Origin of the sequence: Sporolactobacillus sp. CQH2019, from assembly GCF_028765345.1 — a bacterium.
Lineage (GTDB): Bacteria > Bacillota > Bacilli > Bacillales > Sporolactobacillaceae > Sporolactobacillus.
Map to the genome: position 1 here is coordinate 1 of NZ_JARAJZ010000016.1, position 57,427 is coordinate 57,427.

The window sequence follows — 57,427 nt, forward strand, 5'->3', positions numbered from 1 at the left end:
GGTCAGAGCGAAGAGGATCCACCCGTTCCCATCCCGAACACGGTCGTTAAGCTCTTCGGCGCCGATGGTAGTGGGGGGCTGTCCCCCCGTGAGAGTAGGTCGCTGCCAGGCAATATGGAACAAGCAGGAAGCCATCAGTTATGGTGGCCGCCTGTTTATTTATATATGTTTATGTGAGCACTTCCATAGTAAGAAAAAGATCACAATTATTAATTATTCCACAGTAGCTCAGCGGCAGAGCAATCGGCTGTTAACCGATCGGTCGTAGGTTCGAACCCTACCTGTGGAGCCATTTATTGCTTCCATAGCTCAGTTCGGTAGAGCACTTCCATGGTAAGGAAGGGGTCGCTGGTTCAAGTCCAGTTGGAAGCTTATCTATAACTCCTTATGTATCAAGGGTTTCGGCTATTTTGAAATCCTTGATTTTTTGGTTGCCTAGGCGGATTGGTGCCTAATTGGTGACCTTTAGCGTGCTAAATCGAATACATGATCTTATTTCTCCTGCTGTTTGAAGAAGAAGTCACCAAAATTTTTTACGGCCTGCTCCTGTTTTCCGGGAAGCACATGATAATAGGTTTCAAGCGTAATTTTGATGTCTTTGTGACCGAGCCGTTCGCTGACCATCTTAATGTCTGCTCCGGGTTGTTGAAGAATAAGCGTGGCATGAGTATGCCGCAAATCGTGAAAACGGATGATTCGGTTTCCAGATATGTCGATCAGTTTGTGCCAAACGCGCCTCAGATTTGATGCATTAATCGGTGTGCCGAGTTTGGTACAGCAAATCAGGTCATTATCTTTGTACTTACCACTGAGCTTTGATTTCTCTGCGGTTACAATAGCCTTCTGGCGTTTTATCATACCAAGCGTAAAATCATCGGCAATCAGTGTGCGATTGCTGGAATCCGTCTTAACAATATCAATTAATTTCATACCGTTCCGCTGCAGCAATCGACGTACGATGACTGTTTTCTTGACGAAGTTAACATCACGAAATTTAAGCGCAAGAACTTCTCCGAGACGCATACCCAATGAAAATGCCAGCAGGAAGGCAATATATTCTCTGCTCTGCATGATTTCCTCGTTGTTGAAAAAATTCTTTGCCTCTTCCTCATCCCAAAAATCCATAATACGTTTCCGAACTGATGGCGTGTCCACGAATTCGGCTGGATTCTCTCGGATTTCTTTGTAACGTTTGGCTTTGTCGAAAACCATCTTAATGATCGTGTGCGCCTTAAAAACGGTCCAATCCGCATATGCCTCTTCTTTAAGTTGGCTATAAAGCCGATCAAGATCAAGGGCCTTAATTTCATCCAGCTTCTTATTGCCGATTGCTGGATTGATATGCTTGTCCAATATGAATTTGTAGGTTGTATAGGTCGTCTCCCGGACATTATGTTTTTTGCTTTCTATCCAGTCAATGGCATATTGTTCAAACGTTTGATTAGAAGGTTCAATGAAGTCGTTTTTAGAGATTTGATTAATGGCTTCCGCCATTGCTTTTTCGGCATCTTTCTTTCGCGTGTAACCGGAGAAACGTTTTCTCCGCCGTTTTCCTGTCAAAGGATCGCGTTCTAAATCTAGGATGAACGAATACTTGTTGCCTCTCTTTTGAATATAGCCGCGCAAGAAAATCCCTCCGATCGAATGTGCGTTCGCTTAATGAGAATTAAAATACCGGATAATTGTCATCCATCCAGTTCGGGAACGAGCATTCACATGTATTCTTGCATTTCATAAGGAATGCCGTATTCTCTGCAGACATTCTCCTTCGTCATATCGCTATTCTCCGAAATTCCATACAAAAGCAGTTTCGTAGAATATTCGCTTGCCTCACGTTCAAATTTTCCAACGGGATATAACGTATTTCGACTTAAAAACATGGTGTTCATTCGCGTATGAAAGAGTGCATGATAAACTTCGTGACCGCATGTGAAGATTTGTTGACTTATTGAAATGTTGCGGTTGATAAACACGAAACGGTTTCGGCGTTCATAACGGTACATGCCGAAGACTTCATGATTAAAGAGCCAATATTTTACGATGATGTTATTCGACGCCGCGATTTCGAAAGGATCATTTGTTTTGAATTTCTTAACATGCGCGGCAACAATCTGATCAATCCGGCTGCTCATTAAGATCATTCCTTACGAAATTTCTTTGGCGTGTATTTTTCATTAATTCGCTTGGACTGGCGAATCGCAAATTCCATTGCTTCAATAATGGATTGTTTCGCCTCCTCACTGATGGGCTCACCCATCAACATATATCCATCCCCATCTTCGGCATTCTCAAGTTCCTTTTTAACTTTCTCAAGGCGCTTAGCCACGTCTTTTTCATCTTTTTCAGTGGTAGAGGCATTTGATAAAATTCCTTTATCTGCGCCAAGCTCTATAGGATTGACATTAAATATTCGAGCGATGTTTTCCAAGTCTGATGCATTTGGTGTTGTGTAGGCTCTTTCCCAGTTTGAAACGACTTGAGGAGAGACATTTAATTTCTTTCCAAATTCCACTTGAGTCAAATGATGCTCTTTTCTTATTTTTTTTATTCTATCCTTTAAATCCATAATATCACCCACTTATTCCGTTGCTAATACGTCAATATTATCAACAAATAACGAAAACAGATAGTTATATAACGGAATATGAGAATAAATATAATTATTGTGTTGACAATAACGGAATACGTTATATAATTAACCTAACGATAAGCGTTAGAAGGGAAGTGATAAAAAATGATTTACGAAAACGTCGAAAAAATTAGATTTGCCAAAGGTGTTACCAAAACGTTTATCGCAAATAAAGCGCACATATCTTTGCAGGTCTATCACAATATTTCGAAAGGCTACACGAGTCTTGATGTCGAGAGATTGAAAAAAATAGCAGTTGCTTTAGGTGTTAACCCGGCCATTTTTTTTGATGACAAACTAACGGAAAACGTTATAAAAGGAATTCAACTTAAAACAGGAGTAGAGACCCAACGTGATATTTGATGCTTATTTTTTAGTTTAACGCGTTTTAACACCTAAAGAAAGGAAGCGAATTCAATGCCAACCATTGAAGAGGCAATCAGACAATCGGTACACGAGGCGCTAGTTCCTATTGCTGAGGAGATCCATCTTCTTAAACAAAAGACAGTGGCACAGTATCCACCAGCGGTAAAGGCAAAGGATGCCGCCAAGATGTTAAGCCTTGGCATTACAAAAGTTTATGAATTAGCTCATAATCCAAATTTTTACCCAGCCATATGGGTCGACGATCCAGAGCATCAGACGGGGCGAGTCATCTTTTCAAGCGAGGCCATTCTGAAATGGATTAGCGAACATTCAACGGAACGTTTGGCAAAAAAGAGAATGAGAAATGAACTATCGACAAATGATCACCACTATTCTTACTGACTTACATCAAACTGAGCGCAACATGGACGGTTTGCATGACTGCGGCAAGGATAAGGAAATTGATGAGCTGGGAAACAGACTGTTTTCTTTAAAACTTCTTGCTGGTGCAATGGCTGATTCTAGCTATGACGCGCTGAAAAAGCATTTGAAAGGTGGTGAAAAACATGAAAACGCCTGAAGAACTTTTCCTATTCTTTGCTGGTTTTCAAACGAAAATGGTGGCTAAACATTGCATGGGGCCGGCACGATTCGCGCTAAAAATGAAATCCCGCTATTTTCGCCAGATGAAAGCGGCTAAGCAATAACTAAAGGTCATTGAGAAAGGATGAACGCTTGTGATTGTTAAACTTGATGGTCTTAAGGGTGATCGTCTAAAACTTGCAGAAAAGATAAATCTTGTTGCAGATGCTTGCAAGGAAACCGTCAAATTTTCAGGAAATGACTCTGATTCATGGCTTCATGGTGCAATAAGCAGTTTAAGCATTCTGGCAAAGTCATACGAACTTGAACGGGTAGAAGGGGGCAACGAAAAGAATGAAGGAAAAAAAGATGATAATGAAATCCTCGCCTGATGGAGAACTGAGGAACGATTTGATCAAGGCTGAATTGATTAAAACTGCCTGCTATTTTTGTGACGCTATTTTGGATAATAACTTGTTCGCTGCTGAAGACCGATTGGCTGAGACAGTTGAAACGTTTAACCATTTGAAAGCAAAGCGGAAGGACGAACAATCCGTGAAGCATCTGCAGGAATGGCAGGACTATCTTCATTCCATTCTTGATGATAACCAAATTAACCAATTACTGATCGCATTGAGGGATGATCGTCCGATCATTATCGACGGTCCGCAGGGACCAACCGGCAAAACGGCACTCTGCACGCTTTTGAAGAATCTGAACGTGGAAGCATCTGAGGCGTGGGATCTTCAGCAATATCAGGAGCAAGCCTATCAGCGCGCCGTTCGCCTGGAACTGGGCAAGCGTCTATCGCCTGATAAACAAGCCAAAGAGCCTATTCCTCTTTATCTTTTTGAAAACGTCATTGATCAATGGTACAGGAACTGGCTCAGTCAGAGCATCGCTTCACAGGATTTGAGCCGGGAATAATGCCTGATCTTCTTTTTCAAGATCTTTAAGAGAAAGGAAGAATGGGGCCTGTGGAAGCAGTCAATCTTGCGGAAATGTTTCCGCATACCACACTCAAAGTGATTCGCTTGGCTGGGTACAGCCGGCAGAATAAAGTAAAAGGTTCCAGCCAACGTTATCAGGCGGCGAAGCGTCCCTGTATGCGTGACTGGTCAAATCTTCAAAAACCCGGTCTAAACGGAAAGGCTGCAGAGCTATGGCTCGTGCAGAAAGGCTGGACGGGTCTTGTCATCCCCAGCGACTACGTGGTCGTCGACATAGACGACGAGCGAGAGGGCGAGCAGGTCCTTCATGCCTTGAACCAAGAAGGCCTAAAATTTCACGCGATCCAGACGCCGAATGGTTGCCAATTTATTTTCAAAGACAGTGCTGCAGCGATTCGTAAGCAGGGAACGAAGCTGTTCATGGCCTGCGGCTGCGCTGGTGATTACCGGACAGCCGATCGTGGACAGATCGTCCTGCCATCCAGACAAACGCCGGGCAGGACCTGGGTACGTACCGAGACAGGGCGTTTGTCGGAAGTCCCGATATACTTTTACAGACTTTTCAGTGTTAAAAGTCATCCTCGGCCTTTTACCTTACCCATCACTGAGGGCGGACGAAATGACACACTTTATAAACATGCCTGCCGACTGATTGAATTTGGCTATTCGCCTGATCAAGTCCGGCAGATTGTGGAATTTATGAATCATTATTTTCTCTCACCGTCACTGCCGGCGGATGAAGTCGCGCACACGTTGAATAGTGCACTAGAAAAACCAGCCAGTGGAAAAATATACGCCGGATCGCCTCCGGACAAACAATCGGCAGCCGAGGGAGAGACCAAAAGCTTCAAACTCACCGAGCTTGGCAATGCGGAGCGACTGGTTCATTTCAACGGGAATAACCTATGCTACTGTGTGGAATTTGAAGAATGGTTGCTTTGGAACGGTCACACCTGGATTGAAGACAAAATGAAGCGCATCGAGCGCGTGGCCATGAGAACCTTTAGAGCCATGTATAAGGAAGCTGCAATGTTACATGACGACACAAGACGGCAAGAGCTCTTTAAATGGGCGAAGACGAGTGAAAAGAGCAATGTTTTCCTCAACAGCATTCACCGTGCAGAGGCGATGCTTCCCGTTAGTCAGCAGCAGCTCAACAAAGATAAATTTCTACTCAACTGCCAAAATGGTGTGTTGGATTTGAAGACAGGCCAGCTGCTTCAGCCAGAACGTCGATATCTGATGACGATGAACACCCATATTGTTTATGACGCTCAGGCGCGCTGTCCTACTTGGATGACTTTCTTGAAGAGCATTCTTTGTGAGACAGATGGAACGCCCAAGCTGGAACTCCTCGATTTTCTGCAACGGGCGATCGGCTACGCCCTGACGGGTGATACAAGGGAGCAGGTCATTTTCTTCCTGTGGGGGCAAGGCAACAATGGGAAATCCACGCTGCTCAATGTGATTAAAGCTATGCTGGGCGATTATGCCAAGCAGACCAATTCAGATACGTTCACAGCGAAGGTAGACGTCGGCAACGCGATTAATAACGACATTGCCCGTCTCAACGGTGCACGTTTCGTACCGGCAACCGAATCAGAAGAGGGCAAGAAACTGTCAGAAGCGCTTGTCAAGCAACTGACGGGCGGCGAAGCGATTACGGCCCGGTTTTTAAGAAAAGAGTTCTTTGAGTATACGCCGGAATTTAAGATCTTTTTTGCAACCAACTACAAACCCATCGTGCGCGGCAGCGACGACGGGATCTGGCGACGTATTCGCTTGCTTCCCTTTGAGCATAAAGTGACACCGGATCAAGTTGACAAGGAGCTGCCGGAAAAATTGATGAAGGAACTGCCAGGCATCCTGCACTGGGCAGTGGAAGGCTGCCTGAAGTGGCAGCGCGATGGCCTGGGTACACCGCGGGAAGTCAGGCAGGCAACCGCGGACTATAAAGAAGAAATGGATCTGCTGCACAGCTTCATTGCGGACTGTTGCCTGGTCAATTCCCATTCCAAAGTGCTGGCCAGTACGCTTCATAAAACCTATCTGCGCTGGGCCGAAGAAAATGGAGAGTTTCAGATGAAGCAACGTGCCTTCAATACGAAGATGGAAATGCGAGGTTTCCAGAAGCGACGCTCGACAGGGAACAAGGTGTTCTTTTTTGGAATCGGTCTGTCTACTGATGCGCCGTTACCCAGCAGTTTTTTCTGAAGGCGGACTTACTGCGTGCCTTTTCGATATTGGAGATTTAAACCAGTTACTTAGTTACTGAAGTTACCAAAAATCCTATATAACCCTATAGAAATTTTTATAGAAGTAATAGGGGAAAATTGATAACTCAAGTAACTAAGTAACTTGGAAAAATAAGGGAGTGGTTTTTAATGATTACTGCTCTTTTAGATCATGTTTATCAGAAAGATATAAAAATGATTCAAAAAAATAAAAGCTATCAGTTTTTTTCCTCTCAAAAACTGGATTCTGCTTTAAAAAGTGCCGTGCGCATCAACCAGGATGCCCTTATCCAACGATACCTGGAGAATACTAGAGCCCGACAACTCGGCTTTCTCGTTTATGCTCACGGTCAGTTTTACGAACTTCAGTATGGCCGTACATCGTTTCTCTATATCGAGCGTTTTTCCCTTTCCGGCGACTTCGAAGCAGCCAGCGTGTGGCGAGAAACCTATCTGTCTGGACGGAAAGCAAGCTCAAAAATGGTTGTAATGGCCAAAGATGTATCCTTTGCCAAAGCGTTCGGCCAGGCCACTTCTTTTATCGACTGGCTCAATAAAAAACGCGGCCATGTCATAGCTAATCAGCAGCCATCAAAGCAGATCACGGTATGGGAGATGGATTGAGCGACACCAAGCAAGAACCAAATAGTTTTTTTAGGAGATGTTTTGGAATGTCAGTTAAAACACGAACGATTGCAAGAAAGAAACAGATCTACACAAACGATCCCATCAACATCAATGGACAGATCGTGACTTATCGGCTGACACCGGATGAGTTAGCCGAAGTCCATCGAAAGTACGGCCCCCCAGGGACTGTAAAATATCCGGAACGAATGACGAATGCAAAAGGCTATCGTTGGGTCGCAGAACAGCAGAAGGAGGGGCGTTCATGAGAATCACACTGAATCCTCATCAGGTGAACATGTTGGTGAATATGCTGCATGATCGGCAGGATATAGCCGGCAGACTCTACGAGCTCTTCGAGTCGGTCCAGTCTCTGCAAGTAGCGCACATTCCTATTGTTCTTAAAAACGAGCAGGCGGTTATTGTAAAGGATTTGCTTCAAAAGGAGATTGAGGGAGCGTCCAGTATGGCTTGGTATCTTTACCGGAGACATGGATTTGACGCCTGGAGTATTCCAGCTTTTGAGATACTGGACGATTTCTACAGTATTTGGCGATTGTTAAGGATCGCTGAGGAAACGTTGCAAACCCCTAAAAAAGAGGGCAATTAACTGGAACGACCCAGCGAAAGGGAAGTGATTCAATGACTTGTACGATTCTGGCTGAGAAACCGGATCAAGCGCGGCATTATGCTGCAGCTTTCCGGCAGGCTAAACAAAAGAACGGTTATTTTGAGGTTAAAGACGATCTTTTTGACGAACCCGTTTTTCTCACTTATGGCTTTGGTCACTTGGTGGAGTTGGCTGAACCCGCAACCTATAACGAAACCTGGGAGAAGTGGTCACTTGCGACGTTGCCCATGCTGCCGGGCCACTATCAATTTTATGTCCCAGCGGATAAGCGAGAACAATTTGCGATCGTGAAACGACTCCTGGATCAATCAGACAAGATCATTGTCGCAACGGACAGCGATCGGGAAGGGGAAAACATCGCTCGCTCGATCATCGCACAGTCTGGCAATACTGGCAAACCGATTCGGCGTTTGTGGATTAACTCGCTTGAAACGTCGGAGATCCGGCGAGGTTTTGCTGATTTGAGGGATGGTGACGACTTTGTATCGAGTTACCAAGAAGCTCAGTCCCGACAGATCGCAGACTGGTTAGTCGGTTTGAATGCCACACGATTGTTTACATTGCTTTTGCGGCAGAGAGGTTTGCAGGGAACTTACTCGGTTGGCCGCGTGCAGACACCGACGTTGGCTATGATCGCCGAACGGCAGCGGGCAATTGAGAACTTTAAGCCTGAAAAATTTTATGAAATCCAAGCGGAATTTGAGACTGATTCTGGCCATTACACGGGCAAGTATGAAAAACGGCTGTCGTCAGCAGGTGAAGCGGAGGCCTTACTTCAACAGCATGATTTAGTGATTGAAAAGTCATCGGAGGCTGTAGTGCAGTCAGTGGTCAAAAAAGAAAAACGCGAACCGTCGCCGCACCTTTACAGTCTGAGCGATCTGCAGGCACGGGCCGACAAAGTCTATCATATCGGACCAGCTAACACGTTGACGGCCGTACAGGCGCTGTATGAGGCAAAATTGCTATCTTACCCACGGACGGATTGTAACTTCATCACAGACGGCGAATTTACCTATCTTTCAGAACAATTATCCGATTATCTGCGGGTGATCGACGTGCAGCTGGAGCATCTGGAAATGAGAGCTAAAAAGCGGTATGTGGACGGTCAAAAAGTTCAGGAACACTACGCGATTATTCCCACCCGTCGATTACCGTCTGTTACGGATCTTAATGCGCTTCCGCCAGCGCAGCGCACGATCTATTTGGATGTTCTCGCGAATACGGTCGCGATGTTTTGCGCGCCACATGTTTTTGAAGAAACAGTGATCCTGACGGACGCTAGTGGCTTGACTTTTAAGACGTCTGGAAAGACCGAACGTGATCCCGGCTGGAAAGTGTTATTCAAATTGGATCAGAACAAGAATCGGCCACCTTTACCGATGGTTAGCGAGGGACAAGAAGTGACGGCCACGACTCAGCTGAAAGAAGGGGTCACGACGCCTCCTAAAGCGTATACCGAAGGTCAGCTGATCACGCTGATGAAATCGGCTGGCCGTACCCTGAATGCCTCGGACGAGGAAGCCCGGAAGATGCTGGCCGAAACGGAAGGTCTCGGTACCGAGGCAACGCGTGCAAGCATCATTGAAACGTTAAAACATCAGGATTACATCGTGGTTCATAAAAGCACCGTGTCCGTTACGGACAAAGGCCGGTTGCTTTGCGATGTCCTTGCAGGCAGTAAGCTCGCTAGTCCGGCTTTTACCGCTGAGTGGGAGACTTATTTAAAAAAGATCCGGATGAAAACCGGCACGCAGGAGCGTTTCTTGGGTGGCATCCGTCATTTTGTCCAGTATCTGATGGACGAAGCCCCCAGAGCTCTGCAGGCGGTGTCTGCGCAGCTTGATCGTCTTGCACAGTCGCAAGCGGTAGGCCGTTGCCCTATTTGCGGCAGCCCAGTCATTGATAAAGGCCGGTTTTATGGCTGTTCCGGTTACGTGAATGGCTGCGCGTTCACCTTACCGAAGGAACTACTCTCAAAAACCCTTGAACCTTCAGCGATTCAGGCACTTCTTGCTGGCAAACAAACAAAGAAACTGAAAGGCTTTGTAAGCAAAGCAGGCAAATCATTCGATGCGGCTTTAGTGATCCAGGAGGGCAAACTGGCTTTCCAATTTGACTCATCCAGGAAGAAATCGTCTCGTCGTAGCAGTGGCAACAAAAGAATCGCGAATCGCAGGTTGAGAAGCTCATGAACCCAATTACAAAAACACTCATCGCTATCCATCGCGGCGAAAACCGAATGACTGATCGACAATTTTCACAGGTGTATCATGGACGTCGTCGAGAGATCCGGCAGGGGATTAGCGAGTTTGAAAAAGTTTTAGAGCAGGAACGCCTAGAGATTGAACATTCTAAAAAATAAGGCAAGGGAGAGGATCCAAATGATTAATAATGTCACATCGAATGGCGTTGCAGTAGTCCAATTCACGCTTGCGGTCAATCGTCCGTTTACAGGGCAGGATGGCGAGCGTCAGGCAGATTTCATTCCTGTGATTGCCTGGCGGGGGACAGCTGAAAGTACGGCCAAGTTTTTGAAAAAGGGCAGTCTGGCCGGTGTTGAGGGGAGAATTCAAACGCGGAACTATGAAAATAGCGAGGGTCGGCACGTCTATGTGACAGAAGTGGTCGCCCGTCAAGTTGAATTTCTCGAACCCAAGGGGACGCGGCACGAAGGAACCGCTTCGCAGGACCATGGGGTATCGAATTATGGTGGTAATGCTGCATCGACTCCTGTCTCGTCTGCAGTTGGTGATGATCCTTTCGCAAATGACAGCAAGCCGATCGACATTTCTGACGACTTGCCCTTCTGATTGACGACGGTGAATTGACTCATTAGAGAGGAACATCAGCCCATTCAGGTAAAGTGACGCTTATGATCCTTATAGATAAATAGATCAAGCCGGCAGGAGGGCAGCGGCATGACAATCTTTCATTTTATCTTCATCGTACTCATTATTATTACTCTGATATTTATTGGTTTAGCCAGTTATGCGTGTCTGGTCATCGGAGCTAGAAAAGAAGAGGAGTGGCGCAAGAGTGAGCGAACGTCTTGTGAGCATCAGAAAAACATTCATTAACGGTCCAAAAAAATTTTTCGAACGGACTCCGATGAACGTCTTTTATTAGAATCTCAGTTGATAACCGATGAATATGAGCGACTTGGACGAATCAAGAGGGTATTCTTTCTCGTCCTTTTTAACGTGCTACATGTCAATGAAGTATTGATCAGAATTGAATAAGGAGAAGTGATAAAAAAATGGAAGCCACCATAGCAATATTCGCAGCAGTAATGGCAATTGGTGCAGTGATAGAACTTGTGTCACAATATATTAAAACTAAAAACAAATGGTTTCTTGTGGCGCTTTTTCTTGGAATCTTTATTCCCTTAATTGCAGGTACCTTCTTAATGTTGCACGTATTAACTTTGATCCGATGAGGGCATTAGAGAATTTAAAGAATAGGCTTTTGCAGAAAGGATAGGGCAAAATATGAAATACATTTTGGGACAGCTTGCAATGACGGCTGGATTGGCCACGGTGTCTCTCTATGTCACTATGCTATTAATTTTTGTCGCTCAAATGATTAAGTACAAAAAAAGTGAGCACAAAAAAAAGATAAAAATTGAGATAATGATCGGCAACGCCATTCATTTTCGCAAAGAAATCAGCAAGATAATGGGCTTGATCATGACTTATGCATTGGCGTTTTGCTTATTGACTCTGATAACAGAAACGCTATTCGTGTTAATAAGTAGGATCATGGACATCTATTACTGATGCATAACCGTTTTCAAGAAATAGTCAATAAATGTCCAGACAATTGTCAAATGTAGTGCGATGAACAAAAATACAAACGCCACACCATTTTTCAGTAAATGAAAAACCATTTGCGGTGTCGATAAATTATTCCAACGCAGAAGATCGGCTTTGTATGTACGAGGAAAAAGATAAGTGATTGATCTCCATGCCATTAATGAAAGGGCTAATAGGCGTGCAGCTATATAGAAAATAAAAAAATGGTTGCGATTGATAATAATTTTGACGATGAATGCACCGACGTTCGAAAGATAATTTTTAATTGCGGAAGGAAAGGGCTGCTGCCAGTTATAAGAATGAGATACTTGTTCAATCATGTGTTCAATGGATATAGGCATAGATAGAGTGGAAAAGGAAAGAAAACAAATACACAAAGCATAAATAGAAAAAAATATTGAAGTGTATCTATTAACAGAGGTCGTTTTGTTATAAAAAAATGTCACAATTAATACAATTGTGAGGAGCACTGACATGAATAGAGGGATAAATTTGTAGAAAAGAGCGTATATAGCAAAGACAAGGATGAAAATGAGTAATGCTTTCCACCATTCGTCCTTTTCATTATTTTGAGCAAGTACTGTTTGAACGGTGGTGGTCTGATAATTTGATATAGTTTGATTGTAGTTTGAAATATAATTTCCGTTTCCATTGACGTAGTTATTTATGCTGGTTTGGTTTGTAGAGTGATCTTGTTTATTTCTTTTGAAAATCTGAAGAGTGGTAAATACAATATTTAATGAATACATCACAATAGAAAGAATGTTTGCCACTTAATACAGTCCCTTCGGGGTATATATTAAGACACATTATTTATTCTATATGAAATTATATAGCAAAGAAATATAGATTTGATATTTTGCATAACAGCAATTCTTAACTACCAGACCAGTACAAGCGTAATCATCACTGTGAACGCCGGCTCATGCGCTCATTTTAGTGACAGTGGCAACATGAGTAGCAGTTATATTTATCATTTTTCCGAATCTTACCATGATGCCAAACATTTATTTCATCATTACAACTATCGCGGGTGAAAATATATAAATGATATTTAGAAGATGTATTTCACGCCTTTAAATCAATGAATATATCAAATAAATAGCTGGAAGATATACAAATGCTTGATTATTTGTTAATCAAGCCACGGGCGAGATGACATGATATAAAAAATCTATCTAATTTATAGAGGAGAGATAGCAAAAATGAAAATGCTGATTGCTGACGATAATGGGAATTCGACAACTAAAATGATTGTTAATGAATCATTAATCAAGCAACCAACAATGGTCCGACGTATTTATTCAGCGCCAACGGTAGCGGATGGGACAATCAACGAAGCAGTTAGCACATTGATGGATCGGCTTCTGTTGGATATATCATCCCCAGCTGTTCGGCGAAACGGCCTGTATATGATCGGACAGCGCGCTAAATCGTCCAGTACGCAAGCTGAAGCGATGAACATTCATGTTGGACGAAAAGCGGATAGCGATATTCCCCTGATTACGACACTCGGCATGACTGCGGCAAAAGCTGTACAAGACCGTTTCTTTCAAACGCTGCAGTTTCCGGATACAATAACGGCAGAGGCCTACATGACCGGAGCTATTCCGGCCAGCGAATACACAACAAAAATCGCCAGATCCCTAGAGGACAAGTATATGAAGGTGCCTCACATTGTTACTGTCCATGTTCTCGATAAAATTGTTACCGTCAAAAATATTTTTAGACAAGTGAAAATCACACAGGAAGGCATTCCGGCGCTTTATGCTCTACTAGAAGCAGACGCTGGTATCCTTAAAAACTATAAGGGTGAGGAGACTTCACCGAGAGATTTTAAAAACAAGCGCGCGCTGCACGTTGATATTGGTGACGGTACAACGGAGTACATTTACACGGAAGGTGTGAATCCAGTACCGGATCAATGCAGTGGCGCACGACGAGGTGTTGGACATGCGACCGAAGAGGCGATTAAAATGCTGTCGGATTTAACCAATGGATACGTAAAGTTGACCCGTCAGCAGTACATGGATGTCCTCTCCGATCCGGATAACAATTATTACGCTGAAGCTAAGGGATATTTTGCTGAGACTTTGCTTGCACAGGCTGATAAAATTCAGCAGGATGTCGAAGAAAAATTTATGGAACTTTCGGCATCTGTTGATTATATTGTGGTTTACGGCGGTGGTAGCATTGCTTTTTATGATACGCTTTATGAAAGACTTCAAACATTCGCCGAAAACGCCAATACAAAGCTTTTGTGGGTGCCGGCAGAATATGCTGTAGACATGAACGTGAAGGGCATGGACAGCCTGAATAAGCATCTCTTCTATAAGGATGTTGCTAAGAATATTGCTGTGAGTGCCTAAGAAAGCAGGGACTGGTCATCATGATAAAAAAGGAACGAGGTTCTTATCTCTGGCGTTATGACGCCGATTCGGGCGTACAGCAGAAAATTAATGCCTGGATGGATCAGCAAAGCAATGTCCGGGATTCGTTGCAAATGCTGGTGTTATACTTTGTCGATCGATTCGGTAATGTGAACGTTATGGATTACGACGTACAGAAAAAACTTTATGCGGATGTGTTAGGACAGGAAGTGCCTCCAGTCCAAGCTCAGGTGCTGGAGGAAACGGAGCGAACAATGAAGAAAGAAAAAGAGGAGAGCGATCACTCTCCATTAGCCCCTGATACCGGCAATGAGGAAAACGATATATTTGACGGAGTTAATCCGAAAAATATCTGAGCGCATCCTAAAGGGAGATGATTGGAATTGTTGAAACTGCCAAATGAGTATTTGAAAGACGTGCTGGTCCGCTTGGCTCATCACTCAACGGCCATTGAGGGCAATACTCTCTCACTGGCTGAGACGGTCTCCATTATCCTGCATAACACATTACCGCCGACGTCCCGGAGTATTGATCTGCGTGAAATTTACGAAGTTAAAAATCATGAACAGGCCTTTCGTTTTGTACTGGAAGAGCTGGAGCAGAAACATCCGCTGAGTATTGAGACAGTCAGGGGCGTCCATGCAGATTTAACTGACCATCTGCAGCATGATCGCGGCCAGTTCAAGACATCAGACAACGCGATTCTTGGCGCAGAGTTTCACACGGCCAGCGCTGCAGAAACGCCCCTGTTGATGCGACAATGGGTCGACAATCTAAATTACCGTCTGACAAATACTGAAAAGGCGACCGATCGTTACTTGACCATCAGTGAGGCGCACATTGCTTTTGAACGTATTCATCCATTTTCTGATGGCAATGGACGGACGGGACGGATGCTGATGAATTATTCGTTGTTACAAAGTGATTTGCCACCGGTTGTGATCAGCAGTCAGGACCGAACAACTTATATCGCTCTCCTCGCTCAGGAAGACGGGGCTGAGCTCAGCCGATTTATTCAAAAGGAATCACAAACGGAACTGGATCGTATCCGGCGATTCCAAAATCAACAGGCACAGCAGATTACGGTGGATTTACCGCCTAAGAAAAAAGGCCAGTCTCTTCCTAAAAAGCAAGATTCACGTGAGCGCTGAGGAGGGAAAAAACGAAGGACGAGCAAAAAATTAGTGTTGTTGTCCAGGAAAATGATAACTGAACGATTAAAAAGTATTTTTATCATTAAAATGTCTATACTGTGATTGTTCAATCTATTCCCTTAATTCCCTGCACTTCGGCGCGGGGATTTTTTATATTTTGAATTTACACTTTAAGTGCTCTGAAGGTTACTCAATTACCGATTTTCGGGTATTTATTTTGAAAGTCATTTTTCTGCGACAATACAGGGAAAAAGGTAACTTTCATCTTCAAAAGTAACTCGGGAGAAAAAATATACATAAATTTGCAGAATGCTCTTTACAAGCGAACGTGTGTGGGTGTATCTTGCTAGTGAGGACAAAAAAATAAGAGGGCAGTCCTTCAGAGAGTTGGCGCTCACTGAAGTGACCATAGCTCGTTAAACAGTTCCAGCTGTTTACGAACCCGCCCTCAGGTGCACGGCCACAAACCATGCAACCAAATTATAACTGACATTTTGACTATAATCAAAACCGGTCGGTTATAAAGCAGTAGAGGTTGTAGTTTGTTGCAAGATGTCGCGCAACTGACGGAGCCATTCGGATCGTAAACAGAATCTGAATGGCTTTTTTAATTAGCTGGAAAGGAGGAATGCAGAGACACATGCGAAAGAGAAACCCGATCCAACGTGTCTTTACGCCGAGAGAGGTTGAGCGTTTAGGAGACAGCGTTCGCATGAAAAATGGCAACTATGGAGAGATTGATGGCAAATTTATTGTTTTTTTGGAAACTGGAAGCATCCGACCGATTGACAGCGTATATCAAGAAATACGCACGGTACGTAATGGAAATGGACAAGTGATTGCTAAACGCGTGGGGAGATGGTCTAAAAACCTATGGGCCATTGAGGGGGCCTATCCTCAATTGAGAAAGAAAAAATATATGGTGATCCATTAATTAATGGATCTTTAAGGAGGTGATGAATCAGTAACCCGACGACGCGCCGGACAAATAGACAGGGACGTAGCGGCCCCTCCAGACGTATAAATCCGTAGCCATGCAATGCGTCTGGATTGAGATGGATCTCCTGGTGTGATGACCCGAAATCGGGACAGCAGGTATGGCTGCGCATTCTCAGATCTGATATGCATCTGTGTTTCTGCTGACTTCCGGCGCTTGTCAGATACTGTGCTGAGATAGAGTTCACGGAATAAACCACTGCTAAAAATCCGTACATACGCCACAAGTCTATTCGTTATCTGATTGTGGCGATTATTATTATCGGCACTGAATTTGGTATCAGGTAAATTATGGTATAATAAAACCATCGAACTATATCAGACATCCCAGTGACCGACACATAACATACAAATATGAAATAAAAGGGTGGTGGGACAAATGAAAGGCAAACACTTTTCGGTGAAGGACAATGCGTTGAAGACCAAAATGTTGGCTCTAGTCAAACGGTTGAAACATCGTCCTGTCTTTCTATCTGTGGTAGCTGCCGTTGTGCTGATTATCGGTGGGGGTGGTGGCGCGCTAGTATATGCTGCTTCTCAGCCTTCGCATTTGGCGAAAACGACCGCTGCAAAACAAAGCAAGGCTCAAGCGACAAAAAAAGTTGACAAAAGTAGTAGCCAAGAAAAAACGACCCCTAAAAAAGCAAAAACTGCCGTTGTAACCGTAACAAATCATCCGACTGCTGCTAAACAATCTGTTACTTCTTCTACTCCTGCTAGTGCAAATAAACCGTCATCGTCTATTTCTGAGCAGGATAAGGTAACTCAGGGCAGTTCAACAAGTTCTTCCTCTTCTTCTAGTGGATCGAGTCAAGCATCGTATTCTGCTCCAGCTCAACCAAGTTCGCCGGTGAAGAGTAGTGGATATTCAAGTCACAATAGCGTAACTTCAACTTCAAGATCGTCAGGTACGGCTTATAGGGGTTCATCGTCCACTGGATCCACTAGTCATCGTTCAAGTGGCAGTCAGTCAACAAGTGTTACTTCGACTGATTTAACAGGTGTAATTAATCAAATTAATTCCGGACATACAAGCCAGATATATAGCGGAACTAACAGCGGGGGCGTTCATTACACTGTTACTGGCGTTGGCAAATAAGTACATGGAGGCGGTAAATAAATATCCCTGTTTAGTTGCTTTTGCAACGGCTTGTTTAACCTTAGACTACTCGATCAGTTCGGATTAAGGTCACGACCTAACAGAGAGTTTCGATGACGGTGTGAAATGAATTGATCTCGTCGTTATAATCGGTCAGTTCCGCTTGTCAGGAATTGCCGGTAAAGGAACTGTTTCCCTCAGTTATATTCTCAAGTAGACAGGGGCCTTTTTCTTTTTGAAAACTGCCGAAATGACGGAGGGATTTTAGTCATTTTAAATCATAAATTTTTATATATAGGGAAGGATCAGCTGAGGTTTTTTATGTAGTGATTCTGGTCTGTATGTTTTTTGGAGCTTAAAAAAAAACCCGTTTCGAAATGAAACGGGTTTTTGAGTTACGAAGCATCAAGGTTGACCATATCTTTCAATCAAGGTTTCAAATGGAGGCGCAAAAATTTGGGAAAAAAAATAAAGGGATTATTTATTTTATCCCTGCTAATTCTATCTTCTCTTTTTCCCATACTCAATCCTGCTAAACAGGCTGAGGCGGCGACAATTCATGCCGCTGGGGATTATACGTGGGTGGATGCTGCAGGATATTACCATACGACTGCATATTTATTAAATGGTAGCAATCTTGTTTATTGCTATGCAGAAAGTAATTTGCCTCCCACTTCAAATGGAACAGGTTATAACAATGGAACAGACGTTTATGATTTTCATATAACTTCGCTTCTTTATTACGGATACGGAGGGGGAGGTTATAAAGGCAATGGATCAAAAACGGATTATGTAAAAACATGGGTGGCCTTAAATAATTGGAAAAATGGACAGACAACCGTGCCACAATCAGCTTCAAATAGCGATTCTTTCGTAGCCAGTCTGATTAAACATGCAGAACAACAAGATGCACCGAGATATAATATTTCTTTTAATACCGGATATGTTTCATCCAACATATCCGGAACTGTACAAAAGTCGGGAACAATAAAGGTAAGTGGATCCAATGCTAGCTATGCTAGTTTGAACATTCCCAGCGGTATAACCATTCATGTCATCGGAGGAAAAGTACAAAAGGGTGGTTCAATTAAAGTAAAGGGCGGACAGTCTTTTTATTTTACCGCTCCGTTATCGTATAATTCTGATTATAAGACGGGTAATGTGAATGCTTGGGAAGCAACAATTGCATCTATTTTATATATTCCATATAACCAAAGCTATCAAACAATTTTAGCCAGTCCGTTTATTGTGGACGACCCTACAACAAAAGCAGGGTTTACTGTCCATTTTTGGACACGAACCGAAAAGGTTACACGCCACTATGTGGACGATTACACAGGAAATAAGGTAAAGAGTGACGACACCAATACCCTAACAATCGGTTCCTCTTTCAGTTACACGCCGCCGAAGACGATCACGTCAGGCGGCGATTCTTATGACGCGGACAGCACCGCACCGTGGAAGGGAAAGGTTCCAAGCAACAGTATCGACCACACTTTTGGGTATAAGCTGAGACGAGAAGTGACGGTCAACTATCTGGATAACCGAACCGGCAAGCCGATAGCGTCTTCGGAATCTTACAGTGTGCATCAAGGCGATCATTATTCGGAGGCCCCACCGACAAATTTTAAAACGAAAAACGGTGAATATACCTACCGTTATGTCAAAGAATCTGGAGATTCTCAGTCAGGTACGATCAGTCGGAATAACATCACGATCAATTATTATTACGATATTCCACTCATCAAGACGGGCCTTAAAGATCTGAAGATCTACACAGCTCCAGTTGCCGATGGGCTGCCGGTCAGCGTTCAGCTGAATAAAATCTTTAACTACAGTTCTTCACTGGCTGACATGTCCAAGAGCCCAATTGCCGTTTCGCTCTATCAAGGTTCAAAACGGATTGCCACACAGACTTATACCGCAGCCTCGCTGCCGGAAGATCTCACCTTTAAGATTTCATCCAGAAGCGGACTTGTGAAGAATACGCACAAGCCTTATACGGTCAAGTTTGAAAACTATAATGCCAATGACGTTAAGATTGAGGACGACACAACGGCTGCCGCACAGCTAACGACGGACGGTTATACGAGTTCGGAAGACACTGTGACACTTAACTTGAAAAATAGCGTGAACGATTTGGACCAAGCGAAACGGGTCGTGATGACGGAAATTGCACCGAAGCAGTCGATGACACAGATATATGAGACCTTTAACTACAGCGCGACACCGCTGCCGAAGACAAAAACGGGATATGGCGTTGCGTCAACCGTTCGTCTTGATTATCAAAATGAACTGGGAGTGAATTACAACTATGCAACGCCGGTGAGTGAAGATGATTTTACTTTCCAGGCTCCCTCCGTGCTGCAAGATAAATCGTACTTGGATTATCCCGTCAAAAATGGAGACGTCAATGTGCCCATGACGGCCACACGGATCGCGTTTGTCAACGGCAGCAACTATTGGCGTGACGAGTCCTTCGTCTTTCCTCATATGAACGTCGAAGATGACACAGGACATTTGTTCACTGACGAGCAGGCTGCCGCTAAAGATTCGCGCATCAAGAAAAAACTATACAATGGTCACAATGAGTTCTACACGCCGATTTGGCCAGACAAGTCGCAGACTATTCCAGCGACCTATAACGTGGATTATTCAACGAATCCGCTCGGCGTAAATAAAGTGACGCTGAAGATTCAGGATCAGCTGCAGCTTGTCGCCTATATGTACGCCTGGATGGGCAGTTCGACGATCAATAAAGACGAGCTCCTCATGGAACCGGTGAACACGGACAATCCGTTCCCGAATGGGCTGCCGCCTGGATGGACAAAAAGCGACGAGCAGTGGATCGAGAACGATTAACTGATACGAGGAGATCTGTTATGAAAAAACATCTGTCCCTTCAAAACGTTTTACACGATCTACACACGCTTCAAGCCGACGAAGAACAACTACAAGCCGATCTCAATGAACAGGTAAAAAAACATAAGTTCAAGAATGCAAAGACCACGATCCAACAATTGAAGGAATTAAATACAGATATTAATAAAATGCTCAACACCGTCGTTGATATTTGAGTAAATCGCTTGTGAGAGTAAACAAGGTTTGCAAGTAAAGAATTTTATTTCCATGCAACAACAGCGGACAAGCCCTGCAGGGCCATTCAAAAGTCAGTTCATTTGAATGGCCCTTTTTTTGTTTTCAGAAACACGAAGGGAGGCGAGGAGAACACGTGAATGTCTACACGCGTTTTTTTCTCATGTTCATTATTTGGAGCGCACTGATGGTTGTGCTCAATACCTGGCTGTCTTTCGATGACAAGCACAAAGAAGTCATCATGGACATGACCGAATCCGCAAAAACCGCAGTGATCGTCGATGCGAACGAGCGGTCGAGGGCCGATCCGGGCGTTTTGCGGCTAAACGAGGAGGCGTTTAAACAAGACTTTGAACAACTGTTTCAGAAAAACATGGAGATTCATCTGACGGGGGTGCAGTATACTTTTGGTTTTCTAAATGACAGCCAGACGGGCGCGGTGAAGGCAATCAAAATTAAGATTCACGACGGCAAGGGTAATGATTACCATACCACGTATGTGGCTAACGTCACCGCGTCTAACTAAAACGAAAGGAGATTTCAATGGAAGGCGTTAAGGATTCACAAGGCAAACTGTTGCCCAGCACACTAAAAATTATAAAAGATCAGCTGCTGATTACTCACGCCAAGCTGATGAACGAATGCTACGATGGTGATGCAAAATCACGAGCTGATCTGGGTTCAGTTATCATGACGCAATTTCCAGAACTCGTCAAAACGGAAGCACAGGCGAATTACGCTGTGCAGGAAATTGTCGGGCTGGGCATTCTTGAAGAACTGCAACAGGATCCGAAGAACACGGATGTTGGCTATAACGGTTCCCGGTTGTTTCGAAAAACCAATAACGGCTTTTATTACATTAAAGATCCCCGGGTGAATGATGACTATATTAATCGCCTACTTCAGCGCTCGGCTTCCCGGGTTAAGAAGGATTTCAGCAAAAAAGAACCGCGTCTGTCCGGACAAATCGGCAATCAGCGTCTGTCAGCCCGGAATCAGTCCATGACGGTCAGCGGCCCGACTTTTTCCATTCGCTTGTCGCGTCCGGGGCTGGTGATGACGGAGGCGACGATCCAAGATTTTTGCCCGCCTAGCATCTTCAGATTTTTTGCTTCAAATTTATGGGCTCACAATAATATGCTTCTGGCTGGCGACATGGGGACCGGCAAGACCTCTTTTCAAAAACTGGTTTTATCCAAGGCCAATCCGGAAGAAAAGATCATCCTGCTGGAAGATGAGGACGAAACCCATGCTAAGATGTTGTTTCCGGACTTGAACATTTATGAGTGGTTGGTCGGTCCGGGCGCGAATTATGAAGAAAGTATTGAGGACGCTTTTCGAAACGATGCCGTATGGGTCATGCCATCCGAGATCCGCGGCCGGGAAACCGGCACACTAGTGGAAGGTGCGATTGGGGGCACGCACGTCTTTACAACGCTGCACACCCTCAGCGCGCCGATGATTCCCGATCGCCTGCTCAGCATGATCACGAAGTATCACAGCGTGAATGAAGAAAGGATGCTGAAGAATATCTATTCCGCCTTTCCAATCGGCGGCTACCTGAAGAAAAAGAAGGAGAACGGGCAGACGCTCCGCTGGCTGTCCGAGGTCATTGAGTTTTATCCGGATTGCACGGCCCGTCCGATTTTTCGTCGTAAACGTCGGAACGGCCAGTTTATCGATTCGTTTTTTCCTCTTAGCGGCCAGCTCCTAGAGCGTTATGAGGATGTGGATGAAGTGGATACGGACGAACTGAAGGAGGTGTTTGGCAACGTTTAAACGGCGAACCTGGACGCTTGAGGAAATCAACGTCTGGCGCGAGAAGTATGGACATAAGATTCAGGCCCGTGAACTCTTGGCCCGGTTTGTTATTGCCTTTCTCGCGCTCTATATCATGTCATATATTCTCTATCGCTATTGGTGGATGTCTGCCATTTATGGACTGATGGGCGTACTGGGCACTTATCTGTGGGTGCTTCCGGCTGAAGCACACCGCGTCTATGAGATGCAATCCTATCGGGAGCGAGACCGCTTCACGAATACATTCACGCAGATGATTAAAAACCCGGCTCGGTCCTTCGTCAGTTGTCTCAATGAAATTGCGAGCATCACGCTTGGGGAGCTGGGCGGGCAGCTAACGACGCTCACTGGGAGGCTGCGGTCAGCTAGCGAAAAAGAGGGCATCACGGCCATTGAATCGCTCAAAAGGCAGTACAAAAAGGACATTTCCTTTGTTCACTACCTGGAACAAATTGCGACGATTTTTGCCTTTGGCCGAATAAATACGAACGTGCTCGATCAGATCACTCGGCAGCACAACGAGGTCCTCATAGAGCGTGAAACCTTTATCGAGGACAAGAAGGGGCCGAAGAGCGAGCTCTTGATCATGCTGTTCATGACGTTCTTTGCTTTCTTCGTTCTCAGCCATGTATTTACGCTGGAAAACTGGATCAACTTGTACAGCCACCAGCCGACCGGCTGGTTTTGCAACACACTGTACTTCGTGTACATTGGCATCATTTATCGTATTTTCTTCAAAAACTATGTCGATGACGAGGTGGAGGAGATCAACTATTGAAAGTCTTAAACTGGCTGTCCGGGAAACTGTCGGAGCCGGATTATGAAGAATTGCTAAAAACCGTTTATGCAACGGAAAAGGGACGACAACGGGAAAGGGGCCGACGATTGCTTGTGCCGCTTTTACTTTTTCTGCTGGCCGTCCTTTTTGCCCTGATTGTGCGATCGGTGCTTCCGGCTGTCATTGCGCTGGGTGTTGCTTTTCTGATTTGGAAGTTTCACTACGTCAACATTCGGCAACTTGCCCAGCTGTCGATTATCAAGCGGCGCGTCAATTTTGCCCTGTATTTCCGGGTTCTCGTGCCGATCGCGGAACAGACCTCCTTCACTGACGCATTGGAACAGGCGCTTAAGCAGAATCCAGAGATCCCGATCGCGGACGATGTACATCGTCTCATTGGTCGCATGATTGAGCAGCCGGATGACATTAAAGTGTTTTGGGAATTTGGCGAACGTGCCGGTGCGGGGAGTGATCAAGCGCGCACACTTTGCACGGCTCTGTTTGAGTTTCAGCAGAATACCAAAGATCCAGATGTGCTGCGTAATTTGGCTAAGATGGCCAGCGACGAGCTGTTCAGAAATCGGAAAAAAATTCGCGAGATGAGAATTGCTCGCTTTAATTACCTGGCTTTCGCGATTTTCCTCGGCATGCTGATCCCTTTTTCCGGTTCGCTGATCAGTTACCTATCGAATTTTGGCAAAATCATGACCTTTCACGGTTAAGGAGGGGAGGTAAGCTATGCGAACTTGGGTACTGAATATCGCGACGCTGATTATTTTTGCGATTCTGATCGCCGCTCTTGGTACGTCTGCAGCATATTGGGCACAGCGCAGTCAGGCGTATGATTTCCGGCAGTATGTCGACTATCAGATTCAGCGCAACGGAGGGCTGACTGGCAGCGCGATGACGGAAATCAACGCCTATGACCAACAAAAGTACGGGGGACGCTATCGGTTGGAAAGCAAGAGCGGCAACGGGGCACAGCCTTATGGCAGCGTGATCAACTATCAGGTCAAAGTACCGGAACGGCTGACTCTGCTCAATATTCAACTGCCTCCGCAAACCATTTCGGGATCAGCCGTTTCTCTAGTCCGGGGGGACGGTTCTTGAGGGGCATCGTTCGGTATGGAACTGATTGAACCATTCGAGTCCCAAACATTCAAATATTTGCTTAAAAGACCCTGATCCTTTGGATCTCAGGGCTTTTTATATATTTTTAAAAATCTTCTTTAGAGGAGGTGAAATACGTGCGGACCTGGATTATGGAAGTCGCAGTCGTTGTCGTTGGACTGGCAGCGACTCTCATTGTTTATACATCGGTGACTGGGCATCTACCGACTGAGCTGACATCGATGTGGAACTGGTTTAACACGATCTGGCAGGGCTGATCAGTCAGGAGGAAAAAAGGAATGGGGAGGTCTGTTTTGACGATCAACGTGGATTACGAGGAATATCAACAAATTGACCGGGACAAGCGTTTTCTTTGGCAGCCAGACAGACTGCCAGTTCTGGTCAAACATTTGCCGACAAGTGAGAAGATGGGGCGCTTGTCGGTCGTTTTTTACTGCGGAGTGATCAATTCGCTCCGCGTTTTTCATATCCAGCGGCTCGTGCCCCATGAGAAGGGCGTCGAGCTGCAGCTGAATTAGGCTGTGAAAACAACGAAAGGGGGCTGCGGATGTCAGAGAAAACGGAACGCGCGGAAAGGCGCAAGCGGAAGGAAATGGCCGTCAAAATCCTGGCGGCACAAGGCCAAGATTACGAGGACTGGCTGGACACTCAGCACCGGAGGGTCATTGAGGAAGGCGTGCCGACGCTGGATGCGGCGCTGAATTTATTCATCGAAAAACAGAAGAAGGGTCGGGACTAATATGCCATCAGGGGTCGTCAATATTATCATTGCCTGTTTAAATTTCGTTACCACAATCAGCGGGGCCTATGCCGCACTGAAGTTGTCGATCTACGGCATTGCTTATATGCAGAAAAATCCACAGAAAATTCAGGAAGCCAAAGACGGCATGGTCAACGTAGCCATCGGGCTGGCCGTCTGCATTAGCTCTCTGTCGATTTCGCAGTGGCTGCAAGGCAACCTGAAATTTTAAAAGAGGGTGGGCTGTTTGTTAACTGTCTATTTTGAAGCCAGCCGGCGTCTACGAAAACGAGTGAAGAAAAATCAACCGCTATCCATTCGCCGTGCCAGTGAAATTTTAAAGGAACTGGAGGAGGAGGCGCAGGCTGCCGGATCTAGCGAGGCAGTCGTTTATGTGATCTATGATGGGAATCGCCTACTTTTTAAAGACCGTCATCTGATCGGAGTTGGACAGCCAACAAACTTGCTGTTTCTTGTACAGGAGGCGCTGACGACTGTGTTCGTCGATGAGCCGGAAGCGGACAAAGACCGGTTGCTCCAGCGAGTAGCTGAAGCGATGCGAGCACCAGAGGAGCCTGAACCGGCCGATGTTCCACCGTGTGTGCCAAGTGGCCGGTTTTTCTCTCGACTAGCATTCTGGCGAAAGCCCAAGGGTGATGATCGTCGGAGGGAAGTGCGTACGCATGCCTCTCGTGTGCGACTGCCAAAGGATCGGCATCGTCCAAAGGCTCCAAACGAAAGGACAACCCATACAGCTAGTGACGTGAATAGAAACGAGAAACAAGAGCCGGCAGCAGCGGTCAGCCAGGAGCCGAATCAGGAACGTGGAGAACCCGTCCACGTTCCTGCCAAGGGTCGACGCGCATTCGAACGCTTGGTCGGTAGGCTCAAGACTTGCCGTACAATCTGGCAGAAGTATGGGCCTGTCGTGAAGCAAGCGGTCAAGCAAGTCGCTAAATCCACGGCAACCGGAATGAAAATCATGGTTCAACACCATCAGGCGGCGCAGCTTCGACGAGAGGAACGACGGATCAAAGCACTGGACGTGCAACTTGAGCAAGCAAAACAAAAAGCAAAGCTCTACGAAGAGCTGGCAGCGGACCGAGAACGGGTGAGAAAACAGGTGGAGGAAGATGCCCGGCACGAGGAACGGCTGGCCCGTGAGCTGAAGGAAGCCCGAACGGCGAAGGTGCGCAGCGGGCATGGGAGAACTTGGATCGGCGGGCTGGTGCTCGTCGCTTTCTTTTTAAGCGGACTGTGGTACTGGCAACATCCAGATCAGGCTCATCAAGCGATGGAGACTATCGTCCACTTAAAAAATCAGGTCCTGAGTCAGTTCGGGATGCACTGAAGGGAGGAATGGGTTCATGCAGAAAAATGAAAACCGAGCCAACTGGCCTGCCTTTATGCTGCGTCCTTACGTGTGGCCGTTCTGGCTTGCGGCTGTTCTGTTTTTGGCTTATGTGGTTGCGAATATCGGATTAACGCTGACTGGCCAGCTGCCTGACATGCTTCATACATTGCTCGCGCAGGCACATCGTGGACATCTGTTCCAGATAAAGCTGCCCAACTTGTTTTCGGGCTCGACGCTGTCCTGGCTGTTTCATCCGCACCTGACATCCTGGCCAGTTTATGTTCTGGGAGCCGGGGCGCTAAGCATTGAGATCATCCGGCTATTTCGCCAACTTCGTCGAGCCGCTGATCCGGTCAATCGGGGGCAGAGGCAATGAACAAGCGTTACAAACAGTGGAAGAGGATTCTGGCGACGCCGTGGTTCTTAACGGCCTATGCCATCGGGGTAGTCATTCTTGCCACACTGGCCGTGAATTTCGTGCTGAATATGGTCATTCGTTTGCCAGGATACCTTCACACAACCCTGACGACTGCAGCTAGCCAAGTCGCGCAGCGTCCCTCTTTCTTTACGGGATGCATGTCCTGGCTCGTAACGCCTGTTCCTTCACTATTCTTGGTTTATGTTGTCGTGGCAATTATTCTGGCCATCTTTTTGCCGATCCGACTGTATAAGATGCGGATCGCCTACAGAGACATCAACCTGGGTACGGAGGGCACGCGGCGCTGGACCACGCTGAAAGAGGTTCAGGAACAGTACAAAGCCATTCCGGACAATGATGAGGAATACAAGGGACAATCGGGATATCCCGTGTTGCACCACCAGCACACGCTGTACATTGAAACGATGAACACGCACTCCGTTGTGGATTCCTCGACACAATCCGGCAAGACAGAAACGTTCACGTATCCCTTCCTGGATGCCGTGATGCGCGCGGAGGAAAAAGATTCGGCGTTCATTACTGACATCAAGGGTGATATTTTGAAAAATACCCGGGCCGAGTTCATCGCGCATGGCTACGACGTGAAGGTATTCAACTTGCTCCTGCCGTATCAGGGAATTGCTTACAACCCGCTGGAACTGGTCAAAAGGGCTTATTTGAAAGGTGATTACGCGAAGGCCCAGATGCTGTGCAACACACTATCCTATTCGCTGTTCCATAACCCAAACGCCAAAGATCCCATGTGGGAAGAGTCCAGCATCTCGCTGACGAACGCCCTGATCCTGGCTGTCTGCGGAATCTGTAAGAAGATTGGTCATCCGGAGTGCATCACGATGTACACAGTCACAGTCATGCTCAATGAACTGGGAAGCGATCCGGATGAAAATGGAATGACAGATCTGGATTCGTTTTTTGCCAACCTACCCGTGAATGATCCGGCTAAGCTGCAGTACGGCACGGTGCAGTTCTCACAAGGGGTCACGCGGTCCGGGATCTTTACCGGGACGATGGCCAAGCTGAAGAATTACGCTTACGACACGATTGCACGCATGACCGCGCAGAACGATATGAATTTTGAGGACATGGCGTATGGGGAGAAGCCTGTCGCCCTCTTCATTGTCTATCCGGACTGGGACGACTCCAACTACAGCCTGATTTCGACTTTTCTCAGCCAGGCCAATGCTGTGCTGAGCGAAAAGGCGACGCTGTCGAAGGAAAGCCGGCTACCCCGACGTGTCCATTATGTGCTGGAAGAAGCCGCTAACATCCCAGCGATCGAAGGCTTATCGCGAGCGATGAATGTCGGTCTGAGCCGAAACATTCTCTATCATTTAATCATTCAGAGCCGGGCACAATTGGAGGACAAATATGGCAAGGAACTTGCCGCGGCGATTATTGGGGCTTGCGGCAATCGTTACTACATCATGTCGGACGGTCCGGAAGATGCGGAGGAATTTTCCAAACTGCTCGGTAATCAGACGGCTATTGCGCCGGATCGGCAGGGTGATCCGCTGGCGATCGACAAAGTCTTTTCTGAGCGCGAGGCTCAGCGTCTTCTTTTAATGCCGGACGAGCTTTCTTCGCTTCAAGATGGCGAGTGGGTGCTTTTGCGTACGAAGCATCGCCGCGACCTGAAGGGCCGGCGTATCAAGCCGTATCCGATTTTCGCGAATGTTGCTGAGGGTACGCAAATGCTCCATCGGTATGAATATTTGATGCATCGTTTCAATCACCCGAGTACATTTGAGGACATGAACCTGTGGGGATCGCATAAGGACATTGATCTTAATAAACTGGTCATTGACTTTCAACATCCGGAAAAGAAAGAAGGTGATCCTTTGGAGGACAAGCACATTGAAGGCATTCCGGAAACGGAAACCGGTATTTTAACCGTACTAACAGGCGATCAGCTGGAGCTGCTCAGGCAGTCCTTTGCCCGGCTCGATCCGGACCGTGCGGCTACCTTTAATCAGCTGGATACCGTTGAAGCGATTCAGCAGTTTTTTGGCTATGAAGGCAATGTGGCACTAAGCCAGAAGGACGGCATCCGGCAGATTCTTGCACTGCTTTCAGAAAGAAAGGAGGCTTGATCATGGGGCTCAGTGACAGCCAAATTATAGCCAAGCTGAAGAGCATTCTTGACTACCTGAGCCTGAACTCGCCGGGAACAGATCTGCTTCGTTGGATCGGTTGGTCAATCATTAAAGGGCTCTCCGCCGTTGATAATAGCCTGAGTAATGGGGTCACACAGGCCTATAAACTCATGGCATTTTATGATTCTTCAGGTTTTAATGCCTTCATTAAGCCCTATCTGCCTTTTTTCTTCACGATGGCAGGGCTGGCTCTTGCTTATTTAGGCTGGACAATCATTATCCGGCATCGGACGGATTATAACAAGCTCATCGTCAATTTTCTAGTCATCGTCACTTTCTTTGCGGCGATGCCCTGGGGCATGCAGCAGATGTACAAGATGGTCAACTATGGGCAGAGCGGTTTAAGTTCAGCCAAGAGCTTGAGCAGTCAAATGGGCGACGGGACACAGGTGATTAAATCCAACATTACTGATCTTTACTTATTGGATAAAGCCAAATTCAACGCCAGTAAAATGAGCAGTAAAAACTACATTTCAAGCGACAGCGATGTGTCTGTTCTGGATATTAATGAGGCGGTGGATACTGGCAACAATTCGCCACTGTCTGATGATGGCAAAAAGATTTTTTCAAAAAAGCTTAGCAATTCCACCGGGAAACTGACACTCGAAGATATGCAGACGCATTGGTTTACCGCGGATGAAGCGTATTATCGTTATTCCTGGCATCCGTTTCTTATGATCATCAGTCTGCTGATGACCATGGTCGTCGTGTTGAGCACGATGTTCAAAGTAGCCCAGCTGAGCATGGAACTTGCCCTCGTCAAAACGATTGCGATTGGCAGCTCATTCACCGATCTGGAAAGCGGTCAGCGGACAAAGAAGATGATCCTCAAAATCCGGAACATTTTTATCGTACTCTACCTGATGGCGCTGACCTTGAAGATTTATTTCGTTTTTCTGGACTATATCTCCAGTGTCAAAGGAATCAGCGATCTGGTGCGTGTGATCTTTACGGTAGCGGCTGGTTTTCTGGTTATCGACGGACCGAACATCGTCGAAGAATTGTTTGGCATCAATGCCGGCATGAGCAGTGCGATCAAAGGCGCAATGGGCCTCATGGGAGCCGGCTTTCTGGCTTCCCGTGCCGCTGGCGGTGCCCTCGACGCTGGGAAAAAGGCACTGGATGTCGGCAAGAAAATGGCTGGCCGCGCAGCCAACGTCGGCGGCGCGGCATTGGGCGCAGGCAAGGGAGCTCTCGATGGATTTAAGAGCAAGGCGACGAACGCCGCCGACCCATCTAAGTCGAAAAATGTCAAGCCGGATGCCCAGCCTGGCAACAGCAAACAGCCGGGTGGACTGGGCGAGATGAAAGCCCCGCTGTCTGACGAGGCGGCCGCTCAGAAAATGGGCGACAAAATTGCTACCGCTTCCAAAGGGCTCGGCTTTAGCACCCCCGGGGCCGGGGGAACTTCTGCCGGGCCGTCCGTAGCGGCTGCGACTAAACCTTCTGCTGCAGTTGCAGGAAATCAGCTGGCGACTGCAGCTTCCCAATCCACTCCTGCTTTCGGCAACTCGGATCAAGGGGGGGCTGCAATTCCCGACAGTTCCGGCAGTATAGGCGGGACCTCCACTGCTGCTCTAGGCGATGCGTCTGCCGGCGGCGGTCCGGAGACCCTCGGATCGTCAGGTCCTCATTCGAGTGGAGCATTTTCCGGTTTTGGGCATTTTTCACCGCAACCGATCAGCACCGTTAGAGGGACCGGTCAAGTTCATCTGCCGGCTTCGGTTGCTCAGCGTGCCGCTGCAGGGAAACAGGCAATCGCCGCCACCGAACCGCAGCCGACGACACGCGAAACACTGGGTCAGGCCGCTGGACGGAAGCTCACCAATAGCTATGCTGGCATGGCGCAAAGGATCTCAGATTCTGCGCCCTTCAGCGCTTACCGAAAAAGCCGCGACCTGACCTATAACTCGATTGCGGGGCCTCCCCCAGCCAGCATTCCAACTCAGGCAGATAGCGGCCCAAACAGTCCGCCTTCTGGACCGACAAGTTTGCCTACTCCGTCTATTTCGTCGAGCAGTCAGCCCTCGCACCCTGTTCTTTCAACAACGAGCGCGAACCCCTCGACTGCGGCTACGAGTTCACCGCAACCAATTGCAGCCCCACCCGTTCCGCAGGCGCTACATGCTTATTCTAAGGCAAACCAGGCCAGCATTCGAGAACAGTTTCCGAACGCGCAGGCAGTAGGTTCCGCCAGCTTTTGGCACAGTCACGGGGCAGCCATTCAGTCAGGTGCTCAGCCGATCACCGTGACGGTTCCTGTAAAAGATGGAGCTGGGAAGGTCACGGACTTTCAGCAAGGAGAGGTCTATGACATCAGCCAGACAACCATGAATGCTTCAAACATTCCAGGCTGGCTCTCCAAAAATGTGAAGAAGGGGGTTAAACAGTGAGCCGCATGCGCACGTTTATTGAAACGCCGCACAATTTGCAGGTGAAGCCGGGTATATATGGCTTGTCGATTGCACAGTGGCTGATCGTCTTTGCCAGCGGGGGTCTGGCTTTCTTGACAAAATTCTTGGTCCTGCCAGGTTTTTCATACATCTACGTGGCACTGGTTCCGACGACGGTGTATGTGCTACTCATGCCGAGCCGACACGCAGCGGGTAAAACGATGGTTCAAGAAACGTTGACCGTTCTGTTCCGCGATCATGGCGTCTACCGCTCTATTTTACCGCCGGGAAAGGTGAAACCAACCGAAGGGAGCAAGAGCAATGCCGTTTAACGCGATTGAGAAACGGGAGAAAGAGCGACAACCAACGAATCGTCGTGAGAAGAAAGCACTGGCCGAACTGGATCAAATCAACCGGATATACCCCGTCCACGGGTACACGGACGATGGCTATGTGATAACTAAGGTATTAGGGTTCATTGACGGGTTCATCGAGATCCTAAAGCTCCGGCAGTACGATCTTTATAAGCTGGACAGTATGCAGTACGATACGCTGACGTCTGGTCAGTGGAACCTAAATAAGTTATATGTGCCGCCGCTTAAAGAGGTGTATCTCAACTTTCCGGAAGACAATCAGGATCAGCAAAACTACTGGAAATACAAGATAGAACATACAACGGATCCGAATCGACTACGCATTCAGCAGTTTGAGCTAGAGAAGCTGAGCTACATCGAAAAAAAGCATCGAATGCGCAACGTTTATCTGTTCGTTTTTGGAAAGACGATCGAGGAACTGAAAACCCGTCTGCAGGACCTGGAACGGTTTAAAGATCATCTGGGACAGGAGGCGCTCTCACTTCGCGATAAAAAGCGGGTGCTTTTTAGTTTCAACAATCAATTATGAGAGGTGTGAAATCATTTTGCCAACGAATGCTCAACTAGACACCGACGTAACGATCGCCGCAGCTGATCAGCCAGTCCTTTGGATGCAGCAGCCTCCGCTTCCGGAGTTCGCGGGCGCAGAGGAGGATGTTCCCGATGCCGAATAGGCGCTACTCTCCTAAAACGCCCGAGGAGAAGAAAGCAGAGATCCAAGGCCTAATTGGCCAAATGGATCAAGCGATTGACGGCTATTTTGTCGATCCGGAGAAGCTGAAAGAATATCTATCGTTTATGAGTCAGTTTTATCGCTACTCGCCGGCGAACGCTGCACTGATTCAAAAGCAGTTTCCCGGTGCAGTGGCGGTCGGCTCCTATCCATTTTGGAAGTCTAAAAGTTATACCGTCCGAAAAGGCGAGCATGGTCAAAAGATCTGGGTGCCCATTCAGGTACCTGCCAAATTCCGAACCAAGACAGGCGAATGGAAGCCGCTTAGGAAGGCGACTGCAGAAGAGCTCAGAGCGATTAACGAGGGGGCGCTTCGCCAGATCGAGGCGCACAGGGGTTTCACGACCGGAACGGTTTTTGACATTTCCCAGACCACCTGTCCACTTGAGAAATTGCCGGAACTCTTCCCTAATCGCCATATCACCGGAGAAATCAAGGACTTCGACCGTTGGATGAAAGGATTGCGTCAGGTGGCCAAAAATCTGGGAATGTCGATCGACGAAAGCAGCCCTTATACCGGTGGTGCGGCGAAGGGCGTCTTTATCCCGACGCTTAAAAAAATCCAACTAAACCCACGGAACACGCCATTTGAGAATGCGACGACTCTGACGCATGAACTGGCACACGCGGCCCTTCATCCGGTGGACAAGCTGGGGAAGACTACCATGAGGCAGAAGGAATTTCAAGCGGAGATGACGGCCTATGTCGTTCATAGCCACTTCGGAATTGATACAAAAAATGAATCCTTGCACTATCTGGCCAGCTGGACGAAAAATAAAACTCTGAACGACAAAAAGAAACTGATCGGAGAGGTCCACGAAACGTCGTTAAGTTTCATTTCTACTCTGGAAAACAAATTAGGAAGAGAACCTCAGCAACGCCAGAATGAATCGTCAAAATCCGAGGCTTCAGCCGTTTACAGTTTGCCAGAACGGTCTTCAAAATTATCCGGAAAATCGAAGCCAAGGTCAGCGTCACTGACGCCGAGCCGCTGAAGGAGGTGAGAGGAAAAAAGGCTGAAGTCGATGAATGTGAGTCGGTGAATTTCAAGGAAAGGGGTTTAAATCTGAATGGTTCATGTACAAGTTCATCATCAATTTTTGAAAACGGCAGTCGCGCTTTTTGTGGCTGCCTTAATTTTTATTTCTGGCCTTGGCGTGACTCATGCGGCTGACCCAACGGCCACCCAGACCGCGAATGTGACGATTAATGGAGGTGCACGCACGGTCCCTCTGGTAGCACAGTCACGCTACCGGCGGTTGGATTAACGGGTTACGACACGTCTGCAGCGGTGTCACTCGGCAATGTGTCCGTGACCGATGCTTCGGGAACTGGCGCGGGCTGGCATCTCATGGCGAGCTGCCCCAAGGTGGCAGCGGGTTCAAAATCGCTGCCGACTGGATCGGCAAGCATTGATCCGGTGGTGTCTGTCAACAAGATTGATCAGACATCGAGCGCGGTCCCAACGATCAGCACAGGCGCAGCTGCCGCTATTGATAGCGGTGCAGTGACATTGCTGGATGCGACAGCTGGAAACGGCATGGGAAGCTATACAGCAGCACTAAAGAATCTGACTGTTAATGTCCCGGCTAATACCTTTGCTGGCACGTACACAACGTCTATCGTCTATGATCTGGCAACTGCACCTTAAGGCTGTTTTCGAAAGACACAGGGCTTCCCTTGTGTCTTTCTGAATTTCAGTTTTCTTTTTTGCGTGAAAGCTGCCATTCAGAAGGTCATAAGGGTCAAAAAATGAAAAGGAGAGTTGATGATGTTCAAAAAGATTTATTTTTATTTAGTGTTAATTCCTGTGGTTGCCTTTTTCTTACTTCCAGTACTGCCGACACAAGCCGCGTCACTTAATTTTGATGTGCAGCCGGCCGATTCAGTGGCCAGTGCGCTCGGGTATTTTCGTTTTGCGGCGCAGCCCGGGCACAGTTATCCGCTGACCGTTGCCCTGCATAATTCCTCAGACCGCGCGGCAACGGTGAATATGACGCGGGATAATGCCCTGACCTCCACCTTTGGAGGCATTCAATACACCGCAGAGAAGGGTCTCCCTTACTCACGATTAACAGACCCGAGTCGGGCGATGGCTCCATTGCTTTATGGGCCCAAGTCAGTCACACTGGCCGCTGGCCAATCGCTTGATGTGACCTATACGCTTAAACTTCCAGATCACCTGAGCACGGGTGTCCTACTGGGTGGCCTTTCCTTTTCTTCCCCAACCTCCCAGACGACGAGCACAGGAAAGTCAAAGAATCAATCCATCGTCATTCACAGTCAAGTGGATCGCGTGATTGGCATTGAGGCTATTGTCGGTCAGGCACCGGCTGCGGACGTGACTTTTCATCAACCGTCTGTTGCCATCACGACGAGCACGCCGATTGTATTACCTAAGATTCAGAACAGATCGGCAACGATTGCAATGGGCGTGAATTTCAGCTGGGAAGTTTATGACGCTTCCGGAAAAAAGCTGTTTGACGGCCGTGCCAACGATTTTAATATGGCCCCCTGCTCCTCTGTGGGGTATTCCATTCCGTGGGGAGCTAAAACATTTTCTCCTGGTGATTATCAGTTGGACATCATTCATGAAGTGAACGGAAAGACGGTTCGTGACCGTTATTCATTCACAGTACCTGACCAAGCAGTGGAGAATTATCAACGCGAGACGCAAACACGTTCGGTTGCGGCCCCCTATGATCATTTGACAATCATTATTATTTCTACCCTTGTCAGCCTCGTGATCATTTTGGCTTTGCTCTTAGTATTTATCCTTTGGAAACGGAGAAAAAATGATGGAGAAGAAGACCAGAAAGCGAAAAAAGGAGAATGATGCGATATGTCACTGTTAGGACTGAGGAGCCGGTTCCTCCGTTTATCCGCTGCACTCATCCTTGCTTTTTCTTTTTTTCTGGATGCCTGGCCGATGGTCGCGTCGGCGAACAGCAATTTTAATTTAACGGTCGGCGGTGCAACAGGATACAATCCGACTGTCGACGGATCAAGTTGGTGGGACTCATCCAATTTGCGTGAATTTCTCAACAGTTCTGCAGCTGCAGGCCAGGTTGCTTATACCGGCGCTGCTCCTTCGACGGCTTCTTCCGAAGGTTTCCTGCACGAGTTTACAACGACCGATCAAAATGCGATCGCTGTCACGCGTCATCGGGTGAACTACACGCCGGCGTATAGCAGCATGTATAACGCCGGTAACTCCAGTACCTACGCTTCCAATGTAGGCACAGGACAATCTTCGTCTTTGACTTTTTCAATTCCTAATTTGTTGAGTGGCGGCGCGAATTATGCAGCACACCTTGTCAACGATAAGGTCTTCCTGCTGAGCGCTTGGGACGTGTACCAATATCTGCAAAAGCGCGGGTACAGCATGGACCGTACATTGACTTCTCAAGCAACAGCCCTACGCGGCGTTCCAGATGATGATCATTGGTGGACGGGTACGGACTTCGCTCCGCTTAGTAATTGGGACACGGTCGTCACGATCGCTGACGAAAAAAATGCCGCCAACTACGATGTGCCCTGTCAATCTGAGGGGGTCGTCCCAGCGCTTAATCTTAAGCCTACGGCCAGTGTAGGCGGAACCCTGGCCAGTAATCTCACGATTGGCCAGACTGTTAATTTTGGCCAATTTCTCGGTGTGCCCGTCGAATGGCAGGTGGTCAACAAACAAAATGGCTATGCTCTGCTTATTGCGACGCATGCAATCGATGAGATGGAATACGATGCCCAAGAGTCAGCCGTACCTGTCAATTCGAACACGATCAACTATTCTTCAGCTGACGTCGATTACTCCAACGATCCGTATACGCCGACCCATGGCACAACGGACACGACACCGCCCACCCTGACCGTCACAAATAGTTCTGCGCTCACGCAACGGCAGAATGGATCCTACGCTTTGAATTTCTCAGCAACCGACGATTCATCCGGAGTGGCCTACACGCTGCTGCCCGATGGCACGAAAACAACAGCTACATCGTTTTCATATAAGATCAAGAGCAATGGCTACTATGTCTTTAAAACAGTGGACAAGGCTGGAAACTTCCGCAATTTGACCGTTCCGATTAGCAATATTAACCCGCCAAGCAACATCATTGTTTCCCAGTCAAGCAGTGATTGGACGACCCAGCCGGTCAGCGTCACGATCACTTCGGATAATCAAGTTGGAACAACCGTCACGGGCGTTCAGAATTATCGAGATAACGTTTCCTATCTTTTCCCCAATTACACGAGTTACAATGGGAAATCTATAACGATTTCGGGCGCAGTGTCCTTTAATTCTTCCAATATTAATTTAAGCAATAATTTACAAATCGGTTTTATGTATGACACGCTGTCCTTCGTCAATGGCGAATTTAATCTTAATCGAAAATTTCAGCCAGAAATCACAATGACCCTTGCCTATATCAAAGCTCATGGCACGGTTGGCTTTAACCAAACGTTCACGGTGCCTTCTGACTTTGCCATGGACCTCTACATGTGGAGCAACTTACCGATTGTTAATACGGGCGATGCCAGCATCACTTGGAACCCGCTCGCCTACCAGCTGAACGATGTATCTGATTTCACAATCAAGTCGATCACCTTGCCAAACGGTCAGACGGTGAATGCCGCCAGTTACACCGGGACACTCAATCAGGCGGGCACTTATATTTTTACGATTATTGATAACCGAGGTCAAACGACTCAGGAAACGGTCACCGTTAAAATTGATACCTCTCCGCCAACGCTCACCGTCTCCGGCAATCCGACATCGACCGTCCATTCGCCTGTCACCTTGACCGCTCAGGCAGTCGATAGTCAGTCCGGCGTTCAGGCAGTAAAGACTCCGGACGGTGTCTGGCACACGAGCAATTCGGTATCCTATAAAGTTTTACAGAATGGTTCGTACACGTTTCAGAGCAAAGATGCTGTGGGCAATGTATCAACCCAGACCGTCACGGTGAGCAATATGGGCAGCCTGCTTTGGATTAATCAAACCCCATCGACGAGTTTGTCTGCTTCAACTTCTGACAACGGGAAGAGTCAGACGCTTAATTTTTCAACGGGTGCCTTCGGTGTGCAGGATAACCGGGGCAGCGGCACTGGCTGGCATGTCACGATGCAGGCGAGCCGGCTTTCCGGTCATGGCCATACATTGCCAGCCAACACTCTTCAGGTCGGCACACCGTCGATCAGCGGCAGTGATGGGACGGTTGGTAGCCCACTCGGCAGCTATCAGGCGATCGATGCTGGTAGCGCGGTGAGCGTGGCTTCGGCGGCCTCGGGAAAAGGGACCGGCAGTTATACGATCAACGCCCCCCTGCGCGTGACTGCGCCGGCAAGCGCCTATGCTGGTTCCTATCAGACGACGGTTACCGAGGATTTAGTCAGTGCCCCGTAGATATTGAGCGTACAAGAAAAGGAGTTGTTGCCATGCAGACCAGCGAAGATGCTGTCACGATTCGGGCTCCGACACGATCAGATAGGGAGATTGAGATCCAAAACAAACAAAGGGAGTGAGTATATGGCATCTGATTTTGATAATTTACAGGATAACCAGCCGCCTGAAGATCTCTATGGTGCGGATGTTCTTAGAGGCGTATCGCCATCCTTGGCCAATGAGGACATGTGGAAGGCCTTCTCCGATCGTTTCTTTGCCTACCTGCCCCCGCGCCTAGAGAAAAGCGAGAAGGCCGAGCAAGAACTTGCGGCCCGGGAACAGGTGGATATGACCCTTAACCCTCAAGAGGATCGGACGAACGCAGAACAGGTTACCGCAGAAAAAACACAGGGAAGACAGGCGGAAACGATCAAATCGAAACAGGCAGATTCGGGGGAAACGCATCCGACGGCCACCTGGCCAGCAGGAAACACACGATCGAATCAGCGCCCTGCGCCCAGCCCGCACCTGGAAGATCTGGCCGTGGCGAACCTGACCAACCGCCATCTCCTGGGTGTGTATCGTCATCTGGAACGCCGACTGGAACGAAAAATCGATCAAGCCAAAGCAGAGACGCTTTCGGCTAAAGATGTTGAACGGCTGCTGGACAATCATTTGAAACAAGTGCATGGTCTCTTGGACAAATATTTTGCTGAACGTGAGGCACCAACACCGGCCAAAAGCTGGCGGCAGCGACTGGGCGATTATAAACAGGGCTTGGTCGATCGGATGGAACGGTTGAAAAATCAGGCGGATCGACGGCTGAAAGCGGTCAAAGCAACTCCAGGACAGCTGAAGACGGTGCTGCAGGACAAACTGATCGACGGCTTCATCAGCCTGAACGGCCGCATTGCCACGCACGCTGATGCGGTGGCTAAGCGGGTCGCGCTTCATCGCAGTGTACCCAAGGGCCCTCCGCGCCCAGGAGATGAGCGGATTGCCGAAGCGTATCGTCTGAACTATCAGAAGATCGTGTTCAATGATTTTGTTGGCCGGGAATATTACCCGATCGACAAACAGGCGCTCGCTGCTGGTGATGCTATGTTTTCTCCGGATGCCCGTTTTCAATTGCGACGGGAGGCACTGAATACCTGGCTGAAGCAGGGGCCTGTTCTCGGACATGGCGAGCCGGGAGAACGGGAAGCCGAACAGTTCCGACAATATCTGATCAAACGTGATGCCGCACTGGCGACGTCTCCGGCATCGCTGACCAAGCGTCAGGCTTTCCTCGATCAGGATCTGGGGGACTGTGCGTCGGATGTCCACGCCTTACGTCAACAGATCTCAACGAAAAACGAGACTCCGGATCGAGAAGCGACACCATCCTACACGTTGCCCCCGCGATCGAAAGCCCATCCTTCCGTAAACAACAATCGAGCGGCGGCCGCGGAGCACATTCTTTAATAACATACACACGATCTGGGAACGGCTTCGGCCGTTCCCTTTTTTACATACCAAAAAGGGGGGATGCACGGTCTACAGGCGGCAGGCTCGTTCTTTAAAGCTCAATAAACTAGGAAGGTGAGATTTTGCAGTTTCAAATTGCCGGTATTTTCGAACGAGATGATTTTGAAATTGAACTACTTGTTCAAACGCTTGAAGCAGCATCGGGCGAAGAGGTCAATCAGTATGTGCGCAATGCGAATCTTGGTCGTGTTTTTTACGATCCGGACGGTGCACGGCTCTGCTACCTGAAGCCTGGCAGCAAAATGCGTGAACTTCATGATGGCGAAAACTGCCGCTGTGCGGTTCTTCGGCCGTCCAATAAAAGTCAGGAGTACATGGCCAGAGTTCCTCTCTACGAGGAAGATTTTCAGGAAACATCCTTCGCTCATTTTCTGACGATGCTTTCGGAAAAAGTCCCCCTGGGGCGGCGCGCGTTCTTTGAGTGCATTGCCTATGCACTGACCACGTGCAGCGATGCTGCAGCCTTGAAGAATGCGGATAAAAAGAAGGGAAGTGAGCATCATGCCGTCCATTGAACAAGACCTGCAGTTCGTGTATGACACGCAACCGCAAGGCGGGCTATCCTTCAAGGACGAACTCTTTATCCGGAAAGGAAATGGCTATGAGGGCTGTATTCATATTTACCGGTTCCCCTTTCAGTTTTCCGCTTACTGGCTGAACACCATTACCAGTCTGCCGGACACGATCGTCACCGTCGACACGATGACTGAGACGAGCATCGACTATGGTGCACAGATCAAGTATTCTACTGACGAACTCGCTGCACGGGTCAAAGAGGCGACACATCAGCAGTATGCCGACGTCGCTGGCGAAGAACTGGCGACGCTCCGTCAGCTCGGCCTGGATGTCCGGCAAAATGGGGAGGTCATCAAACGTGTACAAGTACGGATCTATCTTCATGCGGCCACCCGGGCGGATCTACAAAAGAGAATTGGTGAGATTGTGAAGCAACTGGACACCGACGGCTACAAAAGCCAGGTCTTTCTCGCGGAAGCGAAGGAGGAATGGCAGTCACTTTTTCTGGATGCCCCGACACAAAAGATTTTGCGGACACACCGGGAGGGCGTAGAAATACCAGCTGAAGTGATGGGCATCGGTTTTGCCCACAATGTGACCAGTCTGCGCGATCCAACTGCGGGTTTTTACGGACTGACGCGGACGCGTGGCACGGTCTATTGGGATATGTTTCATAAGACAAACCGCCGGCTCAGTTATGACGTGTTTATTGCAGGCGATAAAGGCGGCGGCAAGTCAACGCTTATTAAGCGCATTCTCCGGGACAATGCGGCCAAAGGGAACTATATCCGGGGTTTTGACAAGTCGGGAGAGTTTCTGGCTGTCACGCAGGATCAAGGCGGGAAAACAATCAATTTGGACGGAACAGGCGGACGGATTAATCTCATGCAGGTGTTTCCAACTATTACGCAACCAGGTGAGGATAATCTAGCGATTGACGAAGCCGGCTCATTCCGTCAACATGTTTCCAAGCTGCACATGATCTGTCATATTCTAAACCTGGAAGCGACCAGTACGGATCTTAACCAATTTGACGAGCTCGTCTATGACTTCTATAAAAGCATTGACCTCTGGGGCAATGGACAAACGCACATCACGGACTTGCCAGAGGATCAATATCCTATTCTCAGTGATTTCTTTACTTATATTGAAGACCGGTACGCCGCTGAAAAAGAAGACCGAATCCGTGCACGGATTGGCGACATCGTGCAGCTGATTAAAAAACTGGTGAACTCTTTTTCGGACCTATTCGACGGTCCGACCACCATTCCGGATCTTATGAATGAGCAAATCGTTTTCTATGACATTGGCAACCTGAGCGCCTTTGATGAAGATATCTTCAATATCCAGATCTACAACGCTTTGACGCAAATCTGGAGCGACATGATGCGCATCGGTCGGCGTGAAAAAGAGGCCTATGAAAATCACTTGAAAAGTTGGTGGGACATCACCCGTTTTCTGATTATCGGTGATGAGTGTCATAACTGGCTGAACCTTCAGACCTGGTTTACCGCCGAATTTTTTGCGACGCTGTTGTCTGAAGATCGGAAGTTTTTTTCTGGAGTCGTTCTGGCCACGCAACGCCTGGAGCGCATGTTCCCAAAGGCAGCTGGGGCTAATGATCCGAAAACCATCCGTGCCGCCAATAAATTGGCTGAGATCTTTGGACTTACGCAATATAAGTTCCTGGTCAAAACGGATGAGTCTTCCATGGATCTCGTTCGCCGCCTATTTAAGGATCAGATCACGGAAAACGAATACGCGATGATTCCAAAGTTTGAAAAGGGCGATGTTCTGCTGTCGATCAGTGGTGATCAGAATCTGATTTTTCACGTCGAAGTTACCGAGGATGAACTGGATCTCTTCAAAGGAGGCGCTTGATTTTGTTCAAAAACCATCAGCCGACAGATCGTGCGTCGGAATCAAAACAGGAGCTCCGGCGCAGCCGGTTGCTCTTTTTTTTACTCTTGTCTGGCTTCGTGCTGGTTGGCAGTCTGTATCTATGGGAACGCCTTGCACCTGCAAAACCGTCCGTTAGTGCCCCTGACAAGCAGGTGACGATTGCTGGTAAACGCCCGGCGGACGACAAGGGCCTAAAAGCTAATTCGTCTTCCTCACGTTCTTCTTCTGCTCATTCTACGGTATCTGGATCGCCTGTATCCAGTCCTGGCCAAGTGATGGATGCAGACGGCGCAAAGGCGGTCGTTTCGCAGTTTATCAGCCAATATTTCACGTATGACTGGAACAACCCCTATCAGCATTTGGCTGATGTCCAGACCCTTACAGATGCCGGGTTCTATCAAGCCCTTTCGAACGCGCAGACGAATAACACGCATGTGCCGTCTTACCGTTTCCGTAGAATCTCAAATGTCGTGACCCAGACACCGAGTAAAAATGGCGATGTGGAGACGGTTCAAGCAACAATGAAAGTTCAAACCTTTGACTCAAATAACAAGCTGATGGGAAGCGAGAAAGATACGGTCAGTGTGGATTTGAAGACAGAAAACGGTGCATTGAAAGTCAATTACTTTGCATCAAGCTTGAATGAGTAGGAGGGATGCAGTATGGCTTCTCAAGCCGTGACGGCCGTTAAAAAGACCGTGACTCGGAAATGGCTTTTTTGGCTGCTTGGTGGCGTTGGGGTCTCTGGCGTGCTCATTATTTTGGTTCTTCTCGCCTTGATAGTGATGCTGGCTGGCATCCTATCATCCCCCGATACCGGATCGACAGACGGTACGCTGAATGTTTCCCCAGACGTCCTGCGTTACAAGTCTCTGGTTGAGCAATACTGCAAAGCAAACGGCATTCCCGACCAGGTCAACGTCATCCTCGCGATCATGATGCAAGAATCCGGGGGCGACGGCAACGACGTCATGCAGGACGGCGCAAAAGACCCAACAGACTCAATTATTAACGGCGTCAAAGAGTATGCCAGAGACTACCAGGCTGCGCAGAAAGCCTCACAGAACCGGCTGGAGACGGCAATCCAAGCCTATAACTTTGGCTACGGTTTTATTGACTACACTATCTCACAAAGTGGAGGCTACTCGAAAAGCACGGCTATCGCCTTCGCAGGAATTCATAGCCAGGGAAAGATGCGGAGCAACGGAACCTACGCTTATGGAGATCAAGACTATGTGCCGCATGTCGAGCGTTACCTGGTCCCCACTGCTGGCCAAGGCAGCCCGATTTTGGCCAGCAGTCCGCAGGTCGCTGCAGCGATTGCCGCTGGCGAGAAATACATTGGCCACAGCACTTACGTATTCGGCGGCGGCCGGAATCCAAGTGATATCGCTGCCGGTCGTTTTGACTGCTCTAGCTTTGTGCATTACGCTTTTGCCCAGGCCGGCGTGAACGTCGGATGGACAACCGATGAACTCGTCAAGGAAGGTCACCGCGTCTCTTTTAGCCAGATCCGGGCGGGTGATTTGATTTTCTTCGACACTTATGAAACAAACGGCCATGTCGGCATCTGGATGGGCAACGGCGACGGATTTTTAAATTGCAATGACAGTCACGGCGTCACGATTTCTAGCTTGTCCAATAGTTATTGGAAGAGCCATTTCAAAGGCGTCGTCGTGCAGCTGACGCAGTAGAAAGGAGGTCAAAATGGAGAAACGTTTACTTGGAAAGCTCAAACAATTTTTTGATCATAAGGAAAATATTTATCGTGTGCTGGCGGGGGTTTTGATCGCGGCATACGCTTTTTTGTTTCTCAGCCGTCTGCTCGTACATGTGCCTGAAGACTACGAAAACACTGCACTCCGAACAAAAATTAATACGGGCGAAATCACGGTACAAATGACCAGCAGAACTTTTTATGCGGATAGAAATTTATTGGAGATCGGCCTCATTATCGACAGCAACGCGAATGCCATTCCAACCGGTTACGCAGTTAAAGTAGCGGAAAAAACAAACGTCAAGGCGCACTACCCGACACAGCTTATTAAGATTGTGGACGACTATTACCTGCTCTATATCCATCAGCTGCCGGCCGGATGGACGGATGTTTCGGTGCTTGTCAGTGACACCGGATCGTCTGGGCTATCACTTACTTCGGACAACCAGAAGCTCTACGTTTCCGAACCGAAAGCGGTCAAAGTGAAACATTTCAAAAGCCGTTCCATGTCTGAACATGCAGCAGATTATTATCATCTCCTGATCGGAGACTGTGAGCAATCCATCACAAAAGAGGGACGGAAACAGGCCGCCGATCGTCAGAATATCCATGCGCTGAACAGCCAGATCCGCGCGTTAAAGGATCAGGCCAGCTACCAAACCGGCAGCGACAAACAGACGACGGAGAGCAATATTTCAAGCTATGAATCACAAATTAACGGTCTCCAAAACGACATCCAGCAGAGCCAAACGCGTGCCAAGGACAGTCGTCAGGAGATCGGTTTGTTGCAGGACAAGCTTAAAAAAATGAACAAATAAGCGAAAAAATGGGAAAAGATGGAGTGCCAAAAACGACAAAAATCGTGTTTTTCCAAGATATGGTGTGTCGGAATCACCCAACGAGGCACATTTGTTCTTTTCAGGTTTTTAAGGAAAATTATGGAGGGCACCAAAATGAAGGGAAATCGTGCATTTACCAGAATATGGTGTGTCCGAAACGTTAAAAATGGCACATTCCTTAGTAAAAACGTAACCACGAGAAATCAAACCGCACTGCGGTTTTAACCATGAAATGGTTACAGATTTCCCTTATGCTCTTACAAATTTTTTGCACCAGGATTTGCCATAATCGGAGGTGGTTATCATGTCTGGCGTTACAATCCATGGTCTTTCAAAAGAAACACTAGCTGCGCTGAGTATGCGGGCCAGCCATAATCATATGTCTCAGCAGGAATATTTGCGTCGCCTAATTGTCTTGAATTTGACCCAGCCGGAAATCACTGACTTGCTGGAAAGGATGGAAGAGACAATGAAAATTTGTGCCATGGCCATTCGTGAAAATACGGAAGTTATGGGCGGCCTAGTAAAAGAAGAAAGGGAGGGTTTGTTGAGATGATCGCTCAGAAAATTAGTTTTAAAGAGTCTGGTGAGAAGGGATGGGGAATTGATTATTTATCGGCTCAGCGTGAACGCTATCTTGCTGAAGGCATGCCCGCGGATATGATCGATAGTCAATCAAAATTAATTGAAATAATTTTAGGAGAACATGAGTATTTGCTGAGAGAAAGAGATGAACTCATCGATCAGACAACAGAAATTCTGAATGGTGCTCAGAGAATTTTAGAAGACATTTCTTCAGATATGAAAGAAGACGTGAATGGGTTAATTGAAAGCAGCGGGGTGAGTCAATGATCCGAAAAAACATTCGACTGAAAGAAGAAAAGGAATCCAGGTACGGCCTCGCCTATCTTGAGGCGCAGCAGGAGCGCCTTGGCGGCAAGAGCCTGTCCGACACGATTGAGAAAGTGCTTGCGGAGCATGACCGCCTGCGCGCCCAGGTTGCATCTCGGGACGAGCTGATTGAAAAAGTCTATGCGCGGTTTAAAACGGATCTGGATGTACTGCGCATCCGGAGCGGATATGTCGATAAGAATGTCCGAGTTTTATTGGAGCTCTGGAACAGTCAACTGATGAGTCAGAGGCCGAAAAATGGAAAAGAAACCTTTATTCCAACGACGATGTTTAAGTCGTCGATTTTACAGCAGGCGACGGATACCGTGTCCAACGTCATCACGGAGCAGCAGATCAGGATGAAGGAGCGTGCGGAGAAAAAGAAGCAGCGTGAGGCCGCCCAGAAAGCGGCTGAATCGTGACCCGTCCGGGTATCGTCCTTGTCTCCAAATTTGTCCAGGCCGGGTCGGCGAAATTTAAAAATTATGTCGACTATGTGGACCGGAGCGAGGCCGTGCGTAATGATCATTTCAAACAGTTTAACGCTCTTTCATACGACGGCTATAACAACTACATGGGAAATCCAATAAAATCCGAGGGCATATTTACCGCAGAAAAAGATGCGTTAAATTTTAAAGAAAAGCAGGCGATCAAAAAGCTGTTTGAGACGGCGCAGGAAAATGGATCGTGCATGTGGCAGGACGTGATCAGTTTTGACAACGCCTGGCTCGCGGCGAACGGTTTTTATAATCCGCAAACGGGCTGGTTGAATAAAGGCGCGCTTCAGCGGTCGATACGTTCGGGGATGCGAGCGATGATGCATGCGGAGGGACTTGAAGTTTCCGCGATTTGGACGGCGTCGATCCATTACAACACGGGTAATATCCATGTACACGTGGCGATGGTGGAACCGCAGCCGACGCGGGCAAAACAGGTTTTTAAAGATAAAGAAACCGGAGAGATGTATGAAGCGCGCCGCGGTTCCCGGAAGAAGTCGACGCTCGACAAAATGAAAAGCACGGTGGCCAACGCGCTCCTGAATCGCGACCGGGAGCTTTCACGGATTTCCGAACTCATTCATCAGCGCCTGGCGCCGTCGAAAGTCGCGCTCAACTTTGCTTATGATCGCGAAAGCCTGCAGCTGTTTAATCAGATTTATGCTCAGCTGCCGAGCGACATGCGGCTCTGGAAATATAATAACAACGCGATGAACAGTATTCGTCCGCTGATTGATGAGGCCACGAAAAACTATCTGGAACATGAGCATCCAGAAGAGATGAAGCAGCTGGACGAGGCGCTGAAAAGTGAGATGAATTACCGAAAATCACTGTATGGCGACGGGCCGAAGGAAACGGAACGCTATAAAGATTATTACGACAACAAGCAGCATGAATTGTATGGCAAGCTGGGGAATGCTCTGCTCCACGAAATGAAAAACATTCGTAAAGAGGAACGCGCCCGGAAGAATGAAGAATGGCAGCAGCGCGTGAAGAACGGCGGCTACGCTTCGGGATCTTCTTATTCTTCCCCCAGGAGTATTTCCCGGCGTGATCTGCGCCGTTTGCGGCGGGCGCTGGATAACGAACTGCAGAGTAAGAAGAACCGGCGTAAGTATGAAGAAATGCAGTGGGAAATGGAACAGCACCGGTAAAAAAATAAATGATTAAGCAAAGAGACGGGCCTTGCGCCGGTCTCTTTTCGCGTTAAAAAAGGGGAGTGAATGTCATGACGCTGCTGGATAAGGAAACGATTCAACGCGCCCAGAATGTCGACATCGTCGACTTCTGTGCGCAAAATGGCTATCCGTTAAGCCAAGTTAGCCAGCGTTACTATAAGGGCGTTGAGCACGACAGCCTGGTCATTGACCGATCGAAGAATACGTACGAATGGTACTCTACCGGGCAGTATGGCAACGCGATTAATTTTGTACAGACGTTTATGGGGAGGGATTTTCGGCACGCGGTCCAGGACCTGCTCGCTGACGGCTATGTCGCGGTCAATGTGAAGAAAGCAGCGGCCGAACCGCAACCGTTCCGCTATGCGATCCTTCATGACCAGACGACAGAAGCGGTCGAACATTATCTGTGCGACGTCCGCGGCATTGATCGGCGAATCGTTCAGACGCTGATCCAGAAAAATATGTTGAAACAGGATGTGCGACAAAATGCCGTTTTTGTCTGGGGGCTTGCCGGTCAGCGGGTCGGCGCAGAGCTGCAAGGGACACAAGCGTTTGACGATGGCCGTTTTGGCCACCGCACCACTTTTAAACAAATTTGCGCGAATTCTGAGCCGAACTATGGCTTTAATCTGTCGATTGGATCGCCGAAACGTCTCTATGTTTTTGAGGCACCAATTGATCTGCTCTCATACTGGTCGCTGCATAAGGAATTAAACGATTGTCGGCTGGTTTCCATGGACGGGCTCAAACCACTGACGGTCGAGAAGATGATCCAAAACACTGGCCAGCTCTACGGAATGTATCCGACTAATGTGCAGATCGGCGTTGATAATGATCGCGCTGGCCAGGCTTTCTTTGATCGGCTATCCAAAAAAATTATGGCGACACCGGATGGCGAACGCATTACCTTTCATTCGCTGATTCCCTTTGATAAACACTTGCCGAAGGCGAATCTCCCGGTTTATCAAGAAACAGCCAAGCGGCACGGGATTGATTGGCAATGGATTGCCGCGATCCATAAGGTGGAGACTAACCTGTCTCGCACGAACGAGCTGGTCAATGGCTTTAATTATGAGGCCTTCTTTGGCCGGGATTTACCTAAGAATCATCATCCAGAATCAATCGATTTGGAGAAGGCCTGCGAGCGCTGCGCGCAGCATTTGGAGCGCTATACGTCGGAGGGTCAGACCAATATCACCGATGCTCTCATTAACACGAAGCTGCCATTTGAGGATAAGCGAGGTTTTGAGAGGAAGGTGAAATCCGTATATAATTGGTATCTCGGCGGCGACTTTCAGACTGATGACCATCCGTCCGGACTGCCGGGAAAGGACTGGAATGATGCGCTGTTTCTGCAGAATAATGGAAACGCGCGTGAACAGGATTATCCCTACAAACGTGAAAGGCCGGTAACGGCACGAAAAACAGTCAGCCGAATGCGGGCCTGAATTATGGTCATCAGGGAAGGTCTTCCTATGAACTTTCTAAGCACCCTATTCGTCAGCGGAAAGTGGATAAAAACAAGGGTTAGAAGGGGAGAGACGAGTGGCCGGATAGCCACTTGTCTCTCTCCTTTTTTTATTGTATTTCCATCTGATCTAAATTTTTCTTTAATCCAGGTCTCCCGTACCCCCGGTCACGCCGAGGATATCAGCAAAGTTGATCATCCATTTCAGACCAAAAGCATCATGGCAGATCAAACGTCTTGTCATCGCGTCCAGTTTGGCAGGGTAAACAACCTTGTCCTTGATAAACCCATTTTTATAATACCGTAGCTGCACCGGTTGCCGATCTTTAATTGCTGCCTGTATTCTTTGCTCAATCGCTTCCATTTCCTGTTCATCTAAGGTCGGACGAATGATTTTTCTTTTTTCTACGTCATATTGCTTCAACGCAGCTACATGTTCAGGGAGCACCATTCTTGATGACTCCCAACGCACATTAGCCCCTTTTGTCAGCTTGTTCGCTTTCATTTAAAGTGTCCTCCGATCTTTCTGGCCCGATTTATCCACTGTCCACCGGGAAGTAAAGATGAACCGTGAAAAAGAGCTGGTTTTCCATATTTTGCATAAATGGCATCAACCGCGGCACTGAGTTGTTTTTTTTCTTCAACTTTTCCAAAGAGATCCAGCTGATAAGGAGATACCGATCGAAGATCAGAAAGAGTCACGGAGACGCCGCGCACAGGTTCACGATCCCAATTTTCGGTCAATAATTTACATGCGGCTTGAAAGATGTCCATTCCGAAATCTGTTGCTGAGGTGAGCTTGATCTGCCTGTAAAAACCTGTGTGGCGATCATATTCGCCGGTAATGCCAGTGGATACGACGTCACCCTGGTAACCCTTTGTCCGGGCGCGATAAGCGACTTCTTCGCTGAGCTCTAGCAACACAATGCGGATGCTTTTTTCATCTTTATAGTCATATGGCAACGTCATATGATGGCCGATTGCTTTTTGTTCACGAAACGTGCCAGGCGTAACGGGAGAATAGTCGATGCCCTGTGCGGTCATCCATAGGAGTGTTCCATTTATGCCCCAGCGTTTCTCTAATAAACTTATCGGATAATTTGCCAGGCCTTTAATCGTTCGGATTCCCATCAAAAGAAGGTTTTTCTCCATCCGTGTACCCACGCTAAACAGAGACTTAATCGGGAGTGGCCAGAGATATTGTTGTATATTTTCATGAGTCAGTTCGAAAATTCCTGATTTATTTTTCTTGGCGAAATTATCGCAGGCCATTTTGGCCATCACCTTGTTCGGACCGATGCCAACACGTGCATAGATACCGATCTCATGCCAGATTTTCAGCTGGATCTTTCGGGCGATTTCGCGTGGACGACCGAACAAATGCTGACTGCCCGTGACATCCATAAATTGCTCATCGACGGAATAAGGTTCGACGAGTTCTGTAAAAGTTTCGAGGATTCCCGTTATTTTTATTGAGATGTCAAGGTAGTGCTGCATGCGTGGAATTCGAATGACAGCCATTGGGCACTTTTTCCGAGCCTCCCACAATCCTTCTCCCGTTTTGACGCCGTAACTCTTTGCCATTGGGCAGGCTGCTAATACAATGCCGCTGCGCTGCTTGGGATCACCGGCGACAATAACCGGCCGATCTTTCAGCTCAGGGAGATCAGCTTTTTCGCAAGAGGCATAAAAAGTCTGCATATCCACAAGAAAAATGACTTTTTGTTTGGTCATCCATCTTTTGCTCCTTATCACGCATCATTGGCCCTATTATATGCGAATGTACGTTCCTCATTCAATGGAAAAAGAAAACATTTGTTCTTCAATATAAATTATATACAGACCGAAACGCTTGTTGAGAAGTATTTTGGTGACTTTTTGTACGTCTAAAATTTTTCCACCGAGGCCCTATAGGTAGACTTGTCCTACCAAAACTTTTGAATTAATTAAAGTCTAATGGGATGAAGCGTAGATAGTTGTAATCATCTTTATATAGGTTAATGTAGGATGGGTTTAAAAATATTGTCGAATAATTTTTTTAAATGATAATAGTCACACGTATTGAAATATTGTGTTAAATATCTTAGAATAAAGGTGTTTTCAAAATACATTTTATGGGAGGTATAAGAATGTCTGCTCAATCAAATACTCTTTCCCTGGATTCTCTGTTAAATGAAGTGGCCAATGAGATTACTGATAAGGAAGTTAACGAAGCAAAAGAAATGAATAAAACAATCAGGAGAAACGTCAACATCTTCCGTATGTTTGCCGCTGAACCAGAAAGCAAATAAATATGAGAAGTATCATGGTAACTTCAAATTTATCATGATACTTTTTTATTTTAGAACCTCCTTTCTTTATCAATTTTGGAATAAGCTCGGATACTTTGTGATGTCCCCTAATTACAGCTGTATAAACGCGACCTCGCGATCAGTAGACTCGGGTCACGACCAAAAGCTGCTTCATCTTGCTTCCGATAAGTTGGGCCAACCGCTACACCCGATTATGCGTCAGGATAAAAAAGTAAAATGACTACAGGAGAAAAAAGCCTAACGATTGGAACCATTCCAATGAACAACTAGATGATATTACGCAGTACCCGTGAACAGAAATTACTATTAAGTTCAAAACTTATTATACGAGGAGGAACGTTAATGCTAAACTTACTTGGATTGAGACAAAATTTGAAGATAATTCAAGTGTTATCAAAATCATACTGTACCGAGCAAGACTTAATTAACTATCAAGGATTAAAGAAGGGGTACAAGAACTTTTTGAGAGAAATTCAACCTGATGTGCCTCACTCAAAAACAAACGAGATTAATTTTGTAGAGAGTAACGAATTAACTCGATCATTCGTGAGTATATTTGGATCTAAAAGTCTCCTAGATGATGTGGATTATGATCTAGGTAATAGCCAGATTGAATCTAATTATAAAAAAAACTTCGCTTTAAAAAAAACTCGTTCAGCAATGATTGAACTGGGAGAAAAATACGAATCCTTTAAATGGTTATTTAATCTTGCTATGGATTCTGTGTTCTACGCTCCATCCCAAATGGCAAAAGGCGGTACAACAAGTGATGCAGTTGGTGTGTTATGGGTGAATCCATCAGACAATTGGAATAAAATAGATTACTATGAATTGTTGATTCATGAGTTATGCCATACAATGATTTTCCTATACGAATGGCAATGTGGTATTTTCTCAAATAAAAACAGGTTAACTGATTCAGAGACATTTGCAATGTCCGCTATTAGAGGGAAAAGAAGACCTCTTGATAAAGCATATCATAGTGCAATAGTTGCCACAGAAATACTAATGTTTCGAAAAAATATAATTAGAGATGAGGTACAACATGTACTTCATCCAGAGACACACGAACTTATTTCTATGACTTTAGTCTCGCTGAAATCTGTAAAAAACATAGGCATTGAAAAAAAGATGTTGAATGAACGAGCGATAGAAATGCTGGATATTTGTTTATCAAAGTTAAAATTAATGGAGGGTGAGATAAGCCATGTACATTCTCACCAAAAGTGAAATTCTGAAAAATATTTATACTTTTTCTTATCCATATTTAGATAAAGATAAAAAATTAACTATACCTGATTTGAAAAAGGGATTTGAAAATTTTCTTTCTGAAGCAAACCAAGTCACATCAACTTCGACAGACTTGGAACTTCTCACTTCAGGAAAGAGGTGGGAACAATTAGTCCATAAATTTAAACTTGATCAATGCGGGCAACCAAAGGCTCAAAAAATGGATTTATTTTGTCTGAAAGTAAACTCAGCATTAAACTATTTAAAAAATAACGATCCCGAATACTATGAAATATTTAGTGTTGTGGTAAAAACTATTTTTATTACTGATTCAGTTTCAATTCCAGGATCATCGTCTAGTCCCAATACCCTTGGTGCTATTTGGATACAGCCAAATAATAATTGGACAACGCTTGATATTATTGAATCTTTAGTTCATGAGTTTACGCACAATGTTCTATACTTAGATGAAAATAGGTTTGGACATTATGTTCAACCAGAAAAATTAAATCAAAAGCAATACTGGTTACCTTCTGCGATAAGAAATACAAAAAGGCCATTAGATGGAGTGGCACATAGTATCTTGGTTGCCACTGAAATTCTTAATTTACGCAAAAAATGGAACTATTCTTTGGATAATAATTCTGTCCATGGAGAAAATAGCTTTTTATTACGCAAGGGGTTATACTCCCTAACTATGATTAACAGCCAAGGGGCAATCCAGGATATTCTTGGAGATCGTATGAAATATCTTTTAAAAAGAGCCCATGACTGGCTAAATAAACACAGTAAGAAGAAGGTGAATTTATGATAGCGCATCCGTATAATATGAATTCAATAAATACCTTACCCGTTGTGAATATTTTAGGCACAGGTGTAAGGGGAGCGAAACAACTCACCTTAGAGGTAATAGATGTGATTCGTAAATCATCCAAAGTTTTATTTTTTCCTTTTGAAAAAATAAACAAAAATTGGCTGGAAAATTTTTTGAATGTCATTGATCCTGAAAATCTAGGTGATCTCTACAAAGAGGGAGCGCGAGATCAGGAAAACTATAGACGAATAACAGAAAGAATATTAGAGAAGGCACAGAATTTTGGAGATGTAGCTGTTTTGGTACCAGGTCATCCACAAGTTGGGGTAAGTTGGATTAAAACTTTACAGAAACTAGAGGATAAGGGAGATATACATTTAAATAAGTTCGATGGTATATCGAGTTTCGATACTATGATTAATGACTTATCAAGAGATCCACTTGACTATGGTGCTGTAATACTGGATGCAAATAGGGCTTTACTTTATCAACTGCAGCTGGATCCTAGAATGGATTATTATGTATACCATATATGCTCGGTTGGCAATAAGCGAACAGAATATTCAAATCTCTCGCTGCATAATCGTTTAGATCTATTCAAAAATTTTCTACTTAAAACATTTCCACCAGATCATGAAGTGAAACTAATTAGGTCAATCAATAGAAATGGAAAACAGGCTATAGTAACAAATTGTCCAGTATCAGATCTGGAGAAGCTTAGAGACTTTATAACAGTTGATTCAAGTTTATTTATACCAGGAACACCTGTTGAAGCAATCAACAATAAATTTTTAAATGTATTAGAAAAAAGCGAGGGATGAAATCATCCCTCGCTTTTTTCTTTCCGTGCTGAATTACTCATCCACTCTGACATTTTCGGGTTTAACAAGATAATTTTTGGAACCTATAACATATATAAACGAAGTAAACAAAAGCGCACTAGATAAAGTGAAAACAAATTGAACTCCGATTTTATCGGTGAGATATCCAAAAAACAAAGTTGCTATGCCATAAGACAATGAATACATCGCATCTTGAGCAGAATAAACCTTTGCCAATAAATCTGATTTCGTATTTGTTTGGATGAGCGTTTCAAAGGTCACATTTTTTAGCTGGTCGAAAATCCCAACTACGGCCGAAAAAATCAATGCAAGTAAAGGGAACGTATTCCATCCAAAGAGCATTGTAGCAATCCCAGTCATGAACAAGCCCACTAACGAGACAATTTTTAAATGTTTATTTATATGATTAGAAAGTCTAACACTGATTAGGCCACCAATAATAAGCCCAGCAAAAAAGCTGAAATTTATAAACCCCCACCACGATTCATTGACATGTAATGCTTGGTGAACAAACACTAATACAATGGCTGCCATCCAAACCACCGAGGCAAGGGTCCCGATCATATCAGTAATACTGATGATACGTAAAACAGGCTTATGCCAAATGGCATGCCATCCTTCTCTCATTACTTCAAATTTCCTAGCTGATGAATTATTGTTTTTGGAAGCATTAATCGAAGTATCGATCTTAATCATGAACATAAAGATGGTTGAAATAACGAACAGGAAAAAAGTAGTCCAAACTATATTTGACCCACCTATAAGTGCTGCCAACATGCCTCCCAGCGCCCATCCACTTAAATTAATGGATTGATCTAATATTGACAAAAAGCCATTAGCCTTTACCAACCTATCCTGATCTATAAGCATTGGAACCATTGCATTTCTGGCAGGTGATGCCCAACCATCAAGAAAGCTAATACAAGCTACGAAAAAAAACATGATAAGAAAATTCGGTCCAAATATATGGAACGTTAAAGTAAGTGCCATAAACAGTAAAAAGAAGGACTTACCAATTTGAGAGCTAACCAAAGAACCTTTTAAACCCAACTTATTCAGAATTAGGGGAGCAAAAATACCGCTGATAAATCTTATGAATGTAGTTAAAAAAGGAATGACGGTCATAAAAATTGCTGATTTGGTAACAGCATATACGACTGTCATTAATCCGACAATATAAAATACATCTCCACAATTGGCCAAAGATTGCCCAATCCAAAGACATTTAAACGAATATTTTTTTGTCATTATCAAATTCCTTTCTGTTCTAGATGCAGCTCAAAAGAATGAGTGAATTAGCATATATACTCACCACTGTAGCTATTTAACAGATTGTTATTATAACAATGACAATTCACATATTTTAATCACTCCACAATAAATATACGACAATACAAGCACTATAATTAACGTGATTAAAAAAATCCATTTTTATACTCCAATATATCGAGTACAATCGAATCGGTGTTCATCTCATAATCGATTGTTTTTGAGACGATTTTCATTTTGTCATAAGGTGCACGTATTTCATCGAACTTCATGTATTAAAACATTGCTTATAAACTATATCTCTATAACCCCCCCCTTATGCTATCATTATAGCTAGAAGGTGTTTTTTTTATTATGGGATCTTATATCAAAGAAATTTGGCATTAAACAGTCGGATGATCAGAGGTAATATATGGTTTAATGAATCGAAGCATAACGGCATTTATACGTAAATTTTAAGCAAAGTATAAAAGTAATGAGTGTTGTCTAGAATGTTTCTGTATTCCTCTGTTCCGAACTCTCTATCCTGGGAGTTTTTTTCTTATTGATCGGAAATGAGCAAATTCTTCTCCTCAAGTTGCGTTTCTAAAACTGCTGTTACAGGATTATTAGTTAGATAAAATATTAGTTTGCATGATTTGTTAAAGACGCCTTAATTTTAATCACTTCAGTCCACCTTTATCTTTTCGAATTTATCGTTTATTTCTTTTTCTTTCTCCTTAGCGATTGTTATAATTTCTTCGTCGCTGAGACCAGATATCGATGTTATCCATATCCATGCATGGAACTTATGCAATGAATTATTAATATTAGATATTCGTTTCAATAGCCAATAATCCTGCACAATTTCAGTTCTTGATGTCATCTTTTTCCATTCATGACTAATTAAATACTGTTTTACATTGGCCATATTGTTACCTCGATCTGTATTATTATCAAACCAGACGTTCCGGTCTCCATTGTGTAAAATCCAACAATTTTGTAGATTAAATTGGCAGGCAATATAAGCAGCAGATGCGGATTTCTTATTTGAGATGTTACCAAAACTGATTGAGAAAATAATAGAGAAAAGCATTTCTTCATTCATTGTTTGAAGGAATGCTTTTAAACTCATAAATGAAATTACATGAGAAGATGTGGTCACAAAAATGGTCACTAACTTATCCAGACATAAAATACAAAATCAAAAGTAAACGTCTTATTTGCCTGTTTTAATAGGCCTAAAAAAACAATGTGATACGTAAAATACGGATTGAAATAAGCTATGTGGGTTTCCTAAACCGTGCGTCTATTTGCACCAGTGGTGATTCTTATTTGAGAAGATATCAAAAATAGATGGAAAACATGAGATAAAAGATATAAATTTAAAGTATTTCATTGAAAAAATGCTTTTAATTTTTCCTGAAATACAAACGTTATGAATCATTTTTCCTATCATACATAAACATTCTACGGCAATCAGTATCAATGAAGAAGGAAATCAATTATGTGAACAAAAAACACATTTCTAATTGTCAGAATTACAGCCCAAAAGATTCGGAGCCGTTTTCCGACTTTGTGCGGACGCTTTTGTTAATGTGTTCGATCCGGCTGAGAAAAAGGATGTCTAGAAAAAGAATAAACAGAGACTGCCAATAAAAAAAATCAGGGAGCAAAGATGGCATTTTGATCTTCTTTCCCTGATTGTTTTTATTTTCTTCTCAATGAAGTCATTCTTTGGGACTCTGTCAGTTTTCGCTGGCTACTTTTGACGTCAATTCTTCCGGCGTTTTCAAAAATGGCGTTAAGATGGCGCTCAAAATATAAAATCCTGCATAAATGAACAGGACGCCCCCCGCACCTAAGGATTTAAAGAAAAGATAAACAATCGCCGGCGCTAAAAAGGTACTGAGGCCGGCACCAAGATTCAGGATGGACATGGCTGCGCCCTTATTATCCGGTGCCAGAAGCGGAAAAAGAGCGGATAAGGGAACGTAACCTGCCATGGTCACACCACATAGGCAGAGAATGATCATCATGACCCAAAAGTTATGTCCCACAATTTGAGGAGTATAAAAAACCATGACGAGCACAGCGGCATAGGCAACACCGCCGACCCATTGAATTGTGTTGCGCCAACCGATTTTATCGCCGGCCCAGCCAAAGAAAAGATTAGCGAAAATAGCTACAGTAAAGATTGCCGACCACATCTGGAGCCATTCAGTTGTTGAGTATCCAAAACTGGCAAGATAAATAGGCATGAAGGCAGCTAGACCGTATTGGGCGAGTCCATTAATTGTCTTCACGACTAAGCCGATGGAAATTCGGCCTCGTCTTAAAATTGTAATCCCTTTCATTAATTCGCGTAAATTAAAAGTCGTAATTTCTGATTCGGGGACCTTGTCTTTATTAACAACAATGGCGAGCAGAGAACCAATGATGACAAACAATAGCCCCGTCCATAAAATGTTAATATGACCAAGTATGGGAATAGCAATTGATGAGTAAAAAGGGCCAATAACACTTAAGCCGACAGAAAACATAAACCAGAACCATCCGACCGCGCTTCCCCGCCGTTCAAGAGGAGAAGTATAATTGATCCA

66 protein-coding genes, 2 tRNA genes and 1 rRNA gene (1 of these 69 cut by a window edge) are annotated in these 57,427 nt (G+C 46.0%); 60 read left to right on the forward strand and 9 right to left on the reverse strand.

Features of this window, described 5'->3' with window-relative positions:
- The 3 genes from rrf to OYT88_RS17900 all read left to right on the forward strand — a co-directional run.
- Positions 1-111 (forward strand): 5S ribosomal RNA (gene rrf, locus OYT88_RS17890); the annotation flags it as partial.
- Between the two features lie 106 nt (positions 112-217).
- Positions 218-292: transfer RNA gene (locus tag OYT88_RS17895), tRNA-Asn, on the forward strand.
- Between the two features lie 6 nt (positions 293-298).
- Positions 299-372, forward strand: a tRNA-Thr gene (locus tag OYT88_RS17900).
- Between the two features lie 120 nt (positions 373-492).
- On the opposite strand, the gene OYT88_RS17905 is transcribed toward OYT88_RS17900, so the two are convergent.
- The 3 genes from OYT88_RS17905 to OYT88_RS17915 form a co-directional block, all read right to left on the reverse strand.
- A complete protein-coding gene (locus OYT88_RS17905; RefSeq protein ID WP_274401726.1) occupies positions 493-1,626 on the reverse strand; it encodes a site-specific integrase in 1,134 nt (377 codons plus the stop codon).
- 86 nt (positions 1,627-1,712) lie between these two features.
- Positions 1,713-2,132: an ImmA/IrrE family metallo-endopeptidase gene (locus OYT88_RS17910; protein ID WP_274401727.1), complete on the reverse strand. Its 420-nt coding sequence runs from the start codon at positions 2,130-2,132 to the stop codon at positions 1,713-1,715.
- 5 nt (positions 2,133-2,137) lie between these two features.
- Positions 2,138-2,566 carry a helix-turn-helix domain-containing protein gene (locus tag OYT88_RS17915; RefSeq protein WP_274401728.1) on the reverse strand — a complete coding sequence of 143 codons (429 nt, stop codon included), beginning with the start codon at positions 2,564-2,566 and terminating at the stop codon, positions 2,138-2,140.
- A gap of 168 nt (positions 2,567-2,734) precedes the next feature.
- On the opposite strand from OYT88_RS17915, the gene OYT88_RS17920 reads away from it, so the two are divergent.
- The 15 genes from OYT88_RS17920 to OYT88_RS17990 all read left to right on the forward strand — a co-directional run bounded on the left by OYT88_RS17920 (position 2,735) and on the right by OYT88_RS17990 (position 11,455).
- Positions 2,735-2,992: a helix-turn-helix domain-containing protein gene (locus tag OYT88_RS17920; RefSeq protein WP_274401729.1), complete on the forward strand. Its 258-nt coding sequence runs from the start codon at positions 2,735-2,737 to the stop codon at positions 2,990-2,992.
- Positions 2,993-3,046: 54 nt separating this feature from the next.
- Positions 3,047-3,397 (forward strand): hypothetical protein, encoded by a 351-nt coding sequence (locus tag OYT88_RS17925; RefSeq protein ID WP_274401730.1) that lies wholly within the window; start codon positions 3,047-3,049, stop codon positions 3,395-3,397.
- The gene (locus OYT88_RS17930) at positions 3,360-3,575 is read left to right on the forward strand and encodes a hypothetical protein (RefSeq protein WP_274401731.1); all 216 of its coding nucleotides are present in this window, start codon (positions 3,360-3,362) and stop codon (positions 3,573-3,575) included. The genes OYT88_RS17925 and OYT88_RS17930 overlap by 38 nt, the downstream gene beginning before the upstream one ends.
- A complete protein-coding gene (locus OYT88_RS17935) occupies positions 3,562-3,702 on the forward strand; it encodes a hypothetical protein (RefSeq protein ID WP_274401732.1) in 141 nt (46 codons plus the stop codon). Before OYT88_RS17930 ends, OYT88_RS17935 begins: the two co-directional genes overlap by 14 nt.
- Positions 3,703-3,732: 30 nt before the next feature.
- Complete coding sequence (locus OYT88_RS17940; RefSeq protein WP_274401733.1) at positions 3,733-3,969, forward strand: hypothetical protein; 237 nt, start codon at positions 3,733-3,735, stop codon at positions 3,967-3,969.
- Positions 3,932-4,504 carry a hypothetical protein gene (locus OYT88_RS17945; RefSeq protein WP_274401734.1) on the forward strand — a complete coding sequence of 191 codons (573 nt, stop codon included), beginning with the start codon at positions 3,932-3,934 and terminating at the stop codon, positions 4,502-4,504. The genes OYT88_RS17940 and OYT88_RS17945 overlap by 38 nt, the downstream gene beginning before the upstream one ends.
- A gap of 41 nt (positions 4,505-4,545) precedes the next feature.
- A complete protein-coding gene (locus tag OYT88_RS17950; RefSeq protein WP_274401735.1) occupies positions 4,546-6,741 on the forward strand; it encodes a phage/plasmid primase, P4 family in 2,196 nt (731 codons plus the stop codon).
- 215 nt (positions 6,742-6,956) lie between these two features.
- Complete coding sequence (locus tag OYT88_RS17955; RefSeq protein ID WP_274401736.1) at positions 6,957-7,385, forward strand: hypothetical protein; 429 nt, start codon at positions 6,957-6,959, stop codon at positions 7,383-7,385.
- A gap of 47 nt (positions 7,386-7,432) precedes the next feature.
- Positions 7,433-7,654 (forward strand): SPFH domain-containing protein, encoded by a 222-nt coding sequence (locus OYT88_RS17960; protein ID WP_274401737.1) that lies wholly within the window; start codon positions 7,433-7,435, stop codon positions 7,652-7,654.
- Positions 7,651-7,995, forward strand: a complete 345-nt coding sequence (locus OYT88_RS17965; RefSeq protein WP_274401738.1) for a hypothetical protein — start codon at positions 7,651-7,653, stop codon at positions 7,993-7,995. Before OYT88_RS17960 ends, OYT88_RS17965 begins: the two co-directional genes overlap by 4 nt.
- Positions 7,996-8,027: 32 nt before the next feature.
- A complete protein-coding gene (gene topB, locus OYT88_RS17970; RefSeq protein WP_274401739.1) occupies positions 8,028-10,211 on the forward strand; it encodes a type IA DNA topoisomerase in 2,184 nt (727 codons plus the stop codon).
- Positions 10,208-10,381: a hypothetical protein gene (locus tag OYT88_RS17975; protein WP_274401740.1), complete on the forward strand. Its 174-nt coding sequence runs from the start codon at positions 10,208-10,210 to the stop codon at positions 10,379-10,381. The genes topB and OYT88_RS17975 overlap by 4 nt, the downstream gene beginning before the upstream one ends.
- 19 nt (positions 10,382-10,400) lie before the next feature.
- The gene (locus OYT88_RS17980) at positions 10,401-10,829 is read left to right on the forward strand and encodes a single-stranded DNA-binding protein (protein ID WP_274401741.1); all 429 of its coding nucleotides are present in this window, start codon (positions 10,401-10,403) and stop codon (positions 10,827-10,829) included.
- Between the two features lie 108 nt (positions 10,830-10,937).
- Positions 10,938-11,096 carry a hypothetical protein gene (locus OYT88_RS17985; RefSeq protein WP_274401742.1) on the forward strand — a complete coding sequence of 53 codons (159 nt, stop codon included), beginning with the start codon at positions 10,938-10,940 and terminating at the stop codon, positions 11,094-11,096.
- A 179-nt stretch (positions 11,097-11,275) separates the two neighbouring features.
- Positions 11,276-11,455 (forward strand): hypothetical protein, encoded by a 180-nt coding sequence (locus OYT88_RS17990; protein ID WP_274401743.1) that lies wholly within the window; start codon positions 11,276-11,278, stop codon positions 11,453-11,455.
- Between the two features lie 333 nt (positions 11,456-11,788).
- On the opposite strand, the gene OYT88_RS17995 is transcribed toward OYT88_RS17990, so the two are convergent.
- Positions 11,789-12,604 carry a hypothetical protein gene (locus OYT88_RS17995; protein WP_274401744.1) on the reverse strand — a complete coding sequence of 272 codons (816 nt, stop codon included), beginning with the start codon at positions 12,602-12,604 and terminating at the stop codon, positions 11,789-11,791.
- A 432-nt stretch (positions 12,605-13,036) separates the two neighbouring features.
- Here OYT88_RS17995 and OYT88_RS18000 point away from each other — a divergent pair, with 432 nt between their 5' ends.
- The 38 genes from OYT88_RS18000 (at position 13,037) to OYT88_RS18185 (ending at position 48,358) form a co-directional block, all read left to right on the forward strand.
- Positions 13,037-14,200, forward strand: coding sequence for a ParM/StbA family protein (locus OYT88_RS18000; protein WP_274401745.1), 1,164 nt, complete (start codon positions 13,037-13,039; stop codon positions 14,198-14,200).
- Positions 14,201-14,220: 20 nt separating this feature from the next.
- Complete coding sequence (locus tag OYT88_RS18005) at positions 14,221-14,577, forward strand: hypothetical protein (protein WP_274401746.1); 357 nt, start codon at positions 14,221-14,223, stop codon at positions 14,575-14,577.
- A gap of 27 nt (positions 14,578-14,604) precedes the next feature.
- Positions 14,605-15,372 carry a Fic family protein gene (locus OYT88_RS18010; RefSeq protein ID WP_274401747.1) on the forward strand — a complete coding sequence of 256 codons (768 nt, stop codon included), beginning with the start codon at positions 14,605-14,607 and terminating at the stop codon, positions 15,370-15,372.
- A 643-nt stretch (positions 15,373-16,015) separates the two neighbouring features.
- A complete protein-coding gene (locus OYT88_RS18015; RefSeq protein WP_274401748.1) occupies positions 16,016-16,309 on the forward strand; it encodes a hypothetical protein in 294 nt (97 codons plus the stop codon).
- A 441-nt stretch (positions 16,310-16,750) separates the two neighbouring features.
- Positions 16,751-17,470, forward strand: coding sequence for a hypothetical protein (locus tag OYT88_RS18020; protein ID WP_274401749.1), 720 nt, complete (start codon positions 16,751-16,753; stop codon positions 17,468-17,470).
- 456 nt (positions 17,471-17,926) lie between these two features.
- Complete coding sequence (locus OYT88_RS18025; RefSeq protein WP_274401750.1) at positions 17,927-20,332, forward strand: MucBP domain-containing protein; 2,406 nt, start codon at positions 17,927-17,929, stop codon at positions 20,330-20,332.
- A 20-nt stretch (positions 20,333-20,352) separates the two neighbouring features.
- On the forward strand, positions 20,353-20,547 hold the full coding sequence (locus OYT88_RS18030; RefSeq protein ID WP_274401751.1) for a hypothetical protein: 195 nt from the start codon (positions 20,353-20,355) through the stop codon (positions 20,545-20,547).
- Positions 20,548-20,702: 155 nt separating this feature from the next.
- Complete coding sequence (locus OYT88_RS18035) at positions 20,703-21,092, forward strand: pXO2-26 family protein (protein WP_274401752.1); 390 nt, start codon at positions 20,703-20,705, stop codon at positions 21,090-21,092.
- Positions 21,093-21,109: 17 nt separating this feature from the next.
- Entirely contained in the window at positions 21,110-22,345 is a 1,236-nt protein-coding gene (locus OYT88_RS18040) for an ATPase, T2SS/T4P/T4SS family (RefSeq protein ID WP_274401753.1), read from the forward strand.
- Complete coding sequence (locus OYT88_RS18045) at positions 22,332-23,144, forward strand: hypothetical protein (RefSeq protein ID WP_274401754.1); 813 nt, start codon at positions 22,332-22,334, stop codon at positions 23,142-23,144. Before OYT88_RS18040 ends, OYT88_RS18045 begins: the two co-directional genes overlap by 14 nt.
- On the forward strand, positions 23,141-23,866 hold the full coding sequence (locus OYT88_RS18050) for a hypothetical protein (RefSeq protein ID WP_274401755.1): 726 nt from the start codon (positions 23,141-23,143) through the stop codon (positions 23,864-23,866). Before OYT88_RS18045 ends, OYT88_RS18050 begins: the two co-directional genes overlap by 4 nt.
- Before the next feature lie 16 nt (positions 23,867-23,882).
- Entirely contained in the window at positions 23,883-24,254 is a 372-nt protein-coding gene (locus OYT88_RS18055) for a hypothetical protein (protein WP_274401756.1), read from the forward strand.
- A gap of 137 nt (positions 24,255-24,391) precedes the next feature.
- Entirely contained in the window at positions 24,392-24,532 is a 141-nt protein-coding gene (locus OYT88_RS18060) for a hypothetical protein (protein ID WP_274401757.1), read from the forward strand.
- Between the two features lie 21 nt (positions 24,533-24,553).
- The gene (locus OYT88_RS18065) at positions 24,554-24,793 is read left to right on the forward strand and encodes a hypothetical protein (protein WP_274401758.1); all 240 of its coding nucleotides are present in this window, start codon (positions 24,554-24,556) and stop codon (positions 24,791-24,793) included.
- 29 nt (positions 24,794-24,822) lie between these two features.
- Complete coding sequence (locus OYT88_RS18070) at positions 24,823-25,014, forward strand: hypothetical protein (protein WP_274401759.1); 192 nt, start codon at positions 24,823-24,825, stop codon at positions 25,012-25,014.
- Position 25,015: 1 nt separating this feature from the next.
- Positions 25,016-25,246, forward strand: coding sequence for a hypothetical protein (locus tag OYT88_RS18075; RefSeq protein ID WP_274401760.1), 231 nt, complete (start codon positions 25,016-25,018; stop codon positions 25,244-25,246).
- 15 nt (positions 25,247-25,261) lie between these two features.
- Positions 25,262-26,365: a hypothetical protein gene (locus tag OYT88_RS18080; RefSeq protein WP_274401761.1), complete on the forward strand. Its 1,104-nt coding sequence runs from the start codon at positions 25,262-25,264 to the stop codon at positions 26,363-26,365.
- A 16-nt stretch (positions 26,366-26,381) separates the two neighbouring features.
- The gene (locus OYT88_RS18085) at positions 26,382-26,744 is read left to right on the forward strand and encodes a hypothetical protein (protein WP_274401762.1); all 363 of its coding nucleotides are present in this window, start codon (positions 26,382-26,384) and stop codon (positions 26,742-26,744) included.
- A complete protein-coding gene (locus tag OYT88_RS18090; protein WP_274401763.1) occupies positions 26,741-28,897 on the forward strand; it encodes a VirD4-like conjugal transfer protein, CD1115 family in 2,157 nt (718 codons plus the stop codon). Before OYT88_RS18085 ends, OYT88_RS18090 begins: the two co-directional genes overlap by 4 nt.
- A gap of 2 nt (positions 28,898-28,899) precedes the next feature.
- Positions 28,900-31,353: a pLS20_p028 family conjugation system transmembrane protein gene (locus OYT88_RS18095; protein ID WP_274401764.1), complete on the forward strand. Its 2,454-nt coding sequence runs from the start codon at positions 28,900-28,902 to the stop codon at positions 31,351-31,353.
- A gap of 5 nt (positions 31,354-31,358) precedes the next feature.
- Positions 31,359-31,685 (forward strand): DUF5592 family protein, encoded by a 327-nt coding sequence (locus OYT88_RS18100; RefSeq protein WP_527194301.1) that lies wholly within the window; start codon positions 31,359-31,361, stop codon positions 31,683-31,685.
- On the forward strand, positions 31,675-32,256 hold the full coding sequence (locus OYT88_RS18105) for a hypothetical protein (protein WP_274401766.1): 582 nt from the start codon (positions 31,675-31,677) through the stop codon (positions 32,254-32,256). The genes OYT88_RS18100 and OYT88_RS18105 overlap by 11 nt, the downstream gene beginning before the upstream one ends.
- 134 nt (positions 32,257-32,390) lie before the next feature.
- Positions 32,391-33,455, forward strand: coding sequence for an ImmA/IrrE family metallo-endopeptidase (locus OYT88_RS18110; RefSeq protein WP_274401767.1), 1,065 nt, complete (start codon positions 32,391-32,393; stop codon positions 33,453-33,455).
- A 75-nt stretch (positions 33,456-33,530) separates the two neighbouring features.
- Positions 33,531-33,728: a hypothetical protein gene (locus tag OYT88_RS18115; protein WP_274401768.1), complete on the forward strand. Its 198-nt coding sequence runs from the start codon at positions 33,531-33,533 to the stop codon at positions 33,726-33,728.
- Positions 33,729-33,772: 44 nt separating this feature from the next.
- Positions 33,773-34,111 carry a WxL domain-containing protein gene (locus OYT88_RS18120; protein ID WP_274401814.1) on the forward strand — a complete coding sequence of 113 codons (339 nt, stop codon included), beginning with the start codon at positions 33,773-33,775 and terminating at the stop codon, positions 34,109-34,111.
- 120 nt (positions 34,112-34,231) lie between these two features.
- Entirely contained in the window at positions 34,232-35,296 is a 1,065-nt protein-coding gene (locus OYT88_RS18125) for a WxL protein peptidoglycan domain-containing protein (protein ID WP_274401769.1), read from the forward strand.
- A 6-nt stretch (positions 35,297-35,302) separates the two neighbouring features.
- Positions 35,303-37,861: a DUF6273 domain-containing protein gene (locus OYT88_RS18130; protein WP_274401770.1), complete on the forward strand. Its 2,559-nt coding sequence runs from the start codon at positions 35,303-35,305 to the stop codon at positions 37,859-37,861.
- Positions 37,862-37,984: 123 nt separating this feature from the next.
- Positions 37,985-39,304 carry a hypothetical protein gene (locus OYT88_RS18135; RefSeq protein WP_274401771.1) on the forward strand — a complete coding sequence of 440 codons (1,320 nt, stop codon included), beginning with the start codon at positions 37,985-37,987 and terminating at the stop codon, positions 39,302-39,304.
- Between the two features lie 125 nt (positions 39,305-39,429).
- Complete coding sequence (locus tag OYT88_RS18140) at positions 39,430-39,882, forward strand: hypothetical protein (protein WP_274401772.1); 453 nt, start codon at positions 39,430-39,432, stop codon at positions 39,880-39,882.
- Positions 39,869-41,764 (forward strand): putative type IV secretion/conjugal transfer ATPase, encoded by a 1,896-nt coding sequence (locus OYT88_RS18145; protein ID WP_274401773.1) that lies wholly within the window; start codon positions 39,869-39,871, stop codon positions 41,762-41,764. The genes OYT88_RS18140 and OYT88_RS18145 overlap by 14 nt, the downstream gene beginning before the upstream one ends.
- Positions 41,765-41,766: 2 nt before the next feature.
- Positions 41,767-42,435, forward strand: a complete 669-nt coding sequence (locus OYT88_RS18150; RefSeq protein ID WP_274401774.1) for a hypothetical protein — start codon at positions 41,767-41,769, stop codon at positions 42,433-42,435.
- A 12-nt stretch (positions 42,436-42,447) separates the two neighbouring features.
- Positions 42,448-43,479, forward strand: coding sequence for a bifunctional lytic transglycosylase/C40 family peptidase (locus OYT88_RS18155; protein ID WP_274401775.1), 1,032 nt, complete (start codon positions 42,448-42,450; stop codon positions 43,477-43,479).
- A gap of 13 nt (positions 43,480-43,492) precedes the next feature.
- A complete protein-coding gene (locus OYT88_RS18160; RefSeq protein ID WP_274401776.1) occupies positions 43,493-44,320 on the forward strand; it encodes a hypothetical protein in 828 nt (275 codons plus the stop codon).
- 325 nt (positions 44,321-44,645) lie between these two features.
- Complete coding sequence (locus tag OYT88_RS18165; protein ID WP_274401777.1) at positions 44,646-44,897, forward strand: hypothetical protein; 252 nt, start codon at positions 44,646-44,648, stop codon at positions 44,895-44,897.
- Positions 44,894-45,193 carry a hypothetical protein gene (locus tag OYT88_RS18170; RefSeq protein WP_274401778.1) on the forward strand — a complete coding sequence of 100 codons (300 nt, stop codon included), beginning with the start codon at positions 44,894-44,896 and terminating at the stop codon, positions 45,191-45,193. Before OYT88_RS18165 ends, OYT88_RS18170 begins: the two co-directional genes overlap by 4 nt.
- Positions 45,190-45,654: a hypothetical protein gene (locus OYT88_RS18175; RefSeq protein ID WP_274401779.1), complete on the forward strand. Its 465-nt coding sequence runs from the start codon at positions 45,190-45,192 to the stop codon at positions 45,652-45,654. Before OYT88_RS18170 ends, OYT88_RS18175 begins: the two co-directional genes overlap by 4 nt.
- A complete protein-coding gene (gene mobP2 / locus OYT88_RS18180; RefSeq protein WP_274401780.1) occupies positions 45,651-46,883 on the forward strand; it encodes a MobP2 family relaxase in 1,233 nt (410 codons plus the stop codon). Before OYT88_RS18175 ends, mobP2 begins: the two co-directional genes overlap by 4 nt.
- Positions 46,884-46,957: 74 nt before the next feature.
- On the forward strand, positions 46,958-48,358 hold the full coding sequence (locus tag OYT88_RS18185; RefSeq protein WP_274401781.1) for a DUF3991 and TOPRIM domain-containing protein: 1,401 nt from the start codon (positions 46,958-46,960) through the stop codon (positions 48,356-48,358).
- Positions 48,359-48,520: 162 nt separating this feature from the next.
- Here the strand turns inward: OYT88_RS18185 and OYT88_RS18190 are convergent, their stop codons facing one another.
- On the reverse strand, positions 48,521-48,883 hold the full coding sequence (locus OYT88_RS18190; protein ID WP_274401782.1) for a YolD-like family protein: 363 nt from the start codon (positions 48,881-48,883) through the stop codon (positions 48,521-48,523).
- Positions 48,880-50,112: a DNA polymerase IV gene (locus OYT88_RS18195; RefSeq protein WP_274401783.1), complete on the reverse strand. Its 1,233-nt coding sequence runs from the start codon at positions 50,110-50,112 to the stop codon at positions 48,880-48,882. Before OYT88_RS18195 ends, OYT88_RS18190 begins: the two co-directional genes overlap by 4 nt.
- 395 nt (positions 50,113-50,507) lie before the next feature.
- Here OYT88_RS18195 and OYT88_RS18200 point away from each other — a divergent pair, with 395 nt between their 5' ends.
- The 4 genes from OYT88_RS18200 (at position 50,508) to OYT88_RS18215 (ending at position 53,555) form a co-directional block, all read left to right on the forward strand.
- A complete protein-coding gene (locus OYT88_RS18200; RefSeq protein WP_274401784.1) occupies positions 50,508-50,669 on the forward strand; it encodes a hypothetical protein in 162 nt (53 codons plus the stop codon).
- Between the two features lie 363 nt (positions 50,670-51,032).
- Entirely contained in the window at positions 51,033-51,920 is an 888-nt protein-coding gene (locus tag OYT88_RS18205; protein WP_274401785.1) for an aKG-HExxH-type peptide beta-hydroxylase, read from the forward strand.
- On the forward strand, positions 51,898-52,731 hold the full coding sequence (locus tag OYT88_RS18210; RefSeq protein ID WP_274401786.1) for an aKG-HExxH-type peptide beta-hydroxylase: 834 nt from the start codon (positions 51,898-51,900) through the stop codon (positions 52,729-52,731). Before OYT88_RS18205 ends, OYT88_RS18210 begins: the two co-directional genes overlap by 23 nt.
- The gene (locus OYT88_RS18215) at positions 52,728-53,555 is read left to right on the forward strand and encodes an SAM-dependent methyltransferase (protein ID WP_274401788.1); all 828 of its coding nucleotides are present in this window, start codon (positions 52,728-52,730) and stop codon (positions 53,553-53,555) included. The genes OYT88_RS18210 and OYT88_RS18215 overlap by 4 nt, the downstream gene beginning before the upstream one ends.
- Positions 53,556-53,588: 33 nt before the next feature.
- Here OYT88_RS18215 and OYT88_RS18220 read toward each other — a convergent pair whose 3' ends face one another.
- From OYT88_RS18220 to OYT88_RS18230, 3 genes are all read right to left on the reverse strand, one after another.
- On the reverse strand, positions 53,589-54,824 hold the full coding sequence (locus OYT88_RS18220; RefSeq protein ID WP_274401790.1) for an MFS transporter: 1,236 nt from the start codon (positions 54,822-54,824) through the stop codon (positions 53,589-53,591).
- 688 nt (positions 54,825-55,512) lie between these two features.
- Positions 55,513-56,001, reverse strand: coding sequence for a hypothetical protein (locus OYT88_RS18225; RefSeq protein WP_274401792.1), 489 nt, complete (start codon positions 55,999-56,001; stop codon positions 55,513-55,515).
- A 571-nt stretch (positions 56,002-56,572) separates the two neighbouring features.
- Positions 56,573-57,427: the 3' portion of an MFS transporter gene (locus tag OYT88_RS18230; RefSeq protein WP_274401793.1), read on the reverse strand. Its footprint extends 369 nt past the window's final position; only the last 855 of its 1,224 coding nucleotides appear in the window; its start codon lies off the right edge, out of view; the stop codon is at positions 56,573-56,575.

Coding starts and splice junctions, on each gene's coding strand:
- OYT88_RS17910 (WP_274401727.1), bottom strand. CDS start 2,132: ATGAGCAGCCGGATTGATCAGATTGTTGCCGCGCATGTTAAGAAATTC.
- OYT88_RS17915 (WP_274401728.1), bottom strand. CDS start 2,566: ATGGATTTAAAGGATAGAATAAAAAAAATAAGAAAAGAGCATCATTTG.
- OYT88_RS17920 (WP_274401729.1), top strand. CDS start 2,735: ATGATTTACGAAAACGTCGAAAAAATTAGATTTGCCAAAGGTGTTACC.
- OYT88_RS17925 (WP_274401730.1), top strand. CDS start 3,047: ATGCCAACCATTGAAGAGGCAATCAGACAATCGGTACACGAGGCGCTA.
- OYT88_RS17930 (WP_274401731.1), top strand. CDS start 3,360: ATGAACTATCGACAAATGATCACCACTATTCTTACTGACTTACATCAA.
- OYT88_RS17935 (WP_274401732.1), top strand. CDS start 3,562: ATGAAAACGCCTGAAGAACTTTTCCTATTCTTTGCTGGTTTTCAAACG.
- OYT88_RS17945 (WP_274401734.1), top strand. CDS start 3,932: ATGAAGGAAAAAAAGATGATAATGAAATCCTCGCCTGATGGAGAACTG.
- OYT88_RS17950 (WP_274401735.1), top strand. CDS start 4,546: ATGGGGCCTGTGGAAGCAGTCAATCTTGCGGAAATGTTTCCGCATACC.
- OYT88_RS17955 (WP_274401736.1), top strand. CDS start 6,957: ATGATTCAAAAAAATAAAAGCTATCAGTTTTTTTCCTCTCAAAAACTG.
- OYT88_RS17960 (WP_274401737.1), top strand. CDS start 7,433: ATGTCAGTTAAAACACGAACGATTGCAAGAAAGAAACAGATCTACACA.
- OYT88_RS17965 (WP_274401738.1), top strand. CDS start 7,651: ATGAGAATCACACTGAATCCTCATCAGGTGAACATGTTGGTGAATATG.
- topB (WP_274401739.1), top strand. CDS start 8,028: ATGACTTGTACGATTCTGGCTGAGAAACCGGATCAAGCGCGGCATTAT.
- OYT88_RS17975 (WP_274401740.1), top strand. CDS start 10,208: ATGAACCCAATTACAAAAACACTCATCGCTATCCATCGCGGCGAAAAC.
- OYT88_RS17980 (WP_274401741.1), top strand. CDS start 10,401: ATGATTAATAATGTCACATCGAATGGCGTTGCAGTAGTCCAATTCACG.
- OYT88_RS17985 (WP_274401742.1), top strand. CDS start 10,938: ATGACAATCTTTCATTTTATCTTCATCGTACTCATTATTATTACTCTG.
- OYT88_RS17990 (WP_274401743.1), top strand. CDS start 11,276: ATGGAAGCCACCATAGCAATATTCGCAGCAGTAATGGCAATTGGTGCA.
- OYT88_RS18000 (WP_274401745.1), top strand. CDS start 13,037: ATGAAAATGCTGATTGCTGACGATAATGGGAATTCGACAACTAAAATG.
- OYT88_RS18005 (WP_274401746.1), top strand. CDS start 14,221: ATGATAAAAAAGGAACGAGGTTCTTATCTCTGGCGTTATGACGCCGAT.
- OYT88_RS18015 (WP_274401748.1), top strand. CDS start 16,016: ATGCGAAAGAGAAACCCGATCCAACGTGTCTTTACGCCGAGAGAGGTT.
- OYT88_RS18020 (WP_274401749.1), top strand. CDS start 16,751: ATGAAAGGCAAACACTTTTCGGTGAAGGACAATGCGTTGAAGACCAAA.
- OYT88_RS18030 (WP_274401751.1), top strand. CDS start 20,353: ATGAAAAAACATCTGTCCCTTCAAAACGTTTTACACGATCTACACACG.
- OYT88_RS18040 (WP_274401753.1), top strand. CDS start 21,110: ATGGAAGGCGTTAAGGATTCACAAGGCAAACTGTTGCCCAGCACACTA.
- OYT88_RS18055 (WP_274401756.1), top strand. CDS start 23,883: ATGCGAACTTGGGTACTGAATATCGCGACGCTGATTATTTTTGCGATT.
- OYT88_RS18065 (WP_274401758.1), top strand. CDS start 24,554: ATGGGGAGGTCTGTTTTGACGATCAACGTGGATTACGAGGAATATCAA.
- OYT88_RS18070 (WP_274401759.1), top strand. CDS start 24,823: ATGTCAGAGAAAACGGAACGCGCGGAAAGGCGCAAGCGGAAGGAAATG.
- OYT88_RS18075 (WP_274401760.1), top strand. CDS start 25,016: ATGCCATCAGGGGTCGTCAATATTATCATTGCCTGTTTAAATTTCGTT.
- OYT88_RS18085 (WP_274401762.1), top strand. CDS start 26,382: ATGCAGAAAAATGAAAACCGAGCCAACTGGCCTGCCTTTATGCTGCGT.
- OYT88_RS18090 (WP_274401763.1), top strand. CDS start 26,741: ATGAACAAGCGTTACAAACAGTGGAAGAGGATTCTGGCGACGCCGTGG.
- OYT88_RS18095 (WP_274401764.1), top strand. CDS start 28,900: ATGGGGCTCAGTGACAGCCAAATTATAGCCAAGCTGAAGAGCATTCTT.
- OYT88_RS18100 (WP_527194301.1), top strand. CDS start 31,359: ATGCGCACGTTTATTGAAACGCCGCACAATTTGCAGGTGAAGCCGGGT.
- OYT88_RS18105 (WP_274401766.1), top strand. CDS start 31,675: ATGCCGTTTAACGCGATTGAGAAACGGGAGAAAGAGCGACAACCAACG.
- OYT88_RS18110 (WP_274401767.1), top strand. CDS start 32,391: ATGCCGAATAGGCGCTACTCTCCTAAAACGCCCGAGGAGAAGAAAGCA.
- OYT88_RS18115 (WP_274401768.1), top strand. CDS start 33,531: ATGGTTCATGTACAAGTTCATCATCAATTTTTGAAAACGGCAGTCGCG.
- OYT88_RS18125 (WP_274401769.1), top strand. CDS start 34,232: ATGTTCAAAAAGATTTATTTTTATTTAGTGTTAATTCCTGTGGTTGCC.
- OYT88_RS18130 (WP_274401770.1), top strand. CDS start 35,303: ATGTCACTGTTAGGACTGAGGAGCCGGTTCCTCCGTTTATCCGCTGCA.
- OYT88_RS18135 (WP_274401771.1), top strand. CDS start 37,985: ATGGCATCTGATTTTGATAATTTACAGGATAACCAGCCGCCTGAAGAT.
- OYT88_RS18145 (WP_274401773.1), top strand. CDS start 39,869: ATGCCGTCCATTGAACAAGACCTGCAGTTCGTGTATGACACGCAACCG.
- OYT88_RS18155 (WP_274401775.1), top strand. CDS start 42,448: ATGGCTTCTCAAGCCGTGACGGCCGTTAAAAAGACCGTGACTCGGAAA.
- OYT88_RS18160 (WP_274401776.1), top strand. CDS start 43,493: ATGGAGAAACGTTTACTTGGAAAGCTCAAACAATTTTTTGATCATAAG.
- OYT88_RS18165 (WP_274401777.1), top strand. CDS start 44,646: ATGTCTGGCGTTACAATCCATGGTCTTTCAAAAGAAACACTAGCTGCG.
- OYT88_RS18170 (WP_274401778.1), top strand. CDS start 44,894: ATGATCGCTCAGAAAATTAGTTTTAAAGAGTCTGGTGAGAAGGGATGG.
- OYT88_RS18175 (WP_274401779.1), top strand. CDS start 45,190: ATGATCCGAAAAAACATTCGACTGAAAGAAGAAAAGGAATCCAGGTAC.
- OYT88_RS18185 (WP_274401781.1), top strand. CDS start 46,958: ATGACGCTGCTGGATAAGGAAACGATTCAACGCGCCCAGAATGTCGAC.
- OYT88_RS18190 (WP_274401782.1), bottom strand. CDS start 48,883: ATGAAAGCGAACAAGCTGACAAAAGGGGCTAATGTGCGTTGGGAGTCA.
- OYT88_RS18195 (WP_274401783.1), bottom strand. CDS start 50,112: ATGACCAAACAAAAAGTCATTTTTCTTGTGGATATGCAGACTTTTTAT.
- OYT88_RS18200 (WP_274401784.1), top strand. CDS start 50,508: ATGTCTGCTCAATCAAATACTCTTTCCCTGGATTCTCTGTTAAATGAA.
- OYT88_RS18205 (WP_274401785.1), top strand. CDS start 51,033: ATGCTAAACTTACTTGGATTGAGACAAAATTTGAAGATAATTCAAGTG.
- OYT88_RS18210 (WP_274401786.1), top strand. CDS start 51,898: ATGTACATTCTCACCAAAAGTGAAATTCTGAAAAATATTTATACTTTT.
- OYT88_RS18215 (WP_274401788.1), top strand. CDS start 52,728: ATGATAGCGCATCCGTATAATATGAATTCAATAAATACCTTACCCGTT.
- OYT88_RS18220 (WP_274401790.1), bottom strand. CDS start 54,824: ATGACAAAAAAATATTCGTTTAAATGTCTTTGGATTGGGCAATCTTTG.